A 57,671-nucleotide genomic window follows, 5' to 3' on the forward strand; every position below is an offset into this window, starting at 1 on the left:
CCATGCCTATATTAATTAAAAAGTGGATAAATACAATGGCCGCAACGCCATAGCCATAAACACGACTGAATTGCGATTTTTGAAGTTCAGCTAAGTGTAATATACGCAGTAGTAATAATACAAAAACGATTACTACAAAGGAGCTGCCAAGAAAACCCCACTCTTCGCCAACGGTGCTGAAAATATAATCGGTATGCTGTTCTGGTACAAATTTACCAGTGGTACGTGTACCTTCCATAAAACCTTTACCAGAGAGACCGCCTGAGCTTATGGCTTTTTCCGATTCGTTTAGGTTGTAAGCAAAGGTTTGCTTCATTTTCTGAAGCTTAACAGGGTCTTTTTCTAAGCGTAACCAAAGACTTATTCTATCTTGTTGGTGCGGTTGTAAAATGTTTTGATAGAAGAATTTCACCCCAAATGAAACAGATAAGGCGGCTATTAAAATAAGTGATAATTGGTATATTCTAAGTTTTCTTTTATTTATAAAATGGTATGAAATCACCACAATAATAGCAATTATTGATGTTATTATAGCTCCGAATTTTAAAGATAAAATAGAGAGTAATATGACTGAAACAGCAAGTGTTAAATAGTATTTTGGTAAGCCTTCGCGATACAAAACAAAGAAGAAAGCGCCATAAACAATGGTACTTCCGGTATCGTTTTGTAATAATACAAGAAATGCAGGAGTTATAATTATGGCAAACGTTTTAATTTGATCGCTGAAGTTTTTAATGTTGGTGTTTAAATCACTAATATATTTGGCAACCGCTAATGCTGTGGCTGTTTTTGCAAATTCACTAGGTTGTAACGTCATGCCTCCAATGGCATACCAAGATGTAGCTCCGTTTACGTTTTTACCGAATATAAAGAGCCCAACTAAGGACAACATGGATATAATATAGATGAGACTAGAGAAACGCTCGTAGAACTTAGCATCTATGGCTAAGAGTAGTATAATTAAACCGAAGGTTAAAAAAATGAAAACAAGTTGTTTTCCAAAGGGTTGGTCTAAATCGAAATAATTAAGCGTTGCCCCAGTATGAGAAGCCGATAAAATATTAAGCCAACCAAAACCAACTAAAAGAAAAAATAGAAAGATAGTAATCCAATCGAATTTAAAATGTCTGTTAGTGTCTCTAACCATTAATTTGCTGTTTTATGTATTTTATTCAGCTCTGTTTTTAGTCGATTGTATTCTTGATCGTCAACAATTTGCAAGCTTGTTTGTCCGTTAATTCTAAAAGGCTCACCAGAATAAGGTTTTGCGTATTCGTTTTCTAAACTATGCTTTAAAAGCCATTCTTCTAAATCTTTTCGGGTAATTTCTTTTTTAATATGTTTTTCAATCATTAAACTAGCAATTCGTCCAGCAAAACGACTTCCCCAGTATCCGTTTTCAACAAAAACAGCAATAGCTATTTTAGGGTTATCTTTTGGTGCAAAGGCTAAAAATATAGAATGATCGGTAAGTTGTGTTCTTACGCTATCAATTTTAACAAAGTTTTCTACGGTCCCAGTTTTTCCACAAATATCAATATCTTTTACTTGCAAAGTTGCTGCTGTACCTTTTTGATAAACTTGTAGCATGCCCTCGATAACCGGGTCGAAGTTTTGTTTATCTATCGAGGTTATTTTAGGCTTTGTAAACTGTTCTGGTAAGGTTTCGTTTTCAATACTTTTTATAATATGTGGCGTAAAATAATGACCACGATTAGCAATAGCAGCAGCCATGTTTGCTAATTGAATTGGTGTTGTAGCAACTTCGCCTTGCCCAATGGCATTAGAAATGGTGTAGGTAGAGTAGAAGGTGTTTGGGTAAATGTGTTTGTAATAAGCACGGTCTGGGATACGTCCTTTTTGGCCCACATATAAATCGTTGTTTAAAAATTGACCTAACCCAAAACTTTTAGCATGTTTACTCCAGGTATCAATACCTTGGGAAGCATTACCGTTTTTATCTAAAATTTTTCTATATGTTGTGGCAAAATAGGCATTACACGATTTTTGAATGCCAGAAATCATATTGTTTCTAGTACCGCTATAGCAGTGGCATTTCATAAATCTATTTCCATATTTATAACCTGCATAACAGGTAACGGTTTCATTTGGAGTTACAACATTTTCTTGTAATGCGATTAAAGCATTCATTAATTTAAAAGGAGATCCAGGCTCGTAAACACCTTGTAAACTTCTGTTGAAAAGTGGATTTGCTCTAGAATCGTTATAGAGTTTCGTGAAGTTTTTAGAACGGTTTCTTCCTACTAAAATATTAGGGTCATAGGTTGGAGCCGAAACCATGGCTAAAATTTCTCCAGACGATGGTTCTATGGCAATAATACCACCGCGTTTATTTTGCATAAGTAATTCGCCGTAGGCCTGTAAATCGGCATCAATAGTGATTTTGATATCTTTACCTTGTTCTGGTGTAATATCGAATTCACCATCTTTATAGGAGCCAATATCTCGATTGAATCTATCTTTTTGAATAAATTTTAACCCTTTAACACCACGCAATGTTTCTTCATAAGAGGCTTCAATACCTTGTTTTCCGATAAGGTCACCCATTTTGTAGTAATCGTCACGATTTATAATGGCATTGTTTACCTCACCAATATCACCTAAAACGTTGGCGCCAATAGTGGTTTCGTAATGTCTAAGTGAACGTTTTTGAATGTAAAAACCTTTAAACTTACGCATTTTTTCTTGTAACACAGCATAATCAGATTTTGATAAATGTGAAACAAAAACAGATGATAATCTTGGAGAATAATGACGTGCTTTGTTGTATGTTGAGATGAATTTTTCTTTATCAATTTTTAAAAGATTACAAAATTCTAAAGTATCTAGTGGTTCTACTTCACGTGGAATCACCATGACATCGTATGATGGCTGATTGGAAACTAAAAGTTCACCGTTTCTGTCGTATACAAAACCACGTTTAGGGTAATCCCATACTTTTCTAATGGCATTATCATCGTATAAGCTATTAGAGTTGGAGCTGTACACTTGAAGATAAAAAAGCCTTGAAATAAATAAAACACCAACTAAAATGATGGAGATAAAAAGTAAAAATTGTCTCATTTCGTTTTTCTACTAAAAATAACTGTAATTAGAATAATCAATATAATACTGAATATACTTGAGAATAACGCCTTTTGAAGGATTAAAATTACTTTTGAAAAGTTAAATATTTCTAAACTAAACAAAACAAGGTGATGCACTATGGTTAGTAATGAAATATAGGTAAGTTTAGCTCCAAAGTCAACGGTATTAAAACGGATGGTTTGGTGCTCGTAAATCATACCGAAAGACGATTTTAAAAGAATAGGACGAATGTAAGCTATAAATACGCATGCTGCCGCATGAATGCCTCCTGTGTCTAGAAATAAATCAATAGACAATCCTAAGAAGAAACTAAGAAAAATGATAACAATACGATTATTTCTAACCGGGAAAAATGCAATTAATAAAATGTAGATATACGGATTTATATATCCTAAGAAATTAATATGGTTAAATATTAATACCTGAAAAAGTACAAGTATAATAAACCGGCTGGCTTGGGCGAAAAATAAACTATTCATTGCTTATGCCGTTTAAAAGGTTTTTAATTTCAGGAAGATTGATGTTTTTTATAATGTAAACATGCTCAATATTCGTCATGTCGTTAAACAACAATACATTTATTTCGTAGTAATTCTCTGTGTTATCTAGTTTGAAATCGTTTACAGTGCCAATAGGAACGCCTTTAGGGAAAATAGACGATAGGCCAGAGGTTACAATAGTATCTCCTGTTTTAAAGTTTGCAATTTTAGGGATATCTACTAATTGGGTAATTCTTGGGTTTTTCCCGTTCCATTTTAAAGATCCATAATGGTTGGTCTTTTTCAACTTAGCACTAATATTACTAGTTGTATTTAAGATTGAAATAACGGTTGCGAAATTTTTACTTGTTTTATTTACAATACCTAAAATACCTTTACTAGTAATAACTCCAAAATCCTCAAAAACACTATCGTTTTTACCTTTGTTTAAAAGTAAAACATTATCAGGTAAAGCATAACTGTTTTTGATAATGTTGGCCGAAGTAAATCTGTATTTATCATTAAAAGATAAGCTATCTATATAAACTGAATCTTTTGTAGCTTGGTTGTACAAAAGAGATTTTAGATGTCTGTTTTCTTCTGATAACAGATTGTTTTGAGATCTTAAATTAAAATAATCTGAAATATTATTTACAGAATTATAAACACCACCAGTTAAAAAGTTAGCCGAGTTAATAAACTTACTTTTATGGTAGGAGTGTGATTGAATTGTAAAAACAATAGAAATGCTAAACAGCAACAAGAACAACAAAAAGTTTTTGTTTCTTATTAGAAAATTAATAATCTGTTGCATGGGTTATAGACCTATTTTATGCTTTTATTTTATCAATACACTTTTGTATTTAGGTAAGTTTTTAAGAGTGATACCTGTACCACGTACTACAGCACGCAACGGATCTTCGGCAATGTAAACCGGTAAATCTGTTTTTAAAGATAAACGCTTATCCAAACCACGTAACATAGAGCCACCACCAGCTAAATAAATACCGGTGTTGTAAATATCTGCAGCCAATTCTGGAGGCGTTTGAGATAAGGTTTCCATAACGGCATCTTCAATACGTAAAATAGATTTATCTAAAGCCTTAGCTATTTCTCTATATGAAATTGATACTTGCTTAGGTTTTCCTGTTAATAAATCACGTCCTTGAACGCTCATATCTTCTGGAGGTAATTCTAAATCTTCGGTAGCAGCACCAATTTGAATTTTTATTTTTTCAGCAGTACGTTCACCCACATATAAATTGTGCTGTGTACGCATGTAATAAACAATATCGTTTGTAAATACATCACCTGCAATTTTAACCGATTTGTCGCAAACAATACCACCAAGAGCAATAACAGCAATTTCTGTTGTACCACCACCTATATCCACAACCATGTTTCCTTTAGGTTGCATAATATCTACGCCAATACCAATTGCTGCAGCCATAGGTTCGTGAATTAAGTAAACTTCTTTACCATTAACACGTTCTGCACTTTCTTTTACTGCTCGCATTTCTACTTCTGTAATTCCAGAAGGAATACAAATTACCATACGTAAAGCAGGTGTGAAAAACTTCTTTTTTAATGCGGGTATGTTTTTAATAAACATACTAATCATTTGTTCCGAAGCATCAAAATCTGCAATAACACCATCTTTTAACGGACGGATGGTTTTAATGTTTTCATGGGTTTTACCTTGCATTAAACTGGCTTCTTGCCCTACGGCAATAATTTTACCAGAAATTCTATCTCTTGCCACGATAGATGGTGCATCTACAACAACCTTATCATTATGAATAATAAGCGTGTTTGCGGTACCTAAATCTATGGCTATATCTTCGGTAAGGAAGTCAAAAAATCCCATGTGCTATTAATAATTAATTATGGTTTAAAATACGAATCCCGTAAAAGTACTAAAAGTTACTAAATATTCTGAGTTTTACGGGGCCCAAAATTCTGTTTACCAAATGTATTCGTAAGTTATACGTAATTTATTTGTTTATGGACGGTTTAAACTTGCGTTTCCAGAAGAAATGAAAGTTTAAACCGTCTATAAAATTTAGTGTTTAAAATGGCGTGTTCCTGTCATAACCATGGCTACATTGTTACCGTTACAATAATCAATACTTAATTGATCTTTTATAGAACCACCTGGCTGAATTACAGAGCTAATACCAGCGTTTTTCGCGATTTCTACACAATCAGGGAAAGGGAAAAATGCATCACTCGCCATAGCAGAACCGTTTAAATCGAATTTAAAAGTTTGTGCTTTGTGTATGGCTTGCTCTAAAGCATCAACACGACTAGTTTGTCCTGTTCCACTTGCTAATAACGTTTTGTTTTTTGTTAAAACAATAGTGTTAGATTTGGTATGCTTACAAATTTTAGAAGCAAAAATTAAATCTTCTACTTGTTCGCTTGTTGGAGCTAAAGTTGTTACTGTTTTTAAATCTTCAGCCTGATCTGTAATATTATTTCTATCTTGAACTAAAACGCCGTTTAAACAACTTCTAACGTTTGTTTGTGGCATTTCAATATCATGTATTTCTAATAAAATTCTGTTCTTTTTACCTTTAAGAGTTTCTAACGCTTCTGCAGAAAAAGAAGGAGCGATAACAACTTCACAGAATAATTTATGTATTTCTTCAGCTGTAGCTAAATCAATTTCTTTGTTGCTAATTAAAACGCCTCCAAAAGCAGAAACAGGGTCTCCTGCTAAAGCATCTACATAAGCTTGATGAAGTGTGTCACGTTGTGCTAAACCACAAGCATTATTGTGTTTTAATACAGCAAATGTTGGTGCGTCATTTTTAAACTCATTCATTAAATTAACAGCGGCATCAACATCTAAAAGGTTGTTGTAGCTTAATTCTTTTCCGTGAAGTTTAGTAAATAACTCATCGAAATTTCCGAAGAAAAATCCTTTTTGGTGTGGGTTTTCACCGTAACGTAACGTTTTACCGTTAGTCTCGCTTATTTTTAAAACTGTTTCTTCATTGTTTTGGTTGAAGTAGTTAAAAATAGCAGTATCGTAATGAGAAGATACGTTGAATGCTTTTCCTGCAAAACGTTTTCTGTTTTCTTCTGAAATGCTTCCGTTATTTTCTGAAATAAGTTCTAAAAATTCAGCATAATCATCAACTGAAGATACACAGATAACATCTGAATAATTTTTAGCAGCAGCACGAATTAAAGAAATCCCTCCAATATCAATTTTTTCAATAATATCTTGAGTACTTGCTCCAGAAGCTACTGTTTTTTCAAAAGGATATAAATCAACAATTACAACATCAAGTTGTGGGATATTATATTCGGCTAATTCAGCAACATCACCATCATGGTTTTGTCTGTTTAAAATACCACCAAAAACTTTTGGGTGTAATGTTTTTACACGACCACCAAGAATAGAAGGGTATGATGTAACATCTTCTACAGGAACAACGTCTATACCTAAATCGTTAATAAATTTTTCAGTACCACCGGTAGAATAAATGGTTACGCCTTGTTCGTTTAACTTTCTTACAATTGGTTCTAATCCGTCTTTACTAAATACTGAAATTAGTGCCGATTTAATGGTTTTTTCGTTGCTCATTGGTGTTGTGTTGTGTTTAAGAGTGCTTTTTTATGTGAAATTTTGTTGTTTTTCAGTCTTTTACGCTGAAAATTTAAAATATTTGCAAAAGTACTTATTTAGTTTAAAAAATGGGTTGTGAAATAATAAAAAAGACGCTTCATTTTTTAACTAAAAACAGAAGTTGTTAACAAGTGGAATGCAAAACGCAAACACCACGTGCTAACAACTTAAATAAACTTGCTGTATTTTAATTCTTTAATAGAAAACTCTACTAAAGTATAGTTGCAACTTGCTCGCAAACAAACTCCAGAAAACGTTCGTCCAATTCTGTAAAAGGATCTGGCGTATTCGAGTCGATATCTATTTGGCCAATGTTTTCACCATTAACAAAAATAGGAACTACTATTTCGGCTTTAACGGTAATGCTACAAGCAATATAATTGTCTTGAGCAGCAACGTCTGGCACAACAAAGTTTTCGTTGCTAACGGCTACTTGTCCGCAAATACCTTTTCCAAAAGGAATTACAGTATGGTCTGTTGGTGCACCAACATAAGGGCCTAAAAGTAGCTCTTCTTTTTCGCCGTTTCTAAAATAGAAACCGACCCAGTTATAATATGTTATGTTTTTATCGAGTAGTTCGCATATTTTTAATAGACGCTCGTTTTTATCTAGGTCTTGGTTAGAAATAATTGCTGATACTTGGGGTTTTAGAGTTTCTAAAATCATAATTTGAAAAGTTTTGGCAAAAGTATTTAAAAAGATGTAATTTCGGTACTTTGTTTATAGCATTTTAATTTGAAAACACTCTTTGTAAAATACAGGTCGGTAATAAAGTTTATACTTACATTTTTGTTGGTGTACTTGTCACTTTCTGTAATTTATAAATTCTATTTACAATTTTCTGATGGTTCCGAGTTTTATCCAGATTATTTCACGCATTTGGTTGGCGAGCAAAGTAAAGATTTACTAAACACATTTGGCTATGCTACCGAAATGGTGCCACATCTAGAAGAGCCTTCTTTGAAGGTTATGATAGGTAATACCTATGTGGCCCGAGTTATTGAAGGATGCAACGGATTAAGCGTGCTAATTCTATTTGTCTCTTTTATTGTTGCGTTTTCAGGAAAATTGAAAACTACGCTTTTGTATCTGCTTTCAGGGAGTGTAATTATCTATGTGGTTAATGTTTCGCGTATTGTAATATTATCGATTTGGCTTTATAAACACCCAGAACAATCGGAGTTTTTACATGCCGTAATATTTCCTGCTATTATTTATGGTGTTGTATTTCTGCTATGGATTTTTTGGGTGAATCGTTTTTCTAAATTAAACCAAAAAAATGTCTAAACCGTTTAAATATATTCTACTTTTTATATTGATAACCGTATTGGTGTTAATTCGATGGTTTGAGAATGAATTGTTTTACGATCCATATTTAACCTTTTTTCATAACGATTATTTGTACATCGATAGTCCGCGTAGAGAAGTATTAAAATTAGTAGCTTTTACAGTTTTACGCTATGTTTTAAACGGTTTAGTTTCCTTAGGGATTCTTTATGTGGTTTTTAAAGATAGAAATATTGTTAAGTTTTCGGCTTTGGTTTACGCTATGGCTTTTATTATTTTAATTTGTGGCTATTTATATTTTGTTATCAACCCGAAACAAACCGATTACTACTTCTTTTTTAATTTAAGACGCTTTTTAATTCAGCCTGTAATTTTAATATTGTTACTGCCTGCTTTTTATTATTACAAACTTACCAAAGATTTAAAGTAGATTTTATTCTGAAGCAGTACAGGCTCGTTTATTTTTAAAGGAACACGTGGAGTATTTCAATTCTAAACACAAAAAAAAGTGCTTATTTAGTTCGAAAACTTCATAAACACCTTAAGTTATTTTAATCTGTATTATTTATTTTATTAACCCAGCACGTTTTAATAAAGCTTCAGGTTTTGGTTCTTGGCCTCTAAAACGTTTGTAAAGTACCATTGGGTTTTCTGTTCCACCTTGCGACAGTACGTTGTCTTTAAATTTGGTAGCAACTTCTTTATTAAAAATACCGGCTTCTTGAAAATATTCGAAAGCATCGGCATCTAAAACTTCAGCCCATTTGTAACTGTAATACCCAGATGAATATCCACCTTGGAAAATATGAGAAAATGCGGTACTCATGCAAGTTTCTTCTGTTTTAGGATATAATTTGGTGTCTTTAAAAGCTTCGGTTTCAAAATCTTTAACATTAGAAATGCTTGATGGATCTTGTCCGTGCCATTTCATATCTAAAAGACCAAAACTTAACTGACGTAATGTTTGCATTCCTTGGTGAAAACTAGCCGAATCTTTTATTTTTTCAACTAAATCCATTGGGATAACTTCTCCAGTTTCATAATGTTTAGCAAACAATTCTAAAGCTTCTTTCTCGTAGCACCAGTTTTCCATAACCTGACTTGGCAATTCTACAAAATCCCAAAACACACTGGTTCCAGATAAACTTGGGTAAGTAGTATTTGCTAGCATACCATGTAATGCGTGTCCAAATTCGTGAAATAGGGTAGTAACTTCGTTAAAGGTTAATAAAGATGGTTTGCTTTTTGTTGGTTTTGTAAAGTTGCAAACTATAGAAATGTGCGGGCGGCTATTTTCACCATCTACTATATATTGTGGTTTGTAAGAGGTCATCCAAGCACCGTTTCTTTTTCCAGATCTTGGGAAGAAATCGGCGTAAAATATAGAAACTAAATCACCGTTTTTATCGGTAACCTTATACGTTAAAACATCTTCGTGATATTTATCAATAGTATCAATTTCTTCAAAACTCAAATCGAATAATTTGTTAGCCACCGTAAAAGCGCCATCAATTACATTTTCTAATTTAAAATATGGTTTCAGTTGTTCATCATCTAAACTGAATAATTTTTGTTTCAGTTTTTCAGAATAATAAGAGCCATCCCATTTTTCTAATTGGTCTATGCTATCTAATTCTTTTGCAAATTTCTCTAAGTTTTCAAACTCCTTTTTTGCAGCTGGTTTTGCTTTTTCTAACAACTCGTTAGAAAAATCTAAAACTTTTTCAGGGGTTTGTGCCATACGTTCTTCTAGAACAAAATGCGCATGAGTTTTGTATCCTAATAAGTTAGCGCGTTCGTGGCGTAGGTTTACAATTTGTAATACAATATCTTGATTGTCTAAAACGTCACCTTTAAAGGCTTTGCTGCCTGCCGCTAAAGTTAGTTTTTTACGTAACTCTCTATTGTCTGCATAGGTTACAAAAGGAATGTAACTTGGGTAATCTAGAGTGAATAACCAACCTTCTTTTTCTTTAGATTCTGCCAATTGTTTTGCGGCTTCTATTGTGCCTTCTGGTAAACCGGCTAAATCCTTTTCGTCTACAATAAGCATTTCAAACTTATTGGTTTCAGCTAAAACATTTTCTCCGAATTTTAAACTTAACTGACTCAGTTTTTTGTCTATTTCGCGTAATTTTTCCTTTTTGTCTTCGGGTAAATTAGCTCCATTTCTAGAAAAACCTTTATATCTTTTATCTAATAAGGTTTGTTCTTCCGTAGTTAAATTTAACTCATTTTTATTATCGTAAACGGCTTTTACACGCTTAAATAAGTCTTCGTTTAATGTAATGTCATTACCAAATTCTGATAATAAAGGAGAAACTTCTTGAGCTATTTTTTGGATAGTTTCATTGGTTTCAGCAGAATTTAAATTGAAAAATATACTCGAAATTCTATCTAATTGTTCTCCTGAAAAATCTAATGCTACAATGGTGTTTTCAAAGCTAGGTGCTTCGGTGTTGTTTACTATCGCATCAATTTCAGCTTTGGCTTGCTTTATGGCTTCCTTAAAAGTAGGAAGATAGTCGTCGTTTTCAATAGCTGAAAAAGGCGCTGCGTTGTATGGTGTTTGGAACGGGGTAATTAAAGATGCTTTTATCATTTTAATTAAATATAAGTTAAAATTATAATTTAGTATGTATGCATAGTAAATTATTGTAAATTTGCTGCAACAATTTTAGAGTGACTAACTCTTATAGGATTATTGTTAATAGCTAGAAAAACCTTGAAATTTATATTTCGAGGTTTTTCATTTTATAGTATTAGCTTAAATCTTTAGCCGATTCGTTAACCTTTACTTTTAAGTCTTCTTTGTAAGCTATTATTTTTTCACGAACATATAAATCGCTAGCTCCTAAAATTTGTGCTGCTAATATTCCTGCATTTTTTGCGCCATTTAAAGCAACTGTTGCAACAGGAACACCGCCTGGCATTTGTAATATTGATAATACAGAATCCCAACCATCTATAGAATTACTGCTTTTTACAGGAACTCCAATTACTGGTAATGGTGATAGTGATGCAATCATGCCTGGTAAATGTGCGGCGCCACCAGCTCCGGCAATAATTACTGCAAAGCCTCTGGTGTGTGCGTTTTTACCGTAATCGAATAATTTTTCTGGTGTGCGGTGAGCCGATACAATATCAACTTCAACATCAACACCAAATCCTTTTAAAATATCTATCGCATCTTGCATTACTGGCAGGTCGCTTTTGCTTCCCATGATGACTCCTACTTTATTCATTTTTTATATGAATTAAATTTATAATTATGTTTTATTCTGAAATTACTCGGATGGATTTTTTAACCTCTTCGGCAATCCGTCTCGCTTCATTCAAATCTTCATTTACAATAGTGACATGTCCCATTTTTCTAAACGGACGTGTTTGTTTTTTGCCATAAATATGCGGTGTAACACCATCCATATTCATTATTTTTTCTATGTTTTCGTAAACTACATTGCCGCTAAAACCTTCGGCGCCAACAAGGTTAACCATAACACCACCTACTTTATTGTCTGTACGACCTAAAGGTAAATTTAAAACGGCACGAATATGCTGTTCAAATTGAGAAGTATAACTGGCTTCTATAGTTTGGTGACCTGAATTATGAGGTCTTGGAGCGACTTCGTTTATTAAAATATCATCATTTTCAGTTTGAAACATTTCAACAGCCAATAAACCAACATGGTTAATAGCCTCCGAAACTTTTAATGCAACAGCTTCTGCTTTTTTAGCAACAGCAACATCTATACGAGCAGGGCAAATAACATACTCTACTTGGTTGGCTTCTGGATGAAATTCCATTTCTACCACAGGGTAAGTTTTTGTTTCTCCCGATGCATTTCTTGCAACAATTACGGCCAATTCGTTTTTAAACGGTACTAAGTTTTCTGCAATACATTCTACGTTAGGTAAATCTTTTAAATCGTCAGCGGTTCTAACAATTTTCACGCCAGTACCATCGTATCCAAACTGGGCACATTTCCAAACAAAAGGCAAGCTTAATCCGCCATGGTTTAGAGCTTCTTTTATTTCCGAAGTAAAAGCAAAACGAGTAAAAGGCGATGTAGGAATGTTGTGATCCACATAAAATAATTTCTGCGTTGCTTTATTCTGGATAATACGTAATGTTTTTGACGATGGATATATTTTTACGCCTTCTTTTTCAAGCGCTTCCAGGGCATCGATGTTTACGTTTTCAATTTCAATAGTTAAAACATCTACTTGTTTTCCGAAGTTATAAACAGCATCATAATCCATTAAATCACCAAGGTGAAATTCGTCGCAGGCTGTTTTGCAAGGCGCTTCGTTGCTAGCTTCCAAAACACAGGTGTAAATATCAAATTTTCTGGTGTTGTAAAGTAGCATTTTACCGAGTTGCCCACCACCTAAAATGCCGAGTTTAAAATGAGAAGAAAAGTAATTCATTTGCTTGTTTTTAACTAAAGTGTCCTAAATTGTAAGCAAAAATACGTTATAATCTTAAAATAGGCTTCAATTCATAAATCAAAAAAGCCTAAAACGTTAATCTATTGATTATCTTTGCAACTTCAAAAATTAATAACGGTGATAAAGTTACACGACAAATATTTTAAACCATTTATATCTGCTGCACAAATTGATGATGCACTAGCTAGAATGGCCGATGAGATTGCGAATGATATTGGTGACGAAGTTCCTGTATTTATCGGTATCTTAAACGGTTCGTTTATGGTGGTAAGCGATTTTGTTAAAAAATATCCAAAACCTTGTGAGGTTACTTTTATCAAATTAGCATCATACGAAGGTGTGAAATCTACCGAAGATATTCAACGTTTAATTGGGCTAACCCAAGATTTGTCTGGCCGCACTGTTGTAATTTTAGAAGATATTATAGATACCGGAAACACGCTTGCCGAAGTACATCGTATTTTTAAAAACGAGAATGTTAAGGCTTTAAAAATTGCTACGTTATTTTACAAGCCTGAGGCCTATAAAAAAGACTTTAAACTACATTATGTTGGTATAGAAATTCCTAATAAATTTATTGTAGGCTACGGCTTAGATTATGATGGTTTAGGAAGAAATTTACCAGAAGTATATCAAATAAAAGAAACACAACACATGACAAATTTAGTGCTATTTGGCCCTCCAGGAGCAGGCAAAGGAACACAAGCAAACTTTTTAAAAGAAAAATACAACTTGGTACACATTTCTACCGGTGATGTTTTTCGATTCAATATTAAAAACGAAACAGCTCTCGGTATGTTAGCAAAATCGTTTATAGATAAAGGAGAGTTGGTTCCAGACCAAGTAACTATTGATATGTTAAATGCTGAAGTTGAAAAAAATGCCGATGCAAATGGGTTTATTTTCGACGGTTTTCCTAGAACAAATGCACAAGCAGAATCTCTAGATAAATTAATGGAAGCTAAAGATTCGCAAATTAACGCAATGATTGCACTAGAGGTAGACGATGAAATTTTAGTTGGTCGTTTATTAGAAAGAGGAAAGACAAGCGGAAGACCTGATGATGCCGATGAATCTATTATAAGAAATAGAATTACCGAGTATTATAACAAAACTGCTGTTTTAAAAGATTACTACAACGCACAAGAGAAATATTTTGGTGTTGATGGTGTTGGTAGTATCGAAGATATTACTGTGCGTTTAAGTACGGCTATTGATAAATTGTAAAAACAAATAGAAATAGCAAGGAGTAAAATAAGATACTCTTTATGCTGTTTTTACATCGGTTTGCTGCTTTTTATATTTTGTTAAAGGCAAATCAAACATAATAACACTTAACAAAATAAAGTTTTCGCTTACGCGGAAAAAATAAAGGAACAACCGCTATTTTAAGGGTTGTGCTTATTAATATTAAATTGGAAAATGACAGAAGGAAATTTTGTAGATTACGTAAAAATGTATGTAAGCTCAGGTAAGGGTGGCCGTGGATCGGCGCATTTACATCGTGAAAAATATATTACAAAAGGTGGTCCCGATGGAGGAGATGGAGGCCGTGGTGGTCACATTATTCTACGTGGTAACGATAACTTATGGACCCTTCTGCATTTAAAATATAAAAAACACTTACGTGCTGGTCATGGTGAAAATGGTGGGAAAAGTAGAAGTTTTGGTGCCGATGGTGAAGATTTTTATTTAGATGTACCATTAGGAACCGTAATTCGTGATACTGAAACTAACGAAATCATTCTTGAAATTACCGAAAATGGTGAAGAAAGAATTATTGCCGAAGGTGGAAAAGGTGGTTTAGGAAACTGGCACTTTAGATCGTCTACAAACCAAACACCTCGCTATGCGCAACCTGGTTTACCAATGGAAGAGAAGTACATAACTTTAGAGTTAAAAGTACTTGCAGATGTTGGTTTAGTAGGTTTTCCAAATGCTGGAAAATCAACACTGTTATCTGTAGTAACTTCTGCAAAACCAAAAATTGCCGATTACGAGTTTACAACCCTAAAACCAAATTTAGGTATTGTAAAATATCGTGATTTTCAAACTTTTGTAATGGCAGATATTCCTGGTATTATTGAAGGTGCCGCTGAAGGTAAAGGATTAGGACATTATTTTTTACGCCATATTGAGCGTAACTCAATTTTGTTGTTTATGATTCCTGCGGATGCGGAAGATATTAGAAAACAATACGATATTTTACTTGATGAGCTTCGTCGTTACAATCCTGAAATGTTGGATAAAGATCGTATCATCGCCATATCAAAAAGTGATATGCTAGATGATGAGCTTCAAGCTGAGCTAAAAGTAGAGCTAGACAACGAATTGCCAATTCCATACGTTTTTATTTCGTCTGTAGCCCAAAAAGGTATCACAGAGTTAAAGGATGTACTTTGGAAAATGTTGAATCAATAAAATAATTTGGACGAACCTGTAAAAGGGGAAGTTCTTTTTTATAACATTATTTAAGCCGCTAAGTCTTGTTTTTAAACAACACTTAGCGGTTTTTTATTTCAGAATAAAAAGTAATGCATATTCGGAACAATTTTTGTTTAAATTTATATAAAAAACAATACTATGAAACTTGTTAAGACTCTCGCTATATTATTTTTAGTGGCATCTTGCGCTCCTATTTATGTAAACTACGATTACGAAAAAGGTACAGATTTCGCCAAATACAAAAGTTATAACTATTATGCCGACATGAAAACCGGTTTAAGTGAGTTGGATACTAAACGACTTTTAAATGCTTTAGATGAACAACTGCAAGCCAAAGGTTTTGCATTATCTGATACGCCAGATTTTTTTATAGACATAAAAAGCACCGAATTTCAAGGAGCACAAAGGCAAACCGTTGGCGTAGGAGTTGGCGGTGGAGGCGGTAATGTTGGCGGAGGTATTTCTATTGGTTTACCTCTTGGGCAAGCACAAGTAACACGACAAATAACAGTCGATTTTGTTGACGAAAATATCAAGCAGCTTTACTGGCAAGCGGTTAGCGAATCTAGTTTTAATCCAAATAGCTCGCCAGAAAAACGTGAAGCACGTTTAAGTGCTATTGTTGCTAAAATATTAAAGAAGTATCCGCCGAAAAATTAGGTATGATTAATTTTATAAAGGAATAAATGAGTGAAATTGACGATATTTTTAATTCAACAGAAACGTTGTATCATTTTACCAAAACCCAAACGGCTTATGAGTATATTTTGCATACAAATAAATTAAAGTTTTCAGGAGGGAAAATGTCGAATGACCCAATAGAAAACAATGTTAATCTCAATTTGGGGAAAAGTTTTTTTGGTTATAAAGATACTAAGAGAGCGGATAATGAAATTAGTGATAAAGCATCTGATTATATTAAGGAGAAAATAAAAAATTTAAAACAAGTTTGTTTTTGTAAAAATAATAAAGACCCAAAATTTGCTAGAGAGATGGTTGTTCCAGATGAATATTATGGATTTCTTAAACCAAGGATGTGGGATCAGTATGGAGATAAATATAATGGTGTTTGTCTGGTGTTTGATAAAAGTAAACTGAAAAAGAATAATTATAAAAAGCATTCAGGAGATGTTAACTATATCGGTTATGATGATTTAGTTCAAAATAACTATGATATAGATCTCAATATTTTATATGAATCAGGTCTTGAAAAATATTGTAACGATAATTTAGAAAGAATTAGAAAGAATAGTTTTCTTAAGCATAAAGATTATGCTGGAGAAAATGAATATCGGTTCATTTCATTTTCCAAAACCGAAGATTATTTGGAAATTGGCGATAGCTTAAAAGCGATTATAATATCAAAAAAAGAACTTTCAGATTTTTCTCAACAATGGTTTAGTGAGTTTACTGAAAAGAATAAAGTGAAACTGTTTTACATTAATTGGGATAGAGAAGGTTTTTGCATAGAAAACAAGAAAGATTATGATGATCTTAGTTTTTAAATTGAAGGAAATAATCAAATTAGGGATTCTAGTTGTAATTATTAGCTTATTCGTGAGTTGTGATTATGAAGATAAAGTGATTGTTGATAAAACTCATAAAGTGTTATCAAACGGGAAGCGTTTGGAAGTTGAAAAAACAACAACGCTTTCAACTGCTATAGGTCTGTTTTCTGGGCATAATTACGGCACTACACATCGATTTACGTATAAACTGGGAATAGAACCAGAAGACGTTAATTGGGATGGTGGTAGTGGTGAGCCAAAAGCGTTACTCTTCCATAGAGACACTACATATATTTATTATTTAAAAGAAAAAGTTATTCGAACTGCCTATACCGACTCGGTAACAAATACTTTAAAAGAAGATAGTCATACAGAAATACAAGCGTTTTATGAGAAACACATAGATAAGCGTTATTTTTTTAAGTTACTTGGTGATGATTATTGGGTAGATATTCAGGCTGAAGATTATGATGCTGTAAGGTCTTTCTCTAATGAATTTATCATTCCTAATGATAATGAGCTAAGCGTTAAGATAAATGATAGTATTGATTTTTAAGAAATAGCTTATTTTCTTATTAGTTTTTTAGTCGCTAAAAGTACCTTGTTAGCGTAAAAATTAGTCAAATAAATTCCTGAAGGCAAAGCCCTTAAATTAATAGAGTTTACTGTAGAATTGGTAAGCGTTTCCGATTTAATTTTTCGACCATCTATCGATATAATCTCTACGGTTATATTTTCGGTGTTATCACTTTCAAATTTCAAATTAACAACATCTAAAACCGGGTTAGGATACATCGATACGGCAAAGGTGGTGTTACTACTTTCAATAGATTTAATGCCTAGTGTAGAATGTTCTATCGTCCAGGTTACAGTGCTTACGTGCGTTGTTTCGTGGTTGTCTACTTTTAAAAGTTCGGTGTTATCTACAATTACTGAGGTTAATATATTTGTACCTATGGTTAAATCTCCTTCTTGTATGTTAACCAAATCTTGATTAGTAGCGAAAGAGATATTGTTTAAAGTCCATTCACTTTCTAGAGTATTCGGTATAGGTTCAATTAAGTTCAACTCAAATTCTAACGGAAAAGTAGCATCACTAATAGCGCTGTCGTTGCTTGGTGTAAAAGAGTTAACGGGTGGTAATAAATCATGAATTTTCTCAATAATGCCTTCTGTACACACCGGGCAAAACGATTTGGTTATGTCTTCCATAATACAGGTTTGGTGCGGTTTATACCATTCGGCACAATTACCAGTATCGCAGGTGTATTGATAAACACCAACATTATTTGTGCCTACCCAGTTTTTCCATTTTACAAGAGTTTCGTCACTTTCTCTAGTCATGTTTATGGCTTCATCTGTAAATAATTCACCTGGATAATATTCGTCTTTCAGGTTAAACATAGAGTGGCCGAGCTCATGAAGTACAGTTTTTGGACCCCATAATCCGGTATAGCTCATCGGGAACTCACCTCCACTAGCTCCGTACTCATCAGAGTTTACTAGTATTAAAGTTTGGTCGTAAGTAGGGAAGTTGTCGGCTAAAACGCTGTTGATTTTTACTTCAGTTTGGTTGGCGTAATTGCCGTCTGCTTCGTAAAAAAGCCTTCTGTGCGCGCCGTAAGAATCGTAAGTTGCATTAAAATAAGTATCTGCACTAGTTATTGGCGACAATAATGCATCTGGAGTTTCTTCCGGATCAAAACTCTCTCCAGGATGATCGGCACCACTTTCGTTTGATGGCACGTAAATGATATGAACGTTAAAGTAATTGGAGTATTCTTTAAAAGGCGATTCGTTAAACATGTTGTTTGTATAATTAACAGCATCGGTTTTAAATTTGGCAAACTCACTAACTTGGTAGCCTTCGCTTAAAATTACTAAATTGATACGCTTACTGTTGTCACCGGAATTTTTGATGATTTCCGTAGTGAAAACTTGAGCCCCTGTAAACTGAAAGTTTACTAATACAAAAAATAAAAAGAAGGCGTTTTTCATATTATTCAATATTAGAAGTAATAAGCGTTTTTGTGTTTTGTAGAGAGTCTATCACTTCTTTAATTCTAATAAATTTAGTTGAAGTATTTAACTGAATACGCAGGTTTAACGGTGCTTGTTTTATAGATACGTTTCGCTTTTTGAAATTAAAAGAGTCGGTTGTGAATTCAATAGTTTTTAACAATGGGTTAGATATGGTTTGTTCGGAAATTAGCGTTTTATTTTTACTAAGTTGTGTGCAAACTAAATCGCCTGGAACTCCCGATTTTATATACTTAGATCCACTGTTTCGTAGTTTGCCGTCTACTATTTTTTTATCTATAAATTCAATAGATTTTTGGCCTTTTATATTTTGAGAAACTTGATAATTTAAGAATATAAGTTTTGGGTCGCTTTCCGGAACTTCTGAGTTTTGAACAAGACTTGTTTTTGTGGCACAAGACATGCATACCAAAGCGAATAGCATTAAAAATGCAGTTTTAGGCTTGTAAAAGTTAGTATGTTTTGGGGCAACCTTTTTCACAATTGAAATAAAATATTTAAACAAAGTTACGGAATATTGTCTTTTAAAGCCATGATATAGCGATGAATGCCTTAGTTTTGGTTGCAAGCCCTACAATTGTATCGTTAAAAAGCGTAAAAGAATGATAAGTATAAAAAGAACAAGTTCTGATGATGTAGATTTTCAAAAACTTGTTAAAGCTTTGGATATTGATTTAGGTATTTACTATAAAGAGGAGAAACAGTTTTACGGAAAACTTAATAATATTGATAAAATTAAGCATGCTGTTGTGGCTTACGATGAAAATAATAACCCTATTGGATGTGGGGGAATTAAAGCTTTTTCGGAAGATGAAGTTGAGGTTAAGCGGATGTTTGTGCTTGTTGAATTTAGAGGAAAAGGTGTTGCTAAATTGGTTTTAGAAGCCTTAGAAGATTGGAGTGCAGAATTAGGTTTTAAAAAATGTATTCTTGAAACTTTAAAGGAGAAGCCTTATGCTATCAGGTTTTACGAGAAAAATAATTACCATACTATTCCTAATTTTGGTGATTATGCAAAAGCCAAAAATAGTATTTGCTTCGCTAAAAAAATAAAATAAAACGGATATGAGAACTTATATTGCTCTGTTGAGAGGCATTAATGTTGGAGGAAATAATAAAATTTTAATGGCAGAGCTTCGCGATTTGTTATTAAATATGGGGTTAAAAGACGTACAAACATATATACAGAGTGGCAATATTATTTTTAATTCTGAAGAGGGAAACGCTTCGGAATTAGAATTTCAAATTACGGAAGCTATAAAAAAACGCTTCGGGTTAGATGTTCCTGTGCTTGTAAAAACTAGAGATGCTTTAAAGATTATTTTTGATGCCTGTCCCTTTTCCGAAGAAAAAAAACAAAAAAGTTACTTTTCATTATTATATACAGTACCAGAAGTCGGTTTGGTAAATGAAGTTTCGAGTATAGAATTTGAGAATGAGGAGATTGAAATTTCGCCAAATTGTGTTTATTTTTATTCATCTGTTGGCTACGGAAAAACGAAATACAATAATAACTTCTTTGAGCGTAAATTAAAGGTTACTGCCACAGCTAGAAATTATAAAACGATTGTGAAGCTTTTAAAACTGTCTAAAAACGCTGGCTAAACTAATAATTTGTTGACAATAATAGTGAATTACTAAATTCGATAAAAATAGCAGAGATATTTCTTATTTTTGCCAAAACTAGCTGTATTCAAGCTCAAAATTTAAACATGACTGAAACCGATTTTATCCCAAAACCATATTCGAAGCATATTGAAAGCGGAGATTTTACATGGAGTTCGCCAAGTAATATTGCTTTAGTTAAATATTGGGGGAAAAAGCAAGATCAAATACCAGAAAATCCATCCATAAGTTTTACACTAGATTATTGTAAAACCACTACGAAATTAAGTTTTTCTGAAAAAGAAAATAAAGACACTTTTTCGTTCGATGTGTTTTTGGATAATGAGAAAAAAGACGATTTTAAACCTAAAATAGAAACCTTTTTTAAGCGAGTGGAGCGCTATTTACCATTTTTAAAAAACTATCATTTTAAAATAGAAACGTCAAATTCATTTCCTCATAGTTCTGGTATCGCCTCGTCTGCATCAGGTATGAGCGCTTTGGCTTTGTGCTTAATGAGTATTGAAAAGGTATTGGTTAATGATGATTTAAAAATCAATTTTATTCAAAAAGCATCTTTTTTAGCGCGTTTAGGTTCTGGTAGTGCTTGCAGAAGTTTGGAAGGCGATTTGGTAGTTTGGGGCGAGCATGAAGATGTAGTTGGAAGTTCCGATTTGTTTGGAGTAAAATATCCGTTTGAAGTTCATGAGAACTTTAAAAATTATCACGATACTATTTTATTGGTAGATAAAGGTGAAAAGCAGGTGAGTAGTACGGTTGGGCATAATTTAATGCATGGCCATCCATTTGCACAACAACGTTTTGAGCAGGCAAATAAAAACCTTGCAGACATAAAAAGTATTTTAAAATCGGGAGATTTAGATGCTTTTATTGGTTTGGTTGAAAGTGAAGCCTTAACGCTACATGCTATGATGATGACGAGCATGCCTTATTTTATTTTAATGAAACCAAATACGTTACAAATTATTAATAAAATTTGGACGTTTAGAGAATCTACAGGTTCTAAAGTTTGTTTTACTTTGGATGCTGGTGCGAATGTGCATGTTTTGTACCCTGAAAATGAGGCGGAATCTGTGCTTAAATTCATTAAAAGTGAGTTAGTTACCTTTTGTCAAAAAGGTGAGTATATTATCGATAAAATTGGATTTGGAGCAAAACTGTTGTAATTTTGCATTTACCAAGTCACTTATAGCTTATGAAAGGACCATTATTTTACTCAAAAATATTACTCTTCGGAGAGTACGGAATCATCAAGGATTCTAAAGGTTTATCAATACCTTACAGTTTTTATAATGGTGCTTTGAAAACAGATAAAAACCCATCGGAAACAGCAATAGCTTCTAACGCAAGTTTACAGCGCTATGTTGGGTATTTAGAGAATATTAATCCGGAATTGGTTGTTTTTGATGTGGCTTCACTAAAAAAACACGTAAAGGCTGGTATGTATTTCGACTCGTCTATTCCGCAAGGTTATGGTGTTGGTAGTAGTGGTGCTTTGGTTGCAGCTATTTACGATAAGTATGCACAAGATAAAATTACAGTTTTAGAGAATTTAACACGTGAAAAACTATTAAAGTTAAAAACAATTTTTTCTGAAATGGAATCTTTTTTTCATGGAAAATCTTCTGGTTTAGATCCTTTAAATAGTTATTTAAGTATTCCAATTCTTATCAATTCAAAAGATAATATCGAGGCTACAGGTATTCCTGCTCAGCAAAACGATGGTAAAGGCGCTGTGTTTTTATTAGATAGTGGTATTATTGGTGAAACTGCACCAATGGTAAGTTTATTTATGGAAAGCATGAAGCAAGAAGGGTTTCGTAGTATGTTGAAAAATCAATTTATTAAACATACCGATGCTTGTGTAGACGATTTTCTAAAAGGAGATGTTAAGTCTTTATTTAAAAACACCAAGAGTTTATCTAAGGTGGTTTTAAGTCATTTTAAACCAATGATTCCGCAACAGTTTCACGAGCTTTGGAAAAAAGGTATCGATACTAACGAATACTATTTAAAACTTTGTGGCTCTGGTGGAGGTGGCTATATTTTAGGCTTTACAGAAGATTTGAGTAAAGCAGAAAAAGCACTTTCGGGTTATAAATTAGAAGTGGTTTACAACTTCTAGATTTTAGGTTTTATTATAAAATTTCGAAAACTTTTCGAGATTATTCGAGAATTCTTTTCAAAAGCAAGATTTTATGCTGTCCAGAAAACAAAAGCACATTTTACTTAAGTTTTTTAGCATGTTCTCTGTGGTACGAGGTTACAATATTCTTATTGTAGTTATCGCGCAATACTTAACGGCTATTTTTATTTTAGGGCACGATTTACCTGTAAAAGATGTTGTTCTAGATTTAAACTTACTTATGCTTGTTTTAGCTTCTGCTGCAACTATTGCTGGCGGATATATTATTAATAATTTCTACGACTCTGAGAAAGACTTAATTAACAGGCCTATAAAATCGAAGTTAGATAAGTTAATAAGTCAAAACACCAAGCTGTCTTTCTATTTTGTTCTTAATTTCTTGGCTGCAGTAATGGCAAGTTATGTGTCGTTTAAAGGCGTAATTTTCTTTTCTATTTACATTTTCGGAATTTGGTTCTATTCGCATAAACTTAAAAAAATGCCATTTATTGGTAATTTAACTTCGGCTATACTAACCATTACACCATTTTTTGCTATTTTTATGTATTACAAAAACTTTGAACATGTAGTTTTTGTACACGCCATTTTCTTGTTTTTAATGATGTCTATGCGCGAGCTCACTAAAGATTTAGAAAATATAAAAGGAGATTTGGCTCAAAATTATAAAACTATACCAATAGTTTATGGTGAAAGAGCATCTAAAATAATGTTGACTATTTTGGCGATTTTAACCTGGTTGCCTATAAGTTTATTACTTTCCCGTTACGATATTGGTTATATGTATTTATATTTTTATTTATGCATTCCGTTGTTATTGGCTTTTTTGTTGATTTTATGGATGTCTAAAACAAAAACACATTATTTAATACTTCATAATATTTTAAAATTTATAATTGTTGTTGGTGCTTTTAGTATTGTACTTATAAAGGTTAGTGTGGTTTTAAATAGAATTTAATACAATGTTCTTTCTTCAGTTATACATTAAAGAAAAATAGAATTTCAGCATATAAAACAAGTGTCACGGTTTCTTAATAAAACATTGCTATTAAGGGCGTTCGTGATATTTATAGAAAACAAAAAGTAAAACTTAAATCGTCAATCATAATTTTAAATATATCTTTGCAGAAAATTATTAGTCATGAACAGAAATCAAGGAACAAGCGGAAAAGGGAAACCTTCAGGAAGAGGTAATCAAGGTGAAGCTAAAAAAGGCGTTGCTAGAGGAGGCGAAGGCGGAAAAAGTAAAAGTTTTTCTAGAGGAAATGCACCTATTAAAAAAGGTAATCCTGCACCTAAAAAAGCGAGTAATCCTGATGAAATTAGACTAAACAAATACATTGCAAATTCTGGTATATGTTCTCGTCGTGAGGCTGATGATCATATTGCTATTGGTTTAGTAACCGTTAACGGTAAAGTAATTACCGAAATGGGATATAAAGTTAAGGTTGCAGACGAGGTTCGTTATGATGGTGCACGTATAAACCCTGAGAAAAAAGCTTACGTTTTATTAAATAAGCCTAAAGGCTTTGCTACAACAACTAGTGAAGGTAAAGGGAGAACGGTAATGGATTTGGTTGCGAATTCAACAAGTTCACGTATTAAGCCTATTGGCCGTTTAGGTAGAAACTCTAAGGGGTTAATACTATTTACAAACGATGATGCTATAGCGGCTAAGTTTACCAACTCTAAACATGGTGTGCCACGTTTATTTCATATTGAATTGGATAAGAATTTAAAATTAGAAGATCTTAAAAAGATACAAGCTGGTTTTAAAATTGACGGAAAACTTATTGAAGTAGAGGAAATTAGCTACATCGATAATGCGTCTAAAAAAGAAATTGGACTTAAAATTAAAAATACAGGAAACACTATTATCCGTAGTATTTTCGATTACATAAAGTACGAGATTGTTACTTTAGATTGTGTGGCTATTGGGCACTTAACTAAAAAAGATATTCCTCGTGGAAGCTGGAAACATTTAACTGAGCAAGAGTTAAATACTTTAAAAATGTTGTAAAACGTTTCGTTTAGTAAAAATTTTAAATCGAGTGTTATGTCTTCATTAGGAGGTGTAACACTCGATTTGGTTTGGAGCATATTGTATTCTCTTTTTTTTCGTGTCGACGTTAGAAGTGTTTAAACTTAAAAGTATTGTTAGTGTGGAGATGTTTTAGATGATACTGAAAACGTAAATAATGTTTAGAGATTATGTGATTTCTCAGAAGGTAGAAATGACCAGCTGTAAGTTTAAAAATTTTTTTGAAGTCATGTCGACGCTAGGAGACATGGCATGCTGTTTTATAAAGAAATTTTCTTTTTCTTCGGAATAATAAACTCTTATAGTATTATTTTTTATCTATGTTTTTGCTCTAAATATGGCTCTTAATTCTATGGAATATACTTGGGTAATACACCTGCGTTAGGGATAGAACGGCGTGTTTGAGCTCTTTTTGTGTGGTTGCACCAATGCAACACAAAAAAGCGAGTAGTGATAGCCCGACCCTTGTGGTAACGCACCATGAAAAATATTTTAAAAATAAATTAAAAAAAAGTTTGTAATTCATTTTTTTGTATTTCATTTGCACTATTATTAGCTGAACGAATTGAACTCTGTTTCTGTGTTCGGGCTTTTGGACATTAGGAAGTCATTTTCAAAAGCAGCTTACCGATTAAGCGACCGAATTTTAAAGCTAACTTCCGTATCTGCCATATATGCTATCCAGTATAAGTACGGCTTCGTGCCTACTACTCAACCTGAAATTCAAATTTGATTTTAATTTTTTTACGGAATTAACATGTAGTTAATCTACAATTTATATCTTTAAATATCTTAAAATAAATACATTGAATACAAAATATATTGATTTAATCAATCAGACTTATGATTTTCCGCAAGAGGAATTTGCATTAGAAAACAAAACATTACAATTTCACGGAGTAGATCTAATGGAGTTGGTAGAAACTTATGGTGCACCATTAAAATTTACATATTTACCTCAAATTTCTAACAATATTAATCGTGCAAAAAAATGGTTTGCCGATGCTATCGAAAAGAACGATTACAAGGGTAAATATAATTACTGCTATTGTACAAAGAGCTCGCATTTTAAACATGTTTTAAACGAGGCTTTAAAGAATGATATACATATTGAAACCTCATCGGCTTTTGATATTGATATTGTTGAAAACCTTAAAAAAGAAGGTAAAATTACAGATGATACCTTTGTAATTAGCAATGGTTTTAAGCGTGCGCAATATGTAACTAATATTGCTCGATTAATTAATAACGGACATAGAAATGCTATTCCTATTATTGATAATTACGAGGAAATTGAATTGCTTTCTAACGAGATCGATGGCGACTTTAATGTTGGTATTAGAATTGCTTCGGAAGAAGAACCAAAATTTGAATTTTATACCTCACGTTTAGGTATTGGCTATAAAAACATTGTGCCGTTTTATAAATCTCAAATTCAGAATAACGAGAAGGTTAATTTAAAAATGCTTCACTTTTTTATTAATACCGGTATTCGTGATAATGCGTACTATTGGAACGAGCTTACTAAATGTTTGAAGGTTTACACAAACTTGAAAAAGATTTGTCCGAGTTTAGATAGTTTAAATATTGGTGGAGGTTTCCCTATTAAAAACTCTTTAGTTTTTGATTATGACTACGCCTATATGGTTGAAGAAATTGTAAATCAAATTAAAATTGTTTGCGAAGAGGAAGGTGTAGATGTACCAAATATTTTTACTGAATTCGGTAGTTTTACTGTAGGTGAAAGTGGTGGTGCGGTTTACGAAGTTTTGTACCAAAAACAACAAAACGATCGTGAAAAATGGAACATGATCAACTCATCTTTCATTACAACATTACCAGATACTTGGGCTATTAATAAGCGTTTTGTGATGTTGCCTTTAAACCGCTGGAACGATAGTTACGAGCGTGTTTTACTTGGCGGCTTAACTTGCGATAGCGATGATTATTACAACAGTGAACAACACATGAACGCTATTTATTTACCAAAGTACGATAAAGATAAACCTTTATATATTGGCTTCTTTAATACAGGTGCTTACCAAGAAACTATTGGTGGTTTTGGAGGTTTACAGCACTGTTTAATTCCATCGCCAAAGCATATTTTAATAGATAGAGATGAAGATGGAAACATCACAAAAAAAATATTTAGTGAACAACAAAAAAGTGAAGACTTACTTAAAATTTTAGGTTATGAGCAATAATACCTACGCTGGAATTGCAGAAGAGTTTGCAAAAAAGGAAACTGCAAAGATTGTTTTAATTCCTGTGCCTTATGATGGTACAAGTACATGGCAAAAAGGTGCAGATAAGGGGCCTAAGGCGTTTTTAAATGCTTCGGAAAACATGGAGCTTTACGATATTGAAACCGGAACGGAAGTGTACCGCCAAGGGGTGTATTTAGCCGATGCTGTAACCGAGAATGCATCGCCAGAAGCTATGGTGGAAGCTGTGCATAAAGCGACTAAAAAATATATTAAGAGAAATAAGTTTGTAACCATTTTTGGTGGAGAACATTCTATTTCTATAGGTACTATTCGTGCTTTTAACGAAATGTATCCAAGCTTAACGGTTTTGCATATTGATGCACATGCAGATTTACGTAAAGAGTACGATGGTTCTACGTGTAACCATGCTTGTGCTGTTTACGAGGCAAGCCAAACAACTAATTTAATTCAAGTAGGAATTCGTTCTATGGACGTTATGGAGAAAACCGTAATGGATGAAGAGAAGACTTATTTTGCACACGATATGGCGGTGGATGACACTTGGATGGATTCGGCAATCGATCAAATGACGGATAATGTATTTATCACTTTCGATCTGGATGCCTTCGATCCTTCAATTATGCCAAGCACAGGCACACCAGAACCGGGTGGGTTATTATGGTACGAAACCTTAGATTTTTTAAAACAAGTTTTTAAAGAGAAAAATGTGGTAGGTTTCGATATTGTGGAGCTTTGCCCAAATAAAAAAGAAAAATCATCCGATTTTTTAGCAGCAAAATTATATTACAAAATGCTAAGCTATAAATTTATGGATGAGTCGGTAAACGACGATTACGATAACGCATACGATAATACAAAACAAAAAACTAACGCTTCTAAATTCAGTGACAACGATGAGTACTAAAGGACCAATTTCGCAATTTATAGAAAAACATTATTTACACTTTAACGCTGCTGCTTTGGTAGACGCTGCAAAAGGGTACGAGGCACAGTTAAACTCTGGGGCTAAAATGTTAGTGTCTTTAGCAGGTGCTATGAGTACTGCTGAATTAGGCAAGAGTTTTGCTGAAATGATTCGTCAAGATAAAGTGCAAATTATTTCTTGTACGGGTGCGAATTTAGAAGAAGATATCATGAATTTAGTAGCGCATTCACATTACAAACGTGTGCCTAACTATCGTGATTTAACTCCTGAAGATGAGTGGGCTTTATTAGAAAAAGGCTTAAACCGTGTAACTGATACTTGTATTCCTGAAGAGGAAGCTTTTAGACGATTACAAGAACATATTGTAAAGATTTGGAAAGATGCTGAAGCTAATGGCGAGCGTTTTTTACCTCATGAGTATATGTACAAAATGTTACTTTCTGGAGTTTTAGAAGAGTATTACGAAATTGATTTAAAAGATTCTTGGATGTACGCTGCAGCGGAAAAAAACTTGCCTATTGTTTGCCCAGGTTGGGAAGATAGTACTATGGGTAATATTTTTGCGAGCTACGTTTTAAAAGGAGAATTAAAAGCAAGTACTGTGAAATCTGGTATTGAATACATGACGTTTTTAGCAGATTGGTATACTGATAATTCATCTAAAGGTATTGGCTTTTTTCAAATAGGAGGTGGTATTGCTGGCGATTTTCCGATATGCGTGGTGCCAATGTTGTACCAAGATATGGAACGTACAGATACGCCATTCTGGAGTTATTTTTGTCAAATTAGCGACTCTACAACCAGTTATGGTTCGTATTCTGGAGCTGTACCAAACGAGAAAATTACTTGGGGTAAATTAGATATTAATACACCTAAATTTATCATCGAAAGTGATGCTACTATTGTTGCGCCATTAATTTTTGCATACCTACTAGGTCAATAGCAATGGACATAAACAATATTGAAAATATAGAATTAAAGTATCTAACTGTTGATGATTTTGAGGAGTTAAAAGCAGCAACGTTAGAGTCTTATGGCGGTGTGCTAGATTCTTATTGGAAAAAAGATCACATTCAAAAATTAACCACCATGTTTCCAGAAGGACAGGTGGTTATTAAAATTGATGGAAATTTAGCGGGCTGTGCGTTGTCTCTTATTGTCGATTACGATAAAATAGATGATAACCATACTTATAGCGATATTATTTCTGGAGAATCTTTTAAAAATCATGATCCAGAAGGCGATGTGCTTTATGGTATCGATGTGTTTATAAAGCCAGAATATAGAGGGTTGCGTTTAGGTAGAAGACTCTACGATTACAGAAAAGAAGTTTGCGAAACGTTAAACTTAAAGAGTATCGTATTTGGCGGGCGTATGCCAAATTATCATAAACATAGAGATTTAACGCCTAAAGAATATATTGAAAAAGTTAAGCGTAAGGAAATTCATGATCCGGTTTTAAACTTTCAAATATCTAATGATTTTCATCCGGTAAGGGTTTTAAAAAATTATTTAGAAGGAGATACAGCATCAAGCGAATACGCAGTTTTAATGGAGTGGGATAATATAAATTATACCAAACCTAATAAAAAAGCAAGTAGCATAAAAACGGTGGTGCGTTTAGGTTTAATACAGTGGCAAATGCGCCCCTATAAAGGCTTGGACGATTTAATGCAGCAAGTAGAATATTTTATTGATAGTGTTTCGGCATATCGCTCTGACTTTGCAGTATTTCCAGAGTTTTTTAATGCGCCTTTAATGGCTGAGTTTAACCATATGCATGAACCAGATGCTATTAGAGAGTTGGCAAAATTTACTGAAACTATTGTTAATAGAATGAAACAGTTATCTATTTCATATAATATTAATATTATTTCAGGAAGTATGCCAGAATTGATTGGTGATAAACTGTATAATGTTGGGTATTTATGCCGAAGAGATGGTAGTTTTGAGCGTTACGAAAAAATACATGTAACACCAGATGAAGCTAAGGTTTGGGGTATGCAACGTGGTGATAAATTAAAAACCTTTGAAACCGATTGTGGTAAAATAGGGATATTAATTTGTTACGATTCGGAGTTTCCTGAGTTGTCACGTTTATTGTCTGATGAAGGCATGGATATTCTATTTGTACCCTTTTTAACAGATACACAAAACGGATATTCTCGAGTGCGCTTATGTGCGCAAGCACGTGCTGTGGAGAACGAATGTTACGTTGCTATTGCTGGAAGTGTTGGTAATTTACCAAACGTGAATAACATGGATATTCAATATGCGCAGTCTGCTGTGTTTACACCATGCGACTTTTCGTTTCCAAGTAATGGGATAAAAGCTGAAGCGACAACAAATACAGAAATGATTTTGGTTGCCGATGTAGATTTAAGCTTATTGCGTGAACTACATTCTTTTGGAGCTGTTAAAAACTTGAAGGATAGACGAAAAGATTTTTATGATGTAATTCGTGTAAAGTAATCATAAATAATTATATTTATCTTGTGGCTAAATAATGCCCAAATCTAAAAAACAATTAACCCTGTTTAATGAGATTAATATGTCGTTAAATAGGGTACATGTGAAACCTAATAAAAAAAATAAAAACCAACACATGAAAAATAGAAATGAAAATTTAAAACGTGTCATTGTTGATTTTAAAAAATTGACACCTGAGATATTAGCCTTATTAGTAGAACGCTATCCTGATGGATATGATGATGATCAAATTATTTCATTTAAAAATCAGCATAACGAAATTATAGAAGCGGTAGAAGTAACCACCGATGATACTAAATATTTAGTAAAAGTAAGTTCGAAATTGGCAGTAACCATGGAGAATTATGATGAAGATGATTATGAAGATTTTGACGATAATGATCCAGAGGCTGTACAAGACCCGAGTTTAGAAGACGACGACGATAACGATTAACACAATTTAATATTATGAGAACAGCTGTTTTTAAATCTTTCGAAAACGGTTATTTTAATTTTTGGTTTGAAAACGGCGAGGAGCTAGCTTTTGAGGAAGTACATCCGCGGGTTTTAAAGCAATTCGATTTAAAAAACGATGAGTCTTTAGTTGATAAAGAATTCAGAATCACATTTGTTGAAGATGCTGATGGTGACGATGCCATCTATCGCGTTCAGAGTTTAAAACCGATAGATTAATTCATTTAATAGAATATTTTAAACCTGATGGGCTTTAAAAACCTGTCGGGTATAAAATTCCCTACTCTAAAAATAACACAACACTTATAGAATATAATGTACCGCGTAGTTGCTTACCAAGTAGCTAGTGCTATCCAAATAAAAACTAGTAAACAAGAGTTGCCGTGGCAATTAGTGTTTCAAGATAGCGATGAACTTTATTATAAAAGTTCAGATCAAAAATTTATTTACATCTTTCAATACGGGATGGTGTCTTTTTTCAATTTATCTCACGATGAAATTGAACACGCATTAAAGCAAATAAAGCCTTTTTGTTCTAATTATTTTACTGAAAAACTTTCTGAATCTGTTTCTGTAATTGTAAAACCAGAGACGTTACGAGTAACTTTCGATGATGTTGTGCTTCCTGAACTCGATCAAGAAATGATACGTTTAGTAATGCTTAATACATCGCAATCTGTGGCTTTAGATCGTTATGCAGAAATAACAGAAGAGCTTCTTATAGAAACAAATAAGCATACTTTGTTTTTAGAAGAAAGGGGAACGCTTGATATTTCGGGAAATAAATTAAAACGATTTATTGGGAAGATTTTAAATATCAAAAATAAAATTTCGGAGAACTTATATATTTTCGATTCTCCTGAAATTACATGGGATAATGAGCAGCTTAATAAGCTTAATCAGGATTTAAAACGCACCTTCGATTTACAAGACCGTTACCGATTAATTCATGATCGAATTGAGATTATAAAAGATAACCTAGAGTTGTTTAAAGATATTATGGACCATAAGGAGAGTAGCAGACTAGAATGGATTATTATCATTCTAATTGTTATCGAGGTGGTTGATATGTTTATAGGTAAGATTTTAGGCTAGTAGTAGTATTTATATAAAACAAAAGCGCATTTCAACAATCTGAAATGCGCTTTCTCATTAACTATCAATCAATCTAACAAAATTCTTAGTCTCTTTTGTGGTTCTTGCCTTTTTTATTATCGCCTTTGTTACCACGTTTATTCTTGTCTCTTTTTTCTAAAGATTCTACCCATTTAGTATATTGTTCATTGTTTAAAATCTTTTTCATTTTAGCTTTTTCAGCAATTTTGTGATCAAGCATATCATTCATCATTTTTAAACGCTCTTCTTTAGTTGGTTTTTCCGCAGTTCCAGCTTCTTTTTTAGCTTTGCGTTCTTCCATCATCGCTTTACGTTTTGTGGCGTTGTCTAAATTTATGGTGTAAATTTTATTTTGTTGCCCTTCATCTAAATCTAATGCTAAAGTCATTTTTTTAGTTTGAAGTGTTGCCATTTCATTTGCAGTAAGATTCATCATTTTTTCTCCTCTGTCATGATTTCTTGGTCCGCCTTCTTTTCTTTGAGCAGTTGCTTGTAATCCAATAAAAGCCAATGCAATAATTATTAATTTTTTCATCTTATTTAAGTTTTAATGTTTATTTGCTATTAGGACTTTCACATTTCAAAAAGGTTTAAAAAGGTTTTGAAATTTAACTAGCTTTTAACAAAAAAGGCTCCCGTTATGGAAGCCTTTTTTAGGTGTGCTAATTATGTAACCTGCTTTTATTTAGGGTCTAAAATAGCATTAATTTGTTCTACCATATCTCTAAGGTGAATATTTGTAATAGCGTTTCTAGAACCAATACGAGAGCGTACTAGGTTTTTTAAAGTAGTAAGTTCGGCACGAGAAATAGCTTTAATATCAGAGTTGCTTGTGCTCGTCATTAAATAAGCTAACCTGTTAACGTGTGCACGTTGTAAATTACGTTTATAAGTATCTATATTTTTTCCGGTGTTTAATTCTTTCCAAACACCGTTTCTTAAGTCACGCATCATGCTTGTAAGGGCGTATGCGTCGTTTCCGTTAAGCGATTCATTCTCTATCATTCGTTGCATTCTAGAGGTGCTTAAAAGGTTGTTTAACGTTCGTGTTTGCACCGCGTTAATACGTTCTATTATTCCTGAAGCCTGAATTTTATCATTAATCTCTGGAGAAATTAACCATTCTGGTGTTTCAAATAATTGATCGTTTATAAATAGTAAACAATCTTTTTGATGTTTTTTATCTACATGGCTGTAAACAGCACCTTCTTGATCGGCTGTTTTGTAGTTTTCGTAAACACCACCAACGTTATTGGCAACATGCCCCATGTAGCGGTTAAATTGTGAAAATACATGACCATACATGGTTTTTAAATCTTCATAATCAGAATTGTTTTTAGTAGTCCATTCAATTAAGTTGGGCACTACGCGTTTTAGGTTTTTTATACCATAAGTACTTGCTAAAACAGCATCGTCTCCTAAATCTTCAGTTTGCGAGCTAGGATCTATAGTTTCTCTTTGTTGTTTACCAAATCTATAAAGTGGATCGCCATCATGTGCCATAATCCAACTGTCTAAAGTTTCTTTTTCTTCATCTGCTGTTTTGTCTAAAATAGGTTTGTAACCCCAAGCAATAGAATATTTGTCATAAATACCAATATTTGGGAATAAAGAAACGCCAACATCTTCGGGTTGTGCGATGTAATTAAAACGGGCATAATCCATAATAGAAGGAGCTGTTCCGTATTTTTTTGTGAATTCAGGATCACGTAAATCTTCTACTTTATAAGCAGAGCTACTTCCCATGTTATGTGGTAAACCTAAAGTGTGTCCAACTTCGTGAGATGATACAAAACGGATTAGTTCTCCCATAACCTCATCACTAAATTCTGAGTTTTGAGCGGCTTTGTTTGCAGCGGCAGTTTGAGTAAAGAACCAACCGTTTACTAAGCTCATTACGTTGTGGTACCAGTTTATATCCGATTCTAGTATTTCACCAGATCTTGGGTCGCTAACGTGTGGGCCATTTGCATTTGGTATTGGCGATGCTAAGTAACGCACAACAGAATAACGTGCATCTTCTGGAGTCCATTCTGGATCTTCTTCTACACTTGGCGGATCTTTAGCGATAATGGCGTTTTTAAAACCTGCGGCTTCAAAAGCAGTTTGCCAATCTTCAATACCTTGCTTAATATATTTTCTCCATTTTACAGGAGTTGCTCTATCTATGTAATAAACAATTTGCTTTTTAGGTTCAACCAGTTCACCATTTTTAAACTTTTCTAGATCTTCATCTTTCACTTCTAATCTCCAACGATCTAAATAAGTTAGTCGTTTACTTTTTTGAGCTTCTAAGCCATAATCGGTTTGGTTACTTGTAAACCATCCTACACGTTTGTCGAAATATCGACGTTTCATTGGTGTTTTCGGTAGTAAAATCATGGAGTTATTGATTTCAATACTAATAGTTCCTGTGCTAGAGTTTGATGGAGGGTTTGATGCGTAGTATGTTTTTACATGGCGCGCTTCAATGTTTAAAGGGTAACTTTTTACAGATTCTATGTAAGATTTGCTCTCGTCTAATCGAGATACTTTGTAGTTCTTTTTGTTTCGAACGCTTAAGCCTAGCGAGTTTACATCTTTTTTGTATAAATCGGTAACGTCGATAACTGTTGCAGTAGAGTCTTTACTAAAAGCTTTTATAGGAAAAGCATATAAAATAGGTTCGAAATTAGAGTTTACCACAGCCTCGTGAATCGGTAAGGATTTATCGGCTACTACGTTATTAGATACTACACGTAGCAATACTTTTTTATCTTTTACTTGCCAGCGTAACACTTGTGTGTTTTCTTTTCCACCGCCAAAGCCAAGTCCGCTTGCTGTTTTAGCAATTCTGGTCACCATAAGCATTTCTCTATCGAAAAGAGAATCTGGAATTTCATACAAATATTTATCGTCTATAGTATGGATTTTAAATAGACCGATATCTGTTTTTGCATCTTTTGTAACGATTTTACTGTACGGCTGAATTTGTTGTTTTTTCAGTTTGTCGGCCTTCGCTTTTTTTGCGAGCATAACCTTTTTAGCCGCATTGGCTTCAGCTGTCTTTTTTGCAGAATTACAAGACAGAATTATTGTTGTTAGAGACAACAATAATAGTTTGGTAGTTTTTTTCAAATTATTATTGGGTTAGTTAATAACGTGAAAATATTTATTTTATATAAAATTATAACCTAGAGCGGTAAAAATTAACGAAAGTTTAGTTAAAATTAACAAAAACCTGATTTTTTATTAATTAAGCACAGGTATTTTTATGTTGAATCCGGTTTGGAAATCTGGAGCATTATTAACCAGAAAATCTTCTTTTACATAAAAAGCCAATTGCATATTTGGCATGCCGTAAGTATAGGTGAAATTCCAATTGGTTAATGTTTTATAAAGCGTGCTTACACCATGTTGCCAACCTCCATTTATTTCTTGCCATTTACCAATAAGTTTATAGTAGCCGGCTTCATCTTTTTTGTTGTAACGCGATTGTAATTGGTAATTAATACTAAAGGCATTATAGTTTCCTTTTTTAGTGTATTTTGTGATTTCAACGGTGCTTTCTGTAGTTGCTAAAAAAGGGTTATTACCCAAATCTACATTGTCTTTGAAATCTATAATGTTTTTGCGTAATAGATTTGCACCTAATGCAATATTAAGTTCGTATTGGTTTTTTAATTTAATATGCTTTACTGCGTTTGCTGAAACTCCGAGGTCTATAGCAGAATTATATTTTGAAGTATTTAAACCTAAATGACTTCCGAAGTTTATAAAGATGTTGCGGCTTTTGTTTATTAAAAACTCTGGATAGTAATAGTGGTTAAGTTCAATGCCACCAATAAAAAAATCGTTATTCTCAAACTCTAAAATTTTTCCGTTTCTATCGGTGTACTTAAAGTCTACTTTATTTAAGCCATAGTAACGCCTTCCGTAGGGATCTTCACCACCAGCAATATTACTATGGAACCACTCTATACTTTCATCACTTGTAAAAATCGAAAACGGATATTTGCCTTTTGTTATTAAGTGAGAACGGAGCGATATGCTCAACTCATGATGCTTAGATAATGGCAGGCTTAAACTAGTACGAAATTCTTTAATTACTGCATCCACAACAATGTTCATGTAATCGGCAGGTGTGGTTTCTTGATCAATAAAATCAAAACGGCGATCGTGCCATTTAACTTGGCTAAGTTGTGCTCGTATTTCTGGATCTTTAGGTAAATATGCTTCCACGAATGGGTGAAAGGTATTTCCGTTAGATATGTTGAAATTAAAAGTTTTACGTTTAGGAGCGTGAAATTTAAAGTTGGTGGAAATTCTTGAGCTGAACATACCGAAATGATGTGTCGCTAATTGATTTGGGCTATCTATACCGTTTTTAAAAACGATAGTATCATTTTGTTGTGCTTTCAGAATAGAAGAGCATAAAAAACAGATTACTAATATAATAGCTTTATTCATTACACAAATGTAAATAAACTAATTAAATATGTGATTAAGAATTTTATGACGCACCTTCTTGGAAATCCCTAGTAAGGTTTAAAGTTGTTAAATATAAGGCTTCGCTTTCCATTTTGCTTTTTAACCAAGCGTAAAAACTCATCACAAAAATATCTTCCTTCTCATTGCTAATCCAAACAAAGCTCTGTTCTACAGTGTTTTTAAAAGCTTCGGAAGTTATACTTTCTGGATTTTTATAAAACTGTTCTACAAAACCTAAGAAAATAATAACACGTTCTTGATTTATGCTTTTTAAGTAATTGAAGTGTGAGCGTTTAAAGCTTAATAATCTTGATTCTACCAAGTCGATATTATTTAATTCTATATGAAGTAATATTTCAATAATATTCTTTTTCATAGTCCATTCTTTTCCTTTTTTTTCGGTGTACCAGTTATCGGTATGATAAAATTTAGAAAATAATTGATGTGCTTTTTTGAATTCATTATTCTGAAAGTAAAAAACAATTAAACTTAATCTAATCCCTAATAAAGACTCAATGTCGTCATGCTTTTTAGGATTTATTTGTTCTAAAAGTAGAATGGCCTCGTTTTGTTTGTTCGAGAAGTTTAAGTTTAATCCGAGTAAAAGATGATGTTTTAATATAAAGCTGTTGAAGTATTTGTTTTGAGCATTTTGCATTTCACTTAACATCAATTTGAGATAGTGTTGAGATGCGCTAAATTTTTTATTTCTGAAAAGTGTGTTTGCAATTAAATACAATATTTGAATATGATAATAGATCTGTTTGTCTTTGTTTTTATGCTGAAGTATAGTTTCGTAGGTTTTAATTAAAAAGGGTTCGGTTTTTAAATAATCGTTGGTTACAAAAGCTGAAAGTCCAATAATAGACATAAGTTGATAGAGTGATTTAAAAGATAAAGCTTCGGTTATGCTTATGTTGTGATCTATTAAAATCTGATTTAAAATTGTTTCAAAATCTATAACTGCACCTTGATAAGTAATACTGTTTAATGTTTGGCGAACTTTGGAATAGACTACATTAAGCTCATCTTCTAAATAATGATTTTTTTGATTTTGCTTAAATTTTAAAATTTCATCTTCCAAATTTAAACTTGGATTGGCATAGGCATATTGAATTTTAGTGTGGTAAATTTCATTTAACATCGGGAACAAAAAATGCTCCTTTGCTAATAATTCGGCCTTATTCAAAATTTTATAAGCTACTTTGTATTGTTTATGTTGCAAACATTTTCTGGCTGCGAGTATGTATTTAATAATTTGCATATCGGTCGAGCTCTCTTCTTGTAAACTCGAATTCGCAATAAAATCGATAATAGATTGATATAGCCGTTTACGTAAAGCATGGTAAGCTCCCGATTTTTCAGTGCCGTAAATTTCAATGCAAATCGCCTTTGTTGGCAGCTCATTACTTAATAGTAGCTTAAAGAGTTTTATGTTCTTCACGTCGCTACGTTTATTCTTTTTTTCTAAGTATGAAATAAAAAACTGCTCTTCTTCAGTAGAAAAAGTAGAAACTATGGCGTTTAAATCATTCATTTAGTCGTCAGTAAATAGTTGTTATATGCTATAAAAATAATATTTATTTAATGAAATTATTAAATTATATCGTCAGTTTTATTAAAATATTGTGTTTGTCATGTTTCCGAAGTATCGCAAATTTGCCATGTAATCATTAAAACAAAAATTATGAATTATCAAACAACAGTTTCAGTAGACGAAAAACCTTCTGATAAAAAAAAGAAAAAAGAAAATAAGCTTTACGATAAAAAACCAACTGCTGCATTTATAGGAGCGTCGTGGTCGGCACTATTAATAGGGATGACATCATTTTGCATTGGTTTGTGGAATGCAGATATGTTACTTAATGAAAAGGGGTATTACTTTACTATTTTGCTCTTTGGTTTGTTCTCCGTAATCTCTGTGCAAAAAGCGGTACGTGATAGAATGGAAAACATACCAGTAACCGATATGTATTATGGTATTAGTTGGTTTACAACGGTAGCATCTATTGTGTTGCTTGTTATCGGGCTTTGGAATGCCAATTTACTTTTAAGTGAAAAGGGATTTTATGGTATGGCATTTTTATTGAGTTTATTTGCCGCCATTGCAGTGCAAAAAAATACGCGAGATGTTCAATTTGTTGATAATGGCAAAGATGATGATGCTTAATAGTAATTATAATCAAAACACAAAACATAACGATTTGTTTTGATGGTTGGTTAGCTAACCCAAAACCTCGCGGCTAAGTGTTGCGAGGTTTTAAATAATAGTATCTTTAAAATTGTTAAAATAAAAAGTATGTCATCAAAACTTCAAAGCGATATAAAGGAGCTTGTTAAACATAAAGTGATATCTGAAGATGTTGCTTTAAAAATTGAAACTTATTATCAATCTAAGGAGTCTCAAACTTCAAACCGTTTGTTTACAGTATTTGCTGTTTTAGGTTCTACATTGGTAGGGTTAGGGCTTATTCTAATATTAGCTCATAATTGGGACCATTTTTCGCGAACTATAAAAACTACTTTTGCTTTTTTACCATTAATTATTGGGCAGTTCTTTGTTGGTTATTCTATTTTACGCCGTAAAAGTGAAACTTGGAAAGAGGCTTCTGGAGTATTTTTGTTTTTTGCTGTAGGGGCAAGTATGGCTTTGGTTAGCCAGATTTATAATATACCGGGAGATTTAAGTAGTTATCTGTTAACTTGGGTATTACTTTGTTTGCCTCTTGTCTATTTACTAAAGTCGAATGCTTTAGCACTTTTGCATCTCGTTTTTATAACTTGTTATGCGTGTTCTTTTGGTTATTTTACCAGTAGTAAAACGCCATGGTTATATTTGGTTGGTTTAAGTTTGTATTTACCGTATTATCTAAAACTAGGGAAAGATAAAAACATAAGCTCTGTTTTAAACTGGCTTACACCTTTAAGTTTGGTTATTGTTTTAGGTGCTTTTATAGATCATGATGAGCAAACTGGTTTTTTAATGTATGTTGTTTTGTTTGGCTTGCTGTATAATATTGGTAGAATGCCATTTTACGCCAATGAGAAATTAAGACGAAATGGATATTTAATTATTGGCTCGTTAGGAACGGTTTGTATGCTTTTAATAGCTAGTTTTAAATGGTTTTGGGAAGGTGTTTTTAATCAAGGATATAATTTTGAATCACAAGAATTTGTTATCACATTAATCTTTTTTATTGCTGCTTCTGTACTTTTAGTTCATTCTGTCATTAAAAGGGGGATTTCCAATGTTAATCTTTTTCAGGTGAGTTTTATATGTTTTACTATTTTGTTTTATCTAGTATTAGTAGATGGTTCAATAGCTGTAATATTAAATAATTTGTTTGTTTTAGCTTTAGGAATTATGGCAGTTAAAATTGGTGCCGAAAGGTTTCATTTAGGTGTTTTAAACTATGGGCTGCTTATTGTTACGGCATTAATTACTTGTCGTTTTTTCGATACCGATATCAGTTTTGTTTTTCGGGGATTATTATTTGTTAGTGTTGGTGTTGGTTTCTTTTTAACGAATTATATAATGCTTAAAAAGAGAAAAAATAATGAAACGCCTAAAATTTAAGATTATGAAAACTAAATATATATTCATTCTATTTATACTTGTTGCGCTGGTGCAACTGTCTATTCCTGCTCAAATGATTTTTAGTCAAGAAGCTGTTTTAAAATCAGGTGTGGCTTATAAGTTTAAAACACAACCTGTAGATCCGAGTGATCCATTTAAAGGAAAATATATCACACTTAATTTTGATGTAAGCAACTATAAAACTAAAGATTCCTTATGGGAACGTAATGATGAGGTTCTTGTTTATTTAACAACAGATTCGCTAGGTTATGCTAAAATAGACGCCGTAAGTAAATATGTTTTAGAACGAAATACTAACGATTATGTAAAAGCAAAAGCGTATTGGTATTCAACATACTCCAAAGAGTTAGTTATTCGATTTCCTTTCAATAAATATTATATGAAAGAAACAAAAGCCTACGCAGCGGAAACTGCAGTAAGAGATAGACAGCGTGATTCGTTAGTAAACAATACGCATGCCTTAGTTTATGTGCAAGAAGGAGAAGCTGTTTTAAAAGATGTTATTATTGATGATATCTCGATTAAGGATTATGTTGAAAAAAGTAATTTAGATTAAATGTTTTAGGTTGAAACAGTGCTAGTTTTCTTAAAAAATTAACAAGTGATGCGCTTTACTCTTAAAGAAAAGATAAAACTATGGCAAAGCATGTTAAACAAATCTAAACAAGTATTATGGTTTCGGGTTTAGGCTGTTTCTTTGTATAGAATTTAAGGAGTAGTTAACCTTAAAAGTTAATTTTCATAAAAGTTGATTAGTTAGTTAGTTAGTTAGTTAGTTAGTTATAAAAAGCCCGTAATTTTGAATAAAAATTACGGGCTTTTTTATACTTAAAAAATAGCGTTGTATTCATCGTTATTTCTTAAAAAATTAACAAGTAGCGGTCTTTATTCTTAAAGAAAATATAAAACTATAACAAAGCATGTTAAACAAATCTAAACAAGTATTATGGTTTCGAATTTAGGCTGTTTCTTTGTATAGAATTTAAGGAGTAGTTAACCTTAAAAGTTAATTTTCATAAAGTTGATTAGTTAATTAGTTAGTTGAAAAAGCCCGTGATTTGAATAAAAATCACGGGCTTTTTTATGTTTAAAAATAATACTTATTCATCGAATTCCTTAAAAAAAATAACAACTCATCGAGTTTAATCTTAAAGAAATTATAAAATACACCAAAAGTGTGTTAAACAAATCTAAACAAGGATTAGGTTTTCGAATTTAGGCTGTTTCTTTGTATAGAATTTAAGGAGTAGTTAACCTTAAATCTCAATTTCATAAAAGTTGATAAGTTAGTTAGTTATTAAAAGGCCCGTAATTTTAGTTAAATTACGGGCCTTTTTATGTCCTAGAATATATTAGTGATTATACGGCTTCTACAAATAAGCCATCATCGGTTTTTGTAACCTTAGCCAAATTATTTTTTGTTAAGCCTTTAATGGTTTTATCCCATTTTTTATTAGACAACCCACTTTGTGTTTTTAAAGTGTTTAAATCTATATTTCCAACCTTTTCAATTAAGGCAAGTAAAGCTTTTTCATCGTCATTCAATTCAACTGAAGACGCTTTCTTTTCAGGTCGCATTTGCGGAAAGAATAAAACCTCTTGTATAGACTGGTTGTTTGTTAAAAACATAATTAAACGGTCCATACCAATACCCATACCAGATGTTGGAGGCATACCGTATTCTAGAGCGCGTAAAAAATCTTCATCAATAAATTCCGTAGCTTCATCATCACCTTTTTTAGCAAGCTTTAATTGGTGCTCAAAACGCTCACGTTGGTCAATAGGGTCGTTTAATTCAGAATATGCATTTGCAATTTCTTTACCACAAACCATTAACTCAAAGCGCTCAGTAAGTTCAGGGTTGTCTCTATGCTCTTTACACAGTGGACTCATTTCCTTTGGGTAATCTGTAATAAAAGTGGGTTGTATGTAGTTGCCTTCACACTTTTCACCAAAAATTTCATCAATTAATTTACCTTTACCCATGGTGTCATCCACCTCAATATGCATGCCTTTTGCAGCAGCTCTAATTTCATCTTCAGTTTTACCAGTAATATCAAACCCAGTAAAGTGTTTAATAGAGTCTGCCATAGTAACACGAGCGTAAGGCGCTTTAAAATCAATTTTATGCTCACCAAAAGTAGCCTCGCTTTTTCCGTTTACGGCAATAGCACAATGCTCTAAAAGTTGCTCACAGAAATCCATCATCCAGTTGTAATCTTTGTATGATACGTAGATTTCCATGGCTGTAAATTCAGGATTATGCGTTCTGTCCATCCCTTCATTTCTAAAGTTTTTCGAGAATTCGTAAACCCCATCAAAACCACCAACAATAAGTCGTTTTAAATACAACTCGTTGGCAATTCGCATATACAACGGGATATCCAAACTGTTGTGGTGTGTAATAAATGGGCGCGCCGCAGCACCACCCGGAATAGGTTGTAAAACCGGAGTTTCAACCTCAAAATATCCAGCACCGTTAAAAAACGAACGCATGGCATTAAATAATTTAGTACGCTTAACAAATACCTCTTTTACGTGTGGGTTAACCACTAAATCGGCATAACGTTGGCGGTAACGTAATTCAGGATCGGTAAAAGCATCAAATACTTTTCCGTCTTTTTCTTTCGGTAATGGTAATGGTTTTAAAGCCTTACTTAATAAAGTAAAATCTTTAACACGAACAGTTTTTTCGCCAACCTTAGTTGTAAACAAATTACCTTCAATACCAACAAAATCACCTAAATCTAGTAATTTCTTTAAAACATCATTGTATTTGGTTTTATCTTCACCAGCGCAAATTTCGTCACGGTTAAAATATACCTGTATACGTCCTTCGCCGTCTTGCAACTGCGCGAACGATGCTTTACCTTGTATGTTTATTGCCATCAATCTACCAGCAACAACCACCTGTTTTTCTTCTGTAAAATCCTGTTTTATCGATTTCGATGTGTGGGTTACAGGGTATAAATCCGCTGGATATGGGTTAATGCCCATAGTGCGTAATTTTACTAATTTCTCTCTCCTTACAAGTTCTTGTTCTGATAATTGCGACATAGTCTAAATGCTCTAAAAATTTTAAAGGCACAAAGATAAACATTTGGTGGTCCATTTTCCATTAACAATTACTCATTTTTTTTTGGGCGCTACCACAAGGGTCGGGCTATACGTTGCAAGTCCTCGCAGGTCCAATTACCATTGGTCCTGCTGTGGGCTTTTCACTGCTATCCCTAGCGCAAGCCATCTGGCGAAGTTGTTTTATAAATAGCAATGTGTTTTTGTTATTAGGTAAATTCAATATCTGAAACTCTTAAACTTTAAAAAAAGCTGTAACAAAACGTTTAATAAAACGTCAAATAATTAAAATCATCAATCAAAATCAAATCATTATGAGTTTCTGGAGAGTTTTACTTTCAATCATTTGTCCGCCATTGGCCGTTTTAGATAAAGGCTGCGGATCTATAATAATCGTTTTCTTGCTATGGCTTTGTGGCTGGGTACCAGGCGTCATTGCAGCGCTAGTTATTTTAAATAACCCTAAAAATTAAATTTTAGTTTATTTATTAGAATAAAAAAAGGGTCGTTACAACAATTAGTTGCAACGACCCTCTAAAATAAGATTAGATATAGCTTATTGACAATAAGGCACTGTAAATGTACCTTCAACAGTTTTATCAGAACTAGAATCGGCTTTAATTTTTACAGTAATTTCAGTCTCAGTAAGTGATGTAACTTCAACAGTGGCAGCTAAATAGTTGTAAGGCGCTTCTCCATCTTTATTGAAAATAACATTTATCCCTTCATAAACACCTACTTCAGGTGTAACGTAAGTAGATATTTCTAGGTCATAATCAAGAACAGAAGATTCACAGTCGGCGGCTATATTTGTAATATTTACAGAAATATCTTCGCCAGAATCGAATGCTTTACCTCCTAAAGCTGTAAAATCATTTCCAAATACTTGTCCTTGTAATATTTGATTAGAAATGTTATCTCCTGAATTGTCGTCGTCGTCCGAACAACTTATCATTAGAGAAATTAATAATGTTAATGAAATTTTAAAGTAGGTTTTCATGGGTTTTGTTTTTTGTGAACAGCAAGGTTAATGATAATATTTGATATAATAAAATTCTTTCATTTATTAAGTAATCAGTTTTTCTAATCACCCCAAATTGATGGTTAGTCTTCTTTTTCTGTAATATTTCAGCTTATAGATTCTATTCTGTAGGTTTAGAGTTTGGGTCTAAAAGTTTGATTTTGAGTTTGCTTTGTTCTTTTTTTTACCTGAATTCTTGCGGAACAAAAACGGGTAAATTCATCGAAAAAAAGAAAATATTTCATTATTTTTGTACTTCATTTTTAATAAGATAGCAAGCCGTTAATTATGTAGATCGCCAACTGTGAACTACTAAATACGGAATGCCAACTGAATACTTAAAAACCATGTTCAATAATTTAAGCGATAAATTAGATAAAGCCTTACACGTATTAAAAGGTCACGGAAGCATAACCGAAGTAAACGTAGCCGAAACTTTAAAAGAAGTTCGTCGTGCACTTTTAGATGCCGATGTTAACTTTAAAATAGCCAAAGATTTTACCAACCGAGTAAAAGAAAAAGCACTAGGGCAAGACGTTTTAACCACTCTGCAACCAGGGCAATTAATGGTTAAAATTGTAAAAGATGAGCTTACCGAACTTATGGGTGGCGATGTAGAAGGGATTAATTTATCTGGCACTCCAAGTATTATTTTAATGTCGGGTTTACAAGGGTCTGGTAAAACAACCTTTTCTGGTAAACTTGCAAATTATTTAAAAAACAAAAAAACTAAAAAACCTTTATTGGTAGCCTGTGATGTTTATCGTCCGGCGGCAATCGATCAGTTACACGTTGTTGGTGATCAAATTGGTGTAGAGGTTTTTAGTGATAGAGGTAATACCGATCCGGTGGCTATTTCGCAAGCAGGTATTGCGCATGCAAAAGCAAACGGACATAATGTTGTTATTATTGATACTGCGGGTCGTTTAGCTGTAGATGAGGCGATGATGACCGAAATATCAAACATTCATAAAGCTATAAATCCACAAGAGACTTTGTTTGTTGTAGATTCTATGACGGGACAAGATGCTGTAAATACGGCAAAATCTTTTAACGATGTCTTAAACTTCGATGGTGTTATCCTTACTAAATTAGATGGTGATACTCGAGGTGGAGCAGCAATTTCTATTAAATCGGTAGTAAATAAACCCATTAAGTTTATTGGTACTGGTGAGAAAATGGAAGCTATCGATGTGTTTTATCCATCACGTATGGCCGACCGTATTTTAGGTATGGGAGATGTGGTGTCTTTAGTAGAGCGTGCACAAGAGCAATTTGATGAGGTTGAAGCAAGAAAACTTCAAAAGAAAATTGCTAAAAATCAATTCGGTTTCGACGATTTCTTAAAGCAAATTCAGCAAATAAAGAAAATGGGAAACATGAAAGACCTTATGGGTATGATTCCTGGTGCGGGTAAAATGCTTAAAGATGTTGATATCGATGATGATGCTTTTAAAGGTATTGAAGCTATTATTCATTCTATGACACCAAGCGAAAGAACAAACCCTGCTATTATTAACGCCAGTAGAAAAGTAAGAATAGGTAAAGGTTCTGGTACTTCTGTACAACAAGTAAATCAACTTTTAAAGCAATTCAACCAAATGAGCAAAATGATGAAGATGATGCAAGGTGGTGGTGGCAAAAAGATGATGCAGATGATGCAGAATATGAAATAATTATTTAGTTTACAGTCTCAGTCTCAGTCTCAGTCTCAGTCTCAGTCTCAGTTTACAGTTGAAGTATGGATTTTAAAGAATTATTGGCCTATAAAAAAGCATTCGATTTGTCAATGCATATTTTTAATGTGTCAAAAGGTTTTCCAAAGGAGGAGACTTATTCTTTAACCGATCAAATTAGGAGAAGTTCTCGCTCTGTTTGCGCAAATATAGCAGAGGCATATCGTAAAAGGCGATATCCTAAACATTTCATTAGTAAATTAACAGATGCAGACGGAGAGAATTCTGAAACGAATACGTGGATAGATTTTGCTTTGGCTTGTAATTATATATCATCGGAAGATTATATGCATTTTTCGGAACAAGGAAAAGAGATTGGTAGACTAATAAATTACATGATAAATAATCCGGGGAAATTCGGAGTAAAAATAGAAGGTTAAAATAAAAATAACGCATGCTTGAAATTTTGAGTATGCATATAAGAGTGAGCACTGTGACCGCGACTGCCACTGAAAACTATATTTTATATGACAATTTTAGACGGAAAAAAAGTAAGTAACGACATTAAAGATGAAATCGCCGAGCATGTAAAAGCTATGGTTTCTAAAGGAGAAAAAGTGCCACATCTTGCTGCTATTTTAGTTGGTACAGACGGTGCAAGTATGACTTACGTAAATGCAAAAGTAAAAGCTTGTGAACGTATTGGTTTTAATTCTACTTTAATAGATTTGCCAGATTATACTACTGAAGAAGAATTACTTCAAAAAATTGATCAATTAAATACTGATAACGATATTGATGGTTTTATAGTGCAATTACCATTGCCAAAACACATCGATGAGCAAAAGGTTTTAATGGCTGTAAACCCAGATAAAGATGTTGATGGTTTCCATCCAACAAACGTCGGGAAAATGGCTTTAGATTTGCCAACTTTTCTACCTGCAACACCTTATGGTATTATGGAGTTGTTAGAGCGTTATCAAATTGAAACCTCTGGTAAGAACGTTGTTGTTTTAGGACGTAGTCATATCGTTGGTCGCCCAATGAGTATTTTAATGAGCCAGAAAAGAAAAGCTGGTGATGCTACCGTAACTGTAGTGCACAGTCGTTCTAAAAACTTAAAAAAAATTACTTTAGAAGCTGATATTGTTGTTGCTGCTATTGGTATTTCGGAGTTTTTAACAGGAGATATGGTTAAGGAAGATGTTGTAATTATCGATGTTGGAATTACACGTGTGCCAGATGCTACTAAAAAAACAGGGTATAGATTAGCTGGAGATGTAGAGTTCGAAAGTGTAAGTAAAAAAGCAAGTTATATTACACCGGTACCGGGAGGTGTTGGCCCAATGACGATTGCAATGTTGCTTAAAAATACGTTATTGGCTCGAGAAAGAAATTTGTAATAAGCGCTTAAACATTAATAAAACAGATAGAATATGCTAGATGCATTAATATTAAGATATTTAACAAAAAGAGGTGTAATAGCCTATTTCGCGGGGCAAATAATATTTTTTGGTTTGTTAGCGTTTTATATTTTTGGAATAGAAGATAGCTCTATGGATCAGGGTGAAACACCATTTTTTATAGGAATGGTTGTTATCGCTTTAGTTTGGGCAGGTGTATGCTTGTTGTTTTGGAAGAAGCCAAAGGAAACTAAAGATTTGAATACCGCGGAAACTGAAAGTTAAAAGGTAGAAATAAGAAAAATAAAAAAGCCTCAAATTTAAATTTGAGGCTTTTTTTTATGCTTTACGTTTTTTATTGTCTTCATAAGTTTTTGTGGAATCTTCCAAAAGCTTATTTAAATCAATGAATTCTTCTTTGCTTAAGTCGCGATATTCGCCAATAGGCATATCGAGTTTAATATTCATAATTCTAACACGTTTTAAAGTCTCTACCTCGTAGTTTAGGTAATCGCACATACGGCGAATTTGACGGTTTAAACCTTGTGTTAAAATAATTTTGAAGGTATAAGTGTTTATTTTTTGAACCTCACATTTCTTTGTGGTTTTGTTTAGTTCTTCCAGAGGGATACCGCCCGCCATGCGTTCAATAAACGTTTGAGAAATTGGTTTATCAACCGTTACCACGTATTCTTTTTCGTGATTGTTACTAGCACGTAGAATCTTATTTACAATATCTCCATCATCGGTTAAAAGAATTAGGCCTTCACTCGGCTTATCTAATCGTCCAATAGGGAAAATACGTTTCGGGTAATTTATAAAATCAATGATGTTATCTTTTTCCACGGAAGTGTCTGTTGTACAAACAATACCTACGGGTTTATTGAATGCTAAATAAACAAACGATGTTTTAGTATTTGTAATTTCTTTGCCATCAACGCATACTACATCGTTAGGCGCGATTTTAGTCCCCATTTCTGGTATACTGCCATTAATTGTTACGCGTCCGGCATCGATTAGTTTATCGGCTTCTCTGCGCGAGCAATAACCAACTTCACTTAAAAATTTATTAATACGTTTTAATTGTACTTCCATCTTGCAAAAATAGGTTAATTAAGTGTTTAAAAAGTCTAAAATATGATTGTAAACTAAATCTGATTTTAAACCATGTCCAAAACCTTTAGTAGAAACAAACTCACCATTTGCGTAGTTTTGTTTAAATTTCAATCCATCTTTATAAGGAATAATTCTATCTTTTTTATCGTGAACAATAAGTCCTTTTGCTTTAAACTCTTGGGTAAATTGTGCTGCATTAAAATATTCAGGCAAATTATTAAAACGTTTTAAAACATAGGTATTCATTGCTTTAGAAACGCGTTTGTTATAACCCATCATATCTATATATCTAGAGAAAACACCTGTAAAATCTGCAGGAGCTCCTAGAAGCACAAGTTTATCTACATGGTCTATTGGTAAATTATAATTACCAAAAGCGGTAGCCATGCCGCCAACTGAATGCCCGATAATAGTTGTTGCTTTAAACTTTTTAGCCACAGCGTGTATACATTCAGAATAAATTAAAGCGTTAAAAAGTTTTCCGCCAGAACTTCCGTGTGCAGGAGCATCTAGTGCAATCACGTTATAATCTTCAGCTTTTAGAAGTTCAATTAAATCTTTCCAGCGGTAGGTGTTGCTTTCCCATCCATGTGCCAACAAAATAGTGTCTTTTTTACCGGGCCACTGGTAAGTTTTTATTTTAATATCGTTGCAAATAAGTTCGTCTTGTTGTGCACTTTTTAAGTAAGCGGCTTGCTTTTCGTTAGTTTTACCTTTTTTAGGAGAAGAAAATAAAACGATTGATAGGTGTGCAGCGTATTTTGGAGCTAAAAAACCAATAGCATTTATGCCGTTGCCAATAATTTTAGGGATATATTTTTTCATTTTTGTTTACGCTTCTCGGTTTACTAAATCTATTGAAAAAGCTGGGGTGCAAATAGCAATATATTCGCAAACTTCAGTAAATGGATTAGAGTATTGTACTCTAGTATTGCGTTCAATTTTTATAGATTGTCCCGCTTCTAAAACAATAGTTTCGCCATCGATAATAAATTGTTTTTTACCACTAATAATAAAGGTGAACTCATCGAATTCAGGAGTTTGAAAAGGCTCACTCCAGCCTGCAGGGGCTTTCATGTGTGCAATGCTGATGTCTTTATTGCCATCAGTTGTGTTTCCAAAATGTTCTTTAATTACTTTACCATCGGTTGTTGGTACAATAAAGGGATTGGCTTGAATGGTATATTTTTTTTTAGACATATCTATAATTTTACTTTTGTCTTATTGCTGTTTTACGTTAATCTTTCTCCTTAAAATATTGTAATTTTGCAGCCTATGAATAAGCAAATTGAACTGCAGGATTTAGGCTATAAAGATTATAAAGATACTTGGGATTACCAAGAGGCTTTGTTTAAGGGTATTGTTGATGCAAAAATAAAGAATAGGAGAGAGGAAACCGCTCTAAAAACCAAAAACTATTTTTTGTTTGTTACGCATCCGCATGTATATACTTTGGGTAAAAGTGGCGATTTGTCGAACTTGCTTTTAAATGAAGCACAGTTGGCCGAAAAAGGAGCAAGCTTTTATAAAATAAATAGAGGAGGAGATATTACCTACCATGGACCTGGGCAAATTGTTGGATATCCTATTTTAGATTTGGAGAATTTTTTCACCGATATTCATAAATATTTACGCTTTTTAGAAGAAATGATTATTTTAACTTTAGCAGAATATGGATTAAAGGCCGAAAGAAGTCCTGGTGAAACAGGAGTTTGGCTTGATGTTGGAACACCTTTTGCTCGAAAAATTTGTGCTATGGGTGTGCGCGCAAGTCGTTGGGTTACCATGCATGGATTTGCACTTAATGTAAATGCTAATTTGGGGTATTTTGATAATATTATACCATGTGGTATTCGCGGTAAAGCAGTAACATCACTTAATGTAGAGTTGGCTCAAAAAACAGTTGATGAGGTTGAGGTAAAAGAAAAATTACTAAAACATTTTAAAGCCCTTTTTGAAGCTGAATTTGCTTAAAAAGAACCGCGATTATTTAAATAATAAATTGTTTTTACTTTAAAAAATAAAATTTGATATCACCAGCATCCATAGATTTAGTATTTGAAACCGCCCGAGTAGAGGAGGTTATTGGCGATTTTGTAAACTTAAAAAAAGCAGGAAGTAACTTTAAAGGGTTAAGCCCTTTTAGTGACGAGCGCTCGCCAAGTTTTGTGGTATCGCCAGTGAAGCAAATCTGGAAAGATTTTTCAACAGGAAAAGGGGGGACATCGGTGTCTTTTTTAATGGAGCACGAGCATTTTACTTATCCTGAAGCTATAAAGTATTTAGCAAAAAAGTATAATATTGAAATAGAAGAAACCGAACAATCTAACGAACAAAAAGAACAAGCTAATGAGCGCGAAAGTTTGTATTTGGTTAGTGAATTCGCAAATACTTATTTTCAGAAAATTCTTCATAAAACCGACCAAGGAAAATCTATTGGATTAAGTTATTTTAAAGAGCGTGGTTTTACAGAAGAAACTATTAAAAAATTTGATTTAGGATATTCACTAAACGAATGGCAAGGTTTTACCGATGAGGCTTTAAAACAAGGTTATAATATCGATTTTTTAGCAAAAACAGGGTTAACTATTGTTAAAGGAGATAAACGTTTCGATCGTTTTAAAGGTCGTGTGTTGTTTCCTATAAAAAGTATGAGTGGCCGTGTGTTAGGTTTTGGTGGCCGTATTTTGGTGCTTGATAAAAAAGCAGCGAAGTATATGAATTCGCCAGAAAGTGATATCTACCATAAGAGTAAGGTGTTGTATGGTATTTATCATGCTAAGCAAAGTATTGCAAAAGAAGATAACTGTTATTTGGTTGAAGGTTATACCGATGTTATTCAGTTTCATCAAACAGGGATAACAAATGTTGTGGCATCTTCTGGTACCGCATTAACGCCAGATCAAATTAGATTAATAAATAGACTTACCAAAAATATTACCGTGCTTTTTGATGGAGATGCTGCAGGTATGCGAGCATCGCTGCGTGGTATCGATTTAATTTTAGAGCAAGGCATGAACGTTAAGGTGTGTACCTTTCCTGAAGGAGAAGATCCCGATAGTTTTGCAAAACAAAATACCTTAGAAGAACTATCTACGTATTTAACTGAAAATGCTAAGGATTTTATTCAATTTAAAGCTTCTATTTTATTCGAAGAGTCTAAAAACGATCCGATTAAAAAAGCAGATACGGTTAGAGATATTGTAAATAGTATTTCTAAAATTCCAGATCAGATAAAGAAAGAGATTTACATTCAGGAGTGTGCTCGTATAATGGATATGAGCGAATCTGTATTATTCAGTACGCTCGCACAAATTGAGAGTAAAACGGCTAAAGATAATAGCGCGAAACCAGCAACTAATAAGCAGAATTATAATATGGATCCGAATATGGATCCAAATCAAGACCCAAGAGAAGGTCCTCCGGATAATTATCCGTTTGAGGTAATTACTAATAAAGAACCGGTAAAAAAAGTAGATGTTCAGTATCTTTTAGAACGAAAAATTATTGAAGTACTATTGCTTTATGGTAATGAGGTAGAGGAGTTCGAGGACTTAGTTTTGAAAGAAAACGAAAAAGGCGATTTGGTTTTAGAACCCGTTGTGCATGAGGCAAAAGTATTTGAAAAAGTGTTTTTGGATTTGCAGGATGATGAAATGGAGTTTACAAACACACATTTTAAAGAGCTGTATTACACTATTATTGATAGATTAAATCAGGATACTAAATTCGAGTTGAAAACTTTCATCAATACCGTAAGTACAGATATGTCTAGTGAAATTACCACCATTTTAATGGATGATGATCGTTATGCGCTAGACGATTGGAATAGAATGAATATTTTTCCGAAGGAGAAAAAAATGAGTATAGCACAACTAGTAAGCGAGACCATACTTAATTTGCGTTGCTTTTTAATAGATCAAAAAGTAAAAGAGTTTCAACAAGAAACGTTGCAAAATAAAAAAGACTCGAATAGAAACATACTAGAAGAAGTAAGAGACTATTCGGGTCTTAAAATGTTGTTATCTCGAAAATTAAACCGCGTACTATAGGTGTTCTGCTAGTTTCGCTTGATTAACTAAGTCAATAAGGTTTGTTACTTTAAGCTTACGCATTAAACGCGCTTTGTAAGTACTTACTGTTTTTTCGTTAATGTCTAATTCTTTAGAGATTTCTTTGTTTTTTCTACCAATAGTTAAAAGCTTTAAAACTTCAGCTTCTCTAGTAGATAACTTTTTGTAAAACGTTCCAGAGCCTTTGTTCACTCTGTTCCCAAACGCTAGTTGTTGGGTTAGATCATTACTTAAATAAATACCACCATCGTAAACTTTTAAAATAGCTTCGTTGATAGTAATCACATTTACAGATTTATGGATAAATCCAGAAGCTCCTGCTTTAATAGCATTTATTGCATAAACTTCTTCAGGTTCACCGCTAAAAATCACGGTTTTAATGTCGGGGAAATCATTTTTTAAATAACGTAAAAGAGTTAATCCATTAAGCTTAGGGAAATCAGCTTCAGTTAAAATAATGTCTACTTCGTTTTTTCTAATGAAATCTAAGATGTCATTTCCATCTTGTAAACTTCCAACAATTTCGATGTTTGGTGAGGCAGAAAAAAGCACCTCTAATCCTTTCCTCGTAATAGGATGGTTGTCTGCTATTAATAATTTTATCATAATTTTCCGAGCTTTCATTGTAAAGGGTTGAGAGAATATACTACTTGAAAGAAAAAAGCTCGGGGGCTAAAGTATGAGTTTTTTACGTATTTTGCAAAAATTACATCAAATTATCAGGAATGTCGCAGATTGGGATAGCAATCATTTTGTGTTTATTACTAGAATTGAATCTTTTGTAAATTTTAAAAACTTCAAGTTCACGTCCAGAAAATTCAGCATCTGTTTTACCGGCTTCATCCATGGACATCGCCCATTCTAACTCGGGATACGAGGCTCCAATTTGATCTTCATCACTTCTTGTATCTCCAAAAAGTCCGTCGCTAGGAGCGGCTTTCATAATAGATTCTGGAACCTCTAAAAACTCACCAATTTCGTAAACTTGAGATTTTAATAAATCTGCGATTGGACTTAAATCTACACCTCCATCACCGTATTTTGTGTAAAAACCAACACCAAAATCTTCAACTTTATTACCTGTTCCTGCAACTAATAGTTTATAAAGTCCGGCATAATAGTATAAAGTCGTCATGCGTAAACGTGCTCTCGTATTGGCTAGTGCCATATCGACTGTAGCTTTATCTCCGTCGGAAAACAATTCAGATTTAAAAGACTCAAATACTGGTGTTAAATCGGTTCTTGTATCGCTAACATTACCAAAACGTTTAGATAGTTGGGCAATATGTTCTTGCGCACGAGTAACATGGCTTTCGGCTTGGTGTATTGGCATTTCAATACATAAAACATTTAATCCTGTTTTTGCACATAATGTAGACGCAACTGCCGAGTCTATACCTCCAGAAACACCTATTACAAAACCGTTTACTCCAGCTTTTGTTGCATAATCTTTTAACCAATTTACAATATAATCTACTACTTTTTCTGTTTGCATTTTAGAAGAGTTTTGATATAAGAATACTACCTTTGTCAACAAAAATACTGTAATCACTCAATTAATAAAAATTTAAAACGTTTAAGTTTTAGTATGAAACAACTGTCATTAATAATCCTTGTTGCTATTTGTGTTTTTTCTTGTAAAAATAAAAGTGATGTAGAATTAGCATTGGAGAACAACAAGATAGATATTTCTGTAGAGCGCTTCGACCGGTTTTTTGCACAAACTAATCTGGAAGAATTGCCTAAGTTAAAAAAGGCTTATCCGTTTATGTTTCCTGAAGCTATAGCAGATTCTATTTGGATGGATAAGGTGAATGATACCTTACAGCAAGAGTTAAGTGGCGAGGTTGATAAAGTGTTTTCAGATTATCAAAACACAGAAGAAGAGCTAGAGGAATTGCTTAGCTATATTCATTATTATTTTCCTGAATTAAAAACGCCAAGGATTATAACCACAACTAGTAATGTAGATTATAGAAACCGTGTTATCGTTACCGATACTATTGTTTTGGTAGCTTTAGATGCATACTTAGGGGAAGATCATTATTTCTATCAGAGTATTCCAAAATACATTTCGGAAGATTTAAGGAAAGAACAAATTGTTGTAGATGTAGCCGAGGAATATGCTAAGAAATATGTTTTTCAACCGGAAAGAAAAACGCTTTTAGATGAAATGATCTTTTTTGGTAAAATTCTATATTTTAAAGATCAGGTTATTCCTTTTAAGTTAGAAAACGAACGAATAAGTTACACCAAAGACGAGTTTACTTGGGTTGAAAATAACGAAAGTTCTGTTTGGCAATATTTTGTAGAACGCGAATTGCTATACAGTACAAATTCTAAATTACCCAACCGCTTTATAAACCCAGCGCCATTTTCTAAATTCTATTTAGAAGACATAGATGGTGAGTCGCCAGGTAAAATAGGGCAGTATGTAGGTTGGCAAATAGTGAAAGCTTACATGGATAACAACGACACATCTTTTAAAGATATGTTGATTATGAATGCCGAAGAACTCTTTAATAAATCAAAATTTAAACCAAAAAAAAGTAATGGCTAATATAAAATCTAAAATTGAATTGAATGTGGAGTTAGATGAAAATCGAGTTCCAGAAAAATTACATTGGACAGCACAAGATGGCGGAATTTCGAATGCTGAGGCTAAAGCCATGATGCTATCAGTTTGGGATTCTAAAACACAAGAAAGTTTACGTATTGATCTTTGGACAAAAGATATGCCTGTAGATGAGATGAAAGTCTTTTTTCATCAAACACTTGTGGCTATGAGTAACACATTTAACCGTGCTACACAAGACGAAAAAATGACAGCAACCATGAAGGATTTCTGTGATTATTTTGCTGAGAAATTAGAGATTAAAAAATAGTTTTTCACGAATATTTCTAAATTTTTTATTTCGTTTTACATCAATAAGTAGTGTCGTAAATGGAAAAAAAATAACGGCTTTAGTTGTAAATATCAACTTTTAGCTTACATTGTTGCGTTCAAAACTTTAGATTTTTCAATAATTGAGATGAAATTTAAAACAAATTTTTAAAACTTCTGAAGTTGAAAACTCGTTACACTAATAAAAAAATATATGAAAGAAGTAAAGATAGAATCCACATTATACGTTTATGATGATTTAAATGAAACACCTGATGATGTTGTTGCATTAATGGGTAAAGCTATAGAAGCTCGAGATAAAGCCTATGCACCATATTCTAAATTTCATGTGGGCACTGCCATACTTTTGGATAACAATGAAATAATTACAGGTAGTAACCAAGAAAACGCATCATACCCATCTGGTTTGTGTGCCGAGCGCACAGCAATATATTATGCAGGAGCAAAGTATCCAGAAGCAAAAATTGTACGTATGGCTATAACGGCGGGTTCAAAAATAAAAACAACTTTAACGCCTATACCTCCATGTGGTGCTTGCCGCCAATCTATCGCCGAATATGAGGTGAAACAAGATAGCCCAATAGAAATTTATTTTATGGGCGAAACAGGTAAAGTTGCTAAGTCGAATTCATTGGCTAATTTATTGCCTCTAGGTTTTGATAAATCAGCGCTTTAGATTTTTAAAAAATCAGTATTCGTTCAAATTATTTGAAGATAATTTAAAGGCGTTCTCAAATTAAGTTTTTTTAATATTTTTTTCACTTTAAGGGCATTGGGTTTTTACAATTACTTGCAATGTGTTACTTTTGTCTTTCGCGAAATAAAAACATTAATACTAGTCGATGCAAAAAATCACAAAAGAGGTTTACCTCAAATGGTATGAAGACATGTTATTCTGGAGAAAGTTTGAAGACAAGCTAGCTGCCGTTTACATTCAACAAAAAGTAAGAGGATTTCTTCACTTATACAATGGTCAAGAAGCTGTTTTAGCAGGTGCTTTGCACGCTATGGATTTGACTAAAGATAAAATGATAACCGCTTATCGTAATCACGTTCAACCTATTGGTATGGGAGTAGATCCTAAACGTGTTATGGCAGAATTATATGGAAAAGTAACAGGAACATCTCAAGGTATGGGAGGTTCTATGCATATTTTTTCTAAAGAATTTCGTTTTTACGGTGGTCACGGTATTGTTGGTGGTCAAATTCCTTTAGGCGCAGGTATTGCATTTGGCGATAAATATCACGGTAGCGATGCCGTTACTTTATGTTGCTTTGGTGATGGTGCTGCACGACAAGGTTCTCTTCACGAGGCATTCAACTTAGCAATGCTTTGGAAGTTACCAGTAGTATTTGTTTGTGAAAACAATGGTTATGCTATGGGAACTTCAGTAGAAAGAACAGCGAACCATACAGATATATGGAAATTGGGTTTAGGTTATGATATGCCTTGCGGACCTGTAGATGGTATGAACCCTATTAAAGTTGCTGAAGCTTTTGATGAAGCTATTCAAAGAGGTCGTCGTGGTGATGGTCCAACTTTCTTAGAGTTAAAAACTTACCGTTACAGAGGTCACTCAATGAGTGATGCTCAACATTACAGAACAAAAGATGAAGTTAAGGAGTACAAGAAAATAGATCCAATTACGCAAGTAAAAGATGTTATTCTTGAAAACAAATATGCTTCTGAAGATGATATTAAAATAATCGATAAGCGTGTTAAAGATCTTGTTGCAGAATGTGAAAAATTTGCTGACGAATCTCCATACCCAGAAAAGCAACAGCTTTACGATATGGTATACGAACAAGAAGATTATCCATTTATACAACACAAAATATAAGCTATGGCAATAGTAGTAAATATGCCTCGTTTAAGCGATACCATGGAAGAAGGTACCGTTGCAGCTTGGTTGAAAAAAGTAGGAGATAAAATTGAAGAAGGCGATATTTTAGCTGAAATTGAAACGGATAAAGCCACAATGGAATTTGAGTCTTTCAATGAAGGTACTTTGCTTCATATTGGTGTTCAAGAAGGTGAAACTACTAAGGTAGATGAACTTTTAGCTATTATTGGTGATGAAGGTGAAGATATTTCTGCCCTTTTAAACGGTGGTGGTACTTCCGCGGAAGCGACTGAAGAAAAAACAGAAGAAGCTGCTCCTGCAGTAGAAGAAACTAAAGAAGCAACAGCAGCATCGGCAGAATTGCCAGAAGGTGTTATAGTTGTTACCATGCCACGTTTAAGTGATACCATGGAAGAAGGTACTGTTGCAACTTGGTTGAAAAAAGTAGGAGATAGCGTTGAAGAAGGCGATATTCTAGCTGAAATTGAAACAGATAAAGCAACAATGGAAT

The 57,671-nt window shown here is 33.2% G+C and carries 58 protein-coding genes (2 of these 58 cut by a window edge); 35 read left to right on the plus strand and 23 right to left on the minus strand.

Going from position 1 to position 57,671, the window contains the following annotated elements; translation table 11 throughout:
- The 7 genes from rodA to V6246_RS15270 form a co-directional block, all read right to left on the minus strand.
- A protein-coding gene (gene rodA, locus V6246_RS15240; protein WP_341561324.1) for a rod shape-determining protein RodA crosses the window boundary here: on the minus strand, window positions 1–1,147 show its 5' portion. The gene continues 131 nt to the left of window position 1, outside the view; 1,147 of the gene's 1,278 nt are visible here — the first part of the coding sequence; it begins with the start codon at window positions 1,145–1,147; its stop codon lies beyond the left edge, outside the window.
- On the minus strand, window positions 1,147–3,084 hold the full coding sequence (gene mrdA, locus V6246_RS15245) for a penicillin-binding protein 2 (protein ID WP_341561325.1): 1,938 nt from the start codon (window positions 3,082–3,084) through the stop codon (window positions 1,147–1,149). The genes rodA and mrdA overlap by 1 nt, the downstream gene beginning before the upstream one ends.
- Window positions 3,081–3,587, minus strand: a complete 507-nt coding sequence (locus tag V6246_RS15250) for a rod shape-determining protein MreD (protein ID WP_341561327.1) — start codon at window positions 3,585–3,587, stop codon at window positions 3,081–3,083. Before V6246_RS15250 ends, mrdA begins: the two co-directional genes overlap by 4 nt.
- Window positions 3,580–4,401 carry a rod shape-determining protein MreC gene (gene mreC / locus V6246_RS15255; RefSeq protein WP_042496993.1) on the minus strand — a complete coding sequence of 274 codons (822 nt, stop codon included), beginning with the start codon at window positions 4,399–4,401 and terminating at the stop codon, window positions 3,580–3,582. The genes V6246_RS15250 and mreC overlap by 8 nt, the downstream gene beginning before the upstream one ends.
- Window positions 4,402–4,425: 24 nt before the next feature.
- Window positions 4,426–5,454 (minus strand): rod shape-determining protein, encoded by a 1,029-nt coding sequence (locus tag V6246_RS15260; protein WP_042496995.1) that lies wholly within the window; start codon window positions 5,452–5,454, stop codon window positions 4,426–4,428.
- Between the two features lie 195 nt (window positions 5,455–5,649).
- Window positions 5,650–7,182 carry a bifunctional phosphoribosylaminoimidazolecarboxamide formyltransferase/IMP cyclohydrolase gene (purH, locus tag V6246_RS15265; RefSeq protein WP_341561329.1) on the minus strand — a complete coding sequence of 511 codons (1,533 nt, stop codon included), beginning with the start codon at window positions 7,180–7,182 and terminating at the stop codon, window positions 5,650–5,652.
- Window positions 7,183–7,435: 253 nt separating this feature from the next.
- Window positions 7,436–7,891 carry a GAF domain-containing protein gene (locus tag V6246_RS15270; RefSeq protein ID WP_159019186.1) on the minus strand — a complete coding sequence of 152 codons (456 nt, stop codon included), beginning with the start codon at window positions 7,889–7,891 and terminating at the stop codon, window positions 7,436–7,438.
- A 69-nt stretch (window positions 7,892–7,960) separates the two neighbouring features.
- On the opposite strand from V6246_RS15270, the gene xrtF reads away from it, so the two are divergent.
- Entirely contained in the window at window positions 7,961–8,512 is a 552-nt protein-coding gene (xrtF, locus tag V6246_RS15275) for an exosortase family protein XrtF (RefSeq protein WP_341561332.1), read from the plus strand.
- On the plus strand, window positions 8,505–8,942 hold the full coding sequence (locus tag V6246_RS15280) for an exosortase F system-associated membrane protein (RefSeq protein WP_341561333.1): 438 nt from the start codon (window positions 8,505–8,507) through the stop codon (window positions 8,940–8,942). Before xrtF ends, V6246_RS15280 begins: the two co-directional genes overlap by 8 nt.
- A 135-nt stretch (window positions 8,943–9,077) precedes the next feature.
- On the opposite strand, the gene V6246_RS15285 is transcribed toward V6246_RS15280, so the two are convergent.
- The 3 genes from V6246_RS15285 to V6246_RS15295 form a co-directional block, all read right to left on the minus strand.
- Complete coding sequence (locus tag V6246_RS15285; RefSeq protein ID WP_341561335.1) at window positions 9,078–11,114, minus strand: M3 family metallopeptidase; 2,037 nt, start codon at window positions 11,112–11,114, stop codon at window positions 9,078–9,080.
- Window positions 11,115–11,274: 160 nt separating this feature from the next.
- Window positions 11,275–11,757 carry a 5-(carboxyamino)imidazole ribonucleotide mutase gene (gene purE / locus V6246_RS15290; protein WP_042497002.1) on the minus strand — a complete coding sequence of 161 codons (483 nt, stop codon included), beginning with the start codon at window positions 11,755–11,757 and terminating at the stop codon, window positions 11,275–11,277.
- Window positions 11,758–11,788: 31 nt separating this feature from the next.
- The gene (locus V6246_RS15295; protein ID WP_341561337.1) at window positions 11,789–12,943 is read right to left on the minus strand and encodes a 5-(carboxyamino)imidazole ribonucleotide synthase; all 1,155 of its coding nucleotides are present in this window, start codon (window positions 12,941–12,943) and stop codon (window positions 11,789–11,791) included.
- A gap of 138 nt (window positions 12,944–13,081) precedes the next feature.
- On the opposite strand from V6246_RS15295, the gene V6246_RS15300 reads away from it, so the two are divergent.
- From V6246_RS15300 to V6246_RS15320, 5 genes are all read left to right on the plus strand, one after another.
- Window positions 13,082–14,191 (plus strand): adenylate kinase, encoded by a 1,110-nt coding sequence (locus V6246_RS15300; RefSeq protein ID WP_341561339.1) that lies wholly within the window; start codon window positions 13,082–13,084, stop codon window positions 14,189–14,191.
- Window positions 14,192–14,386: 195 nt separating this feature from the next.
- The gene (gene obgE, locus V6246_RS15305; RefSeq protein WP_341561340.1) at window positions 14,387–15,385 is read left to right on the plus strand and encodes a GTPase ObgE; all 999 of its coding nucleotides are present in this window, start codon (window positions 14,387–14,389) and stop codon (window positions 15,383–15,385) included.
- Window positions 15,386–15,547: 162 nt separating this feature from the next.
- On the plus strand, window positions 15,548–16,069 hold the full coding sequence (locus tag V6246_RS15310) for a DUF4136 domain-containing protein (RefSeq protein WP_341561342.1): 522 nt from the start codon (window positions 15,548–15,550) through the stop codon (window positions 16,067–16,069).
- 26 nt (window positions 16,070–16,095) lie between these two features.
- A complete protein-coding gene (locus tag V6246_RS15315; protein ID WP_341561344.1) occupies window positions 16,096–16,914 on the plus strand; it encodes a DUF2971 domain-containing protein in 819 nt (272 codons plus the stop codon).
- Window positions 16,895–17,473: a hypothetical protein gene (locus tag V6246_RS15320; protein ID WP_341561345.1), complete on the plus strand. Its 579-nt coding sequence runs from the start codon at window positions 16,895–16,897 to the stop codon at window positions 17,471–17,473. The genes V6246_RS15315 and V6246_RS15320 overlap by 20 nt, the downstream gene beginning before the upstream one ends.
- 8 nt (window positions 17,474–17,481) lie before the next feature.
- Here the strand turns inward: V6246_RS15320 and V6246_RS15325 are convergent, their stop codons facing one another.
- Together V6246_RS15325 and V6246_RS15330 are read right to left on the minus strand one after the other, a co-directional pair.
- The gene (locus V6246_RS15325; protein ID WP_341561346.1) at window positions 17,482–18,915 is read right to left on the minus strand and encodes a T9SS type A sorting domain-containing protein; all 1,434 of its coding nucleotides are present in this window, start codon (window positions 18,913–18,915) and stop codon (window positions 17,482–17,484) included.
- Between the two features lies 1 nt (window position 18,916).
- A complete protein-coding gene (locus V6246_RS15330) occupies window positions 18,917–19,381 on the minus strand; it encodes a hypothetical protein (protein WP_341561347.1) in 465 nt (154 codons plus the stop codon).
- 178 nt (window positions 19,382–19,559) lie between these two features.
- Here V6246_RS15330 and V6246_RS15335 point away from each other — a divergent pair, with 178 nt between their 5' ends.
- The 13 genes from V6246_RS15335 to V6246_RS15395 all read left to right on the plus strand — a co-directional run bounded on the left by V6246_RS15335 (window position 19,560) and on the right by V6246_RS15395 (window position 31,958).
- Window positions 19,560–20,015: a GNAT family N-acetyltransferase gene (locus V6246_RS15335; protein WP_341561348.1), complete on the plus strand. Its 456-nt coding sequence runs from the start codon at window positions 19,560–19,562 to the stop codon at window positions 20,013–20,015.
- Window positions 20,016–20,022: 7 nt separating this feature from the next.
- Window positions 20,023–20,562, plus strand: coding sequence for a DUF1697 domain-containing protein (locus V6246_RS15340; protein ID WP_341561349.1), 540 nt, complete (start codon window positions 20,023–20,025; stop codon window positions 20,560–20,562).
- A gap of 107 nt (window positions 20,563–20,669) precedes the next feature.
- Window positions 20,670–21,749: a diphosphomevalonate decarboxylase gene (gene mvaD, locus V6246_RS15345; RefSeq protein ID WP_341561350.1), complete on the plus strand. Its 1,080-nt coding sequence runs from the start codon at window positions 20,670–20,672 to the stop codon at window positions 21,747–21,749.
- A 29-nt stretch (window positions 21,750–21,778) separates the two neighbouring features.
- The gene (locus tag V6246_RS15350) at window positions 21,779–22,708 is read left to right on the plus strand and encodes a mevalonate kinase family protein (protein WP_159019200.1); all 930 of its coding nucleotides are present in this window, start codon (window positions 21,779–21,781) and stop codon (window positions 22,706–22,708) included.
- 73 nt (window positions 22,709–22,781) lie between these two features.
- Entirely contained in the window at window positions 22,782–23,684 is a 903-nt protein-coding gene (locus V6246_RS15355) for a geranylgeranylglycerol-phosphate geranylgeranyltransferase (protein ID WP_133969031.1), read from the plus strand.
- Between the two features lie 183 nt (window positions 23,685–23,867).
- Complete coding sequence (locus V6246_RS15360; protein ID WP_158845329.1) at window positions 23,868–24,746, plus strand: pseudouridine synthase; 879 nt, start codon at window positions 23,868–23,870, stop codon at window positions 24,744–24,746.
- An 827-nt stretch (window positions 24,747–25,573) separates the two neighbouring features.
- Window positions 25,574–26,971 carry an arginine decarboxylase gene (locus V6246_RS15365; protein WP_042504301.1) on the plus strand — a complete coding sequence of 466 codons (1,398 nt, stop codon included), beginning with the start codon at window positions 25,574–25,576 and terminating at the stop codon, window positions 26,969–26,971.
- Complete coding sequence (gene speB / locus V6246_RS15370; protein WP_042497020.1) at window positions 26,961–27,899, plus strand: agmatinase; 939 nt, start codon at window positions 26,961–26,963, stop codon at window positions 27,897–27,899. Before V6246_RS15365 ends, speB begins: the two co-directional genes overlap by 11 nt.
- A complete protein-coding gene (locus V6246_RS15375) occupies window positions 27,889–28,863 on the plus strand; it encodes a deoxyhypusine synthase family protein (RefSeq protein ID WP_133969035.1) in 975 nt (324 codons plus the stop codon). The genes speB and V6246_RS15375 overlap by 11 nt, the downstream gene beginning before the upstream one ends.
- Before the next feature lie 2 nt (window positions 28,864–28,865).
- Window positions 28,866–30,392: a bifunctional GNAT family N-acetyltransferase/carbon-nitrogen hydrolase family protein gene (locus V6246_RS15380; RefSeq protein WP_341561351.1), complete on the plus strand. Its 1,527-nt coding sequence runs from the start codon at window positions 28,866–28,868 to the stop codon at window positions 30,390–30,392.
- A gap of 133 nt (window positions 30,393–30,525) precedes the next feature.
- Complete coding sequence (locus tag V6246_RS15385) at window positions 30,526–30,843, plus strand: hypothetical protein (protein ID WP_341561352.1); 318 nt, start codon at window positions 30,526–30,528, stop codon at window positions 30,841–30,843.
- A 14-nt stretch (window positions 30,844–30,857) separates the two neighbouring features.
- Window positions 30,858–31,082: a hypothetical protein gene (locus tag V6246_RS15390; protein ID WP_042497024.1), complete on the plus strand. Its 225-nt coding sequence runs from the start codon at window positions 30,858–30,860 to the stop codon at window positions 31,080–31,082.
- Between the two features lie 96 nt (window positions 31,083–31,178).
- Entirely contained in the window at window positions 31,179–31,958 is a 780-nt protein-coding gene (locus V6246_RS15395) for an RMD1 family protein (RefSeq protein WP_341561353.1), read from the plus strand.
- Window positions 31,959–32,043: 85 nt separating this feature from the next.
- On the opposite strand, the gene V6246_RS15400 is transcribed toward V6246_RS15395, so the two are convergent.
- The 4 genes from V6246_RS15400 to V6246_RS15415 all read right to left on the minus strand — a co-directional run bounded on the left by V6246_RS15400 (window position 32,044) and on the right by V6246_RS15415 (window position 37,986).
- Window positions 32,044–32,514, minus strand: coding sequence for a hypothetical protein (locus V6246_RS15400; protein WP_341561354.1), 471 nt, complete (start codon window positions 32,512–32,514; stop codon window positions 32,044–32,046).
- Window positions 32,515–32,660: 146 nt separating this feature from the next.
- Window positions 32,661–35,096, minus strand: coding sequence for a zinc-dependent metalloprotease (locus tag V6246_RS15405; RefSeq protein WP_341561355.1), 2,436 nt, complete (start codon window positions 35,094–35,096; stop codon window positions 32,661–32,663).
- A gap of 114 nt (window positions 35,097–35,210) precedes the next feature.
- Window positions 35,211–36,428: a hypothetical protein gene (locus V6246_RS15410; protein ID WP_341561356.1), complete on the minus strand. Its 1,218-nt coding sequence runs from the start codon at window positions 36,426–36,428 to the stop codon at window positions 35,211–35,213.
- Window positions 36,429–36,471: 43 nt separating this feature from the next.
- Window positions 36,472–37,986, minus strand: a complete 1,515-nt coding sequence (locus V6246_RS15415) for a hypothetical protein (RefSeq protein ID WP_341561357.1) — start codon at window positions 37,984–37,986, stop codon at window positions 36,472–36,474.
- A 150-nt stretch (window positions 37,987–38,136) separates the two neighbouring features.
- Here V6246_RS15415 and yiaA point away from each other — a divergent pair, with 150 nt between their 5' ends.
- The 3 genes from yiaA to V6246_RS15430 all read left to right on the plus strand — a co-directional run bounded on the left by yiaA (window position 38,137) and on the right by V6246_RS15430 (window position 40,603).
- Window positions 38,137–38,619: an inner membrane protein YiaA gene (gene yiaA / locus V6246_RS15420; RefSeq protein ID WP_341561358.1), complete on the plus strand. Its 483-nt coding sequence runs from the start codon at window positions 38,137–38,139 to the stop codon at window positions 38,617–38,619.
- Window positions 38,620–38,748: 129 nt separating this feature from the next.
- Window positions 38,749–40,026 carry a DUF2157 domain-containing protein gene (locus tag V6246_RS15425; RefSeq protein WP_341561359.1) on the plus strand — a complete coding sequence of 426 codons (1,278 nt, stop codon included), beginning with the start codon at window positions 38,749–38,751 and terminating at the stop codon, window positions 40,024–40,026.
- A 4-nt stretch (window positions 40,027–40,030) separates the two neighbouring features.
- Window positions 40,031–40,603 (plus strand): GDYXXLXY domain-containing protein, encoded by a 573-nt coding sequence (locus tag V6246_RS15430; protein ID WP_341561360.1) that lies wholly within the window; start codon window positions 40,031–40,033, stop codon window positions 40,601–40,603.
- Between the two features lie 803 nt (window positions 40,604–41,406).
- Here V6246_RS15430 and lysS read toward each other — a convergent pair.
- Window positions 41,407–43,104: a lysine--tRNA ligase gene (lysS, locus tag V6246_RS15435; protein ID WP_341561361.1), complete on the minus strand. Its 1,698-nt coding sequence runs from the start codon at window positions 43,102–43,104 to the stop codon at window positions 41,407–41,409.
- A gap of 332 nt (window positions 43,105–43,436) precedes the next feature.
- Here lysS and V6246_RS15440 point away from each other — a divergent pair, with 332 nt between their 5' ends.
- Window positions 43,437–43,595, plus strand: a complete 159-nt coding sequence (locus tag V6246_RS15440; RefSeq protein ID WP_158845287.1) for a YqaE/Pmp3 family membrane protein — start codon at window positions 43,437–43,439, stop codon at window positions 43,593–43,595.
- A gap of 83 nt (window positions 43,596–43,678) precedes the next feature.
- Here V6246_RS15440 and V6246_RS15445 read toward each other — a convergent pair whose 3' ends face one another.
- A complete protein-coding gene (locus V6246_RS15445; protein WP_341561362.1) occupies window positions 43,679–44,122 on the minus strand; it encodes a hypothetical protein in 444 nt (147 codons plus the stop codon).
- A gap of 368 nt (window positions 44,123–44,490) precedes the next feature.
- Here V6246_RS15445 and ffh point away from each other — a divergent pair, with 368 nt between their 5' ends.
- The 4 genes from ffh (at window position 44,491) to V6246_RS15465 (ending at window position 47,507) form a co-directional block, all read left to right on the plus strand.
- The gene (gene ffh, locus V6246_RS15450) at window positions 44,491–45,819 is read left to right on the plus strand and encodes a signal recognition particle protein (protein WP_159019210.1); all 1,329 of its coding nucleotides are present in this window, start codon (window positions 44,491–44,493) and stop codon (window positions 45,817–45,819) included.
- A 65-nt stretch (window positions 45,820–45,884) separates the two neighbouring features.
- Window positions 45,885–46,259, plus strand: a complete 375-nt coding sequence (locus tag V6246_RS15455) for a four helix bundle protein (RefSeq protein WP_042504292.1) — start codon at window positions 45,885–45,887, stop codon at window positions 46,257–46,259.
- Between the two features lie 87 nt (window positions 46,260–46,346).
- Entirely contained in the window at window positions 46,347–47,222 is an 876-nt protein-coding gene (gene folD, locus V6246_RS15460) for a bifunctional methylenetetrahydrofolate dehydrogenase/methenyltetrahydrofolate cyclohydrolase FolD (RefSeq protein WP_341561363.1), read from the plus strand.
- A 33-nt stretch (window positions 47,223–47,255) separates the two neighbouring features.
- Window positions 47,256–47,507: a hypothetical protein gene (locus V6246_RS15465; RefSeq protein WP_341561364.1), complete on the plus strand. Its 252-nt coding sequence runs from the start codon at window positions 47,256–47,258 to the stop codon at window positions 47,505–47,507.
- Between the two features lie 54 nt (window positions 47,508–47,561).
- On the opposite strand, the gene rluF is transcribed toward V6246_RS15465, so the two are convergent.
- The 3 genes from rluF to V6246_RS15480 are packed head-to-tail and all read right to left on the minus strand — an operon-like array spanning window position 47,562 to window position 49,538.
- On the minus strand, window positions 47,562–48,317 hold the full coding sequence (rluF, locus tag V6246_RS15470) for a 23S rRNA pseudouridine(2604) synthase RluF (RefSeq protein WP_341561365.1): 756 nt from the start codon (window positions 48,315–48,317) through the stop codon (window positions 47,562–47,564).
- Between the two features lie 18 nt (window positions 48,318–48,335).
- On the minus strand, window positions 48,336–49,163 hold the full coding sequence (locus V6246_RS15475) for an alpha/beta fold hydrolase (RefSeq protein WP_341561366.1): 828 nt from the start codon (window positions 49,161–49,163) through the stop codon (window positions 48,336–48,338).
- A 6-nt stretch (window positions 49,164–49,169) separates the two neighbouring features.
- A complete protein-coding gene (locus tag V6246_RS15480) occupies window positions 49,170–49,538 on the minus strand; it encodes a cupin domain-containing protein (RefSeq protein ID WP_341561367.1) in 369 nt (122 codons plus the stop codon).
- 75 nt (window positions 49,539–49,613) lie between these two features.
- Here V6246_RS15480 and lipB point away from each other — a divergent pair, with 75 nt between their 5' ends.
- Together lipB and dnaG are read left to right on the plus strand one after the other, a co-directional pair.
- Window positions 49,614–50,312, plus strand: coding sequence for a lipoyl(octanoyl) transferase LipB (lipB, locus tag V6246_RS15485; protein WP_341561368.1), 699 nt, complete (start codon window positions 49,614–49,616; stop codon window positions 50,310–50,312).
- Window positions 50,313–50,365: 53 nt separating this feature from the next.
- Complete coding sequence (gene dnaG / locus V6246_RS15490) at window positions 50,366–52,390, plus strand: DNA primase (RefSeq protein WP_341561369.1); 2,025 nt, start codon at window positions 50,366–50,368, stop codon at window positions 52,388–52,390.
- On the opposite strand, the gene V6246_RS15495 is transcribed toward dnaG, so the two are convergent.
- Both V6246_RS15495 and nadE read right to left on the minus strand, forming a co-directional pair.
- Window positions 52,385–53,017: a response regulator gene (locus tag V6246_RS15495; protein ID WP_042504465.1), complete on the minus strand. Its 633-nt coding sequence runs from the start codon at window positions 53,015–53,017 to the stop codon at window positions 52,385–52,387. The two genes, dnaG and V6246_RS15495, sit on opposite strands and share 6 nt — an antisense overlap.
- 100 nt (window positions 53,018–53,117) lie before the next feature.
- Complete coding sequence (gene nadE, locus V6246_RS15500; RefSeq protein WP_341561370.1) at window positions 53,118–53,906, minus strand: NAD(+) synthase; 789 nt, start codon at window positions 53,904–53,906, stop codon at window positions 53,118–53,120.
- A 93-nt stretch (window positions 53,907–53,999) separates the two neighbouring features.
- On the opposite strand from nadE, the gene gldB reads away from it, so the two are divergent.
- The 5 genes from gldB to V6246_RS15525 all read left to right on the plus strand — a co-directional run.
- A complete protein-coding gene (gldB, locus tag V6246_RS15505; RefSeq protein WP_341561371.1) occupies window positions 54,000–54,971 on the plus strand; it encodes a gliding motility lipoprotein GldB in 972 nt (323 codons plus the stop codon).
- Window positions 54,964–55,296, plus strand: coding sequence for a gliding motility protein GldC (gldC, locus tag V6246_RS15510; protein ID WP_042504278.1), 333 nt, complete (start codon window positions 54,964–54,966; stop codon window positions 55,294–55,296). Before gldB ends, gldC begins: the two co-directional genes overlap by 8 nt.
- A gap of 213 nt (window positions 55,297–55,509) precedes the next feature.
- Window positions 55,510–55,992 carry a cytidine deaminase gene (gene cdd / locus V6246_RS15515; RefSeq protein WP_341561372.1) on the plus strand — a complete coding sequence of 161 codons (483 nt, stop codon included), beginning with the start codon at window positions 55,510–55,512 and terminating at the stop codon, window positions 55,990–55,992.
- Between the two features lie 166 nt (window positions 55,993–56,158).
- Window positions 56,159–57,157, plus strand: coding sequence for a pyruvate dehydrogenase (acetyl-transferring) E1 component subunit alpha (gene pdhA, locus V6246_RS15520; RefSeq protein ID WP_341561373.1), 999 nt, complete (start codon window positions 56,159–56,161; stop codon window positions 57,155–57,157).
- 3 nt (window positions 57,158–57,160) lie between these two features.
- Window positions 57,161–57,671, plus strand: the 5' portion of a protein-coding gene (locus tag V6246_RS15525; protein WP_341561374.1) for a pyruvate dehydrogenase complex dihydrolipoamide acetyltransferase. It continues 1,118 nt past the right edge of the window; the window shows 511 of its 1,629 coding nt (coding positions 1–511); its start codon is at window positions 57,161–57,163; its stop codon lies beyond the right edge, outside the window.

This window comes from Algibacter sp. TI.3.09 (genome assembly GCF_038154905.1).
Lineage (GTDB): Bacteria > Bacteroidota > Bacteroidia > Flavobacteriales > Flavobacteriaceae > Algibacter.

Bases quoted from the DNA above. Each gene is read 5' to 3' on its own strand.
- gldC (WP_042504278.1), top strand. From the start codon at position 54,964: ATGGCTAATATAAAATCTAAAATTGAATTGAATGTGGAGTTAGATGAA.
- V6246_RS15455 (WP_042504292.1), top strand. From the start codon at position 45,885: ATGGATTTTAAAGAATTATTGGCCTATAAAAAAGCATTCGATTTGTCA.
- V6246_RS15415 (WP_341561357.1), bottom strand. From the start codon at position 37,986: ATGAATGATTTAAACGCCATAGTTTCTACTTTTTCTACTGAAGAAGAG.
- V6246_RS15395 (WP_341561353.1), top strand. From the start codon at position 31,179: ATGTACCGCGTAGTTGCTTACCAAGTAGCTAGTGCTATCCAAATAAAA.
- V6246_RS15320 (WP_341561345.1), top strand. From the start codon at position 16,895: ATGATGATCTTAGTTTTTAAATTGAAGGAAATAATCAAATTAGGGATT.
- V6246_RS15315 (WP_341561344.1), top strand. From the start codon at position 16,096: ATGAGTGAAATTGACGATATTTTTAATTCAACAGAAACGTTGTATCAT.
- lysS (WP_341561361.1), bottom strand. From the start codon at position 43,104: ATGTCGCAATTATCAGAACAAGAACTTGTAAGGAGAGAGAAATTAGTA.
- nadE (WP_341561370.1), bottom strand. From the start codon at position 53,906: ATGCAAACAGAAAAAGTAGTAGATTATATTGTAAATTGGTTAAAAGAT.
- purE (WP_042497002.1), bottom strand. From the start codon at position 11,757: ATGAATAAAGTAGGAGTCATCATGGGAAGCAAAAGCGACCTGCCAGTA.
- V6246_RS15400 (WP_341561354.1), bottom strand. From the start codon at position 32,514: ATGAAAAAATTAATAATTATTGCATTGGCTTTTATTGGATTACAAGCA.
- pdhA (WP_341561373.1), top strand. From the start codon at position 56,159: ATGCAAAAAATCACAAAAGAGGTTTACCTCAAATGGTATGAAGACATG.
- V6246_RS15390 (WP_042497024.1), top strand. From the start codon at position 30,858: ATGAGAACAGCTGTTTTTAAATCTTTCGAAAACGGTTATTTTAATTTT.
- V6246_RS15410 (WP_341561356.1), bottom strand. From the start codon at position 36,428: ATGAATAAAGCTATTATATTAGTAATCTGTTTTTTATGCTCTTCTATT.
- speB (WP_042497020.1), top strand. From the start codon at position 26,961: ATGAGCAATAATACCTACGCTGGAATTGCAGAAGAGTTTGCAAAAAAG.
- V6246_RS15375 (WP_133969035.1), top strand. From the start codon at position 27,889: ATGAGTACTAAAGGACCAATTTCGCAATTTATAGAAAAACATTATTTA.
- V6246_RS15495 (WP_042504465.1), bottom strand. From the start codon at position 53,017: ATGATAAAATTATTAATAGCAGACAACCATCCTATTACGAGGAAAGGA.
- V6246_RS15380 (WP_341561351.1), top strand. From the start codon at position 28,866: ATGGACATAAACAATATTGAAAATATAGAATTAAAGTATCTAACTGTT.
- V6246_RS15465 (WP_341561364.1), top strand. From the start codon at position 47,256: ATGCTAGATGCATTAATATTAAGATATTTAACAAAAAGAGGTGTAATA.
- lipB (WP_341561368.1), top strand. From the start codon at position 49,614: ATGAATAAGCAAATTGAACTGCAGGATTTAGGCTATAAAGATTATAAA.
- V6246_RS15360 (WP_158845329.1), top strand. From the start codon at position 23,868: ATGAACAGAAATCAAGGAACAAGCGGAAAAGGGAAACCTTCAGGAAGA.
- ffh (WP_159019210.1), top strand. From the start codon at position 44,491: ATGTTCAATAATTTAAGCGATAAATTAGATAAAGCCTTACACGTATTA.
- V6246_RS15475 (WP_341561366.1), bottom strand. From the start codon at position 49,163: ATGAAAAAATATATCCCTAAAATTATTGGCAACGGCATAAATGCTATT.
- cdd (WP_341561372.1), top strand. From the start codon at position 55,510: ATGAAAGAAGTAAAGATAGAATCCACATTATACGTTTATGATGATTTA.
- V6246_RS15285 (WP_341561335.1), bottom strand. From the start codon at position 11,114: ATGATAAAAGCATCTTTAATTACCCCGTTCCAAACACCATACAACGCA.
- V6246_RS15480 (WP_341561367.1), bottom strand. From the start codon at position 49,538: ATGTCTAAAAAAAAATATACCATTCAAGCCAATCCCTTTATTGTACCA.
- V6246_RS15270 (WP_159019186.1), bottom strand. From the start codon at position 7,891: ATGATTTTAGAAACTCTAAAACCCCAAGTATCAGCAATTATTTCTAAC.
- V6246_RS15430 (WP_341561360.1), top strand. From the start codon at position 40,031: ATGAAAACTAAATATATATTCATTCTATTTATACTTGTTGCGCTGGTG.
- V6246_RS15280 (WP_341561333.1), top strand. From the start codon at position 8,505: ATGTCTAAACCGTTTAAATATATTCTACTTTTTATATTGATAACCGTA.
- V6246_RS15340 (WP_341561349.1), top strand. From the start codon at position 20,023: ATGAGAACTTATATTGCTCTGTTGAGAGGCATTAATGTTGGAGGAAAT.
- V6246_RS15250 (WP_341561327.1), bottom strand. From the start codon at position 3,587: ATGAATAGTTTATTTTTCGCCCAAGCCAGCCGGTTTATTATACTTGTA.
- V6246_RS15385 (WP_341561352.1), top strand. From the start codon at position 30,526: ATGAAAAATAGAAATGAAAATTTAAAACGTGTCATTGTTGATTTTAAA.
- V6246_RS15260 (WP_042496995.1), bottom strand. From the start codon at position 5,454: ATGGGATTTTTTGACTTCCTTACCGAAGATATAGCCATAGATTTAGGT.
- folD (WP_341561363.1), top strand. From the start codon at position 46,347: ATGACAATTTTAGACGGAAAAAAAGTAAGTAACGACATTAAAGATGAA.
- V6246_RS15440 (WP_158845287.1), top strand. From the start codon at position 43,437: ATGAGTTTCTGGAGAGTTTTACTTTCAATCATTTGTCCGCCATTGGCC.
- V6246_RS15335 (WP_341561348.1), top strand. From the start codon at position 19,560: ATGATAAGTATAAAAAGAACAAGTTCTGATGATGTAGATTTTCAAAAA.
- V6246_RS15425 (WP_341561359.1), top strand. From the start codon at position 38,749: ATGTCATCAAAACTTCAAAGCGATATAAAGGAGCTTGTTAAACATAAA.
- mrdA (WP_341561325.1), bottom strand. From the start codon at position 3,084: ATGAGACAATTTTTACTTTTTATCTCCATCATTTTAGTTGGTGTTTTA.
- V6246_RS15325 (WP_341561346.1), bottom strand. From the start codon at position 18,915: ATGAAAAACGCCTTCTTTTTATTTTTTGTATTAGTAAACTTTCAGTTT.
- mvaD (WP_341561350.1), top strand. From the start codon at position 20,670: ATGACTGAAACCGATTTTATCCCAAAACCATATTCGAAGCATATTGAA.
- V6246_RS15295 (WP_341561337.1), bottom strand. From the start codon at position 12,943: ATGAATTACTTTTCTTCTCATTTTAAACTCGGCATTTTAGGTGGTGGG.
- V6246_RS15445 (WP_341561362.1), bottom strand. From the start codon at position 44,122: ATGAAAACCTACTTTAAAATTTCATTAACATTATTAATTTCTCTAATG.
- rluF (WP_341561365.1), bottom strand. From the start codon at position 48,317: ATGGAAGTACAATTAAAACGTATTAATAAATTTTTAAGTGAAGTTGGT.
- gldB (WP_341561371.1), top strand. From the start codon at position 54,000: ATGAAACAACTGTCATTAATAATCCTTGTTGCTATTTGTGTTTTTTCT.
- mreC (WP_042496993.1), bottom strand. From the start codon at position 4,401: ATGCAACAGATTATTAATTTTCTAATAAGAAACAAAAACTTTTTGTTG.
- V6246_RS15310 (WP_341561342.1), top strand. From the start codon at position 15,548: ATGAAACTTGTTAAGACTCTCGCTATATTATTTTTAGTGGCATCTTGC.
- yiaA (WP_341561358.1), top strand. From the start codon at position 38,137: ATGAATTATCAAACAACAGTTTCAGTAGACGAAAAACCTTCTGATAAA.
- purH (WP_341561329.1), bottom strand. From the start codon at position 7,182: ATGAGCAACGAAAAAACCATTAAATCGGCACTAATTTCAGTATTTAGT.
- V6246_RS15350 (WP_159019200.1), top strand. From the start codon at position 21,779: ATGAAAGGACCATTATTTTACTCAAAAATATTACTCTTCGGAGAGTAC.
- V6246_RS15330 (WP_341561347.1), bottom strand. From the start codon at position 19,381: ATGCTATTCGCTTTGGTATGCATGTCTTGTGCCACAAAAACAAGTCTT.
- V6246_RS15355 (WP_133969031.1), top strand. From the start codon at position 22,782: ATGCTGTCCAGAAAACAAAAGCACATTTTACTTAAGTTTTTTAGCATG.
- obgE (WP_341561340.1), top strand. From the start codon at position 14,387: ATGACAGAAGGAAATTTTGTAGATTACGTAAAAATGTATGTAAGCTCA.